At 70.3% G+C, this 44,184-nt stretch carries 41 protein-coding genes and 2 tRNA genes; 13 read left to right on the forward strand and 30 right to left on the reverse strand.

All coding sequences use genetic code 11. The features are described 5' to 3' along the window. Nucleotides 1-66 precede the first annotated feature (66 nt). Nucleotides 67-2,748, forward strand: a complete 2,682-nt coding sequence (locus ACWEMY_RS22010; RefSeq protein ID WP_452391516.1) for an arabinosyltransferase — start codon at nt 67-69, stop codon at nt 2,746-2,748. A 154-nt stretch (nt 2,749-2,902) separates the two neighbouring features. Here the strand turns inward: ACWEMY_RS22010 and ACWEMY_RS22015 are convergent. The 3 genes from ACWEMY_RS22015 to ACWEMY_RS22025 form a co-directional block, all read right to left on the reverse strand. Then, a tRNA-Ile gene (locus ACWEMY_RS22015) sits at nt 2,903-2,976 on the reverse strand. Between the two features lie 357 nt (nt 2,977-3,333). Next, the gene (locus ACWEMY_RS22020; protein ID WP_452391517.1) at nt 3,334-4,338 is read right to left on the reverse strand and encodes a zinc-binding dehydrogenase; all 1,005 of its coding nucleotides are present in this window, start codon (nt 4,336-4,338) and stop codon (nt 3,334-3,336) included. A gap of 89 nt (nt 4,339-4,427) precedes the next feature. Then, nucleotides 4,428-4,787 carry a hypothetical protein gene (locus ACWEMY_RS22025; RefSeq protein ID WP_452391518.1) on the reverse strand — a complete coding sequence of 120 codons (360 nt, stop codon included), beginning with the start codon at nt 4,785-4,787 and terminating at the stop codon, nt 4,428-4,430. Between the two features lie 36 nt (nt 4,788-4,823). On the opposite strand from ACWEMY_RS22025, the gene ACWEMY_RS22030 reads away from it, so the two are divergent. Further along, complete coding sequence (locus tag ACWEMY_RS22030) at nt 4,824-5,339, forward strand: hypothetical protein (RefSeq protein WP_452391519.1); 516 nt, start codon at nt 4,824-4,826, stop codon at nt 5,337-5,339. Here ACWEMY_RS22030 and ACWEMY_RS22035 read toward each other — a convergent pair. The 5 genes from ACWEMY_RS22035 to ACWEMY_RS22055 all read right to left on the reverse strand — a co-directional run bounded on the left by ACWEMY_RS22035 (nt 5,336) and on the right by ACWEMY_RS22055 (nt 12,089). Next, nucleotides 5,336-7,108 carry an SDR family oxidoreductase gene (locus ACWEMY_RS22035; RefSeq protein WP_452391520.1) on the reverse strand — a complete coding sequence of 591 codons (1,773 nt, stop codon included), beginning with the start codon at nt 7,106-7,108 and terminating at the stop codon, nt 5,336-5,338. The genes ACWEMY_RS22030 and ACWEMY_RS22035 overlap by 4 nt on opposite strands. A 32-nt stretch (nt 7,109-7,140) precedes the next feature. Next, a complete protein-coding gene (locus tag ACWEMY_RS22040) occupies nt 7,141-8,247 on the reverse strand; it encodes a PDR/VanB family oxidoreductase (protein ID WP_452391521.1) in 1,107 nt (368 codons plus the stop codon). Next, nucleotides 8,244-9,146: a metal-dependent hydrolase gene (locus ACWEMY_RS22045; protein ID WP_452391522.1), complete on the reverse strand. Its 903-nt coding sequence runs from the start codon at nt 9,144-9,146 to the stop codon at nt 8,244-8,246. Before ACWEMY_RS22045 ends, ACWEMY_RS22040 begins: the two co-directional genes overlap by 4 nt. Nucleotides 9,147-9,254: 108 nt before the next feature. Next, nucleotides 9,255-9,941: a rhomboid-like protein gene (locus ACWEMY_RS22050; protein ID WP_452391523.1), complete on the reverse strand. Its 687-nt coding sequence runs from the start codon at nt 9,939-9,941 to the stop codon at nt 9,255-9,257. 114 nt (nt 9,942-10,055) lie between these two features. After that, complete coding sequence (locus tag ACWEMY_RS22055) at nt 10,056-12,089, reverse strand: CocE/NonD family hydrolase (RefSeq protein ID WP_452391524.1); 2,034 nt, start codon at nt 12,087-12,089, stop codon at nt 10,056-10,058. Nucleotides 12,090-12,245: 156 nt separating this feature from the next. On the opposite strand from ACWEMY_RS22055, the gene ACWEMY_RS22060 reads away from it, so the two are divergent. Then, nucleotides 12,246-12,896, forward strand: a complete 651-nt coding sequence (locus ACWEMY_RS22060) for a TetR/AcrR family transcriptional regulator (protein ID WP_452391525.1) — start codon at nt 12,246-12,248, stop codon at nt 12,894-12,896. Between the two features lie 19 nt (nt 12,897-12,915). Here the strand turns inward: ACWEMY_RS22060 and ACWEMY_RS22065 are convergent, their stop codons facing one another. Next, on the reverse strand, nt 12,916-13,668 hold the full coding sequence (locus tag ACWEMY_RS22065; RefSeq protein WP_452391526.1) for an ankyrin repeat domain-containing protein: 753 nt from the start codon (nt 13,666-13,668) through the stop codon (nt 12,916-12,918). Nucleotides 13,669-13,850: 182 nt separating this feature from the next. On the opposite strand from ACWEMY_RS22065, the gene ACWEMY_RS22070 reads away from it, so the two are divergent. Together ACWEMY_RS22070 and ACWEMY_RS22075 are read left to right on the forward strand one after the other, a co-directional pair. After that, on the forward strand, nt 13,851-14,936 hold the full coding sequence (locus ACWEMY_RS22070; RefSeq protein WP_452391527.1) for an S-(hydroxymethyl)mycothiol dehydrogenase: 1,086 nt from the start codon (nt 13,851-13,853) through the stop codon (nt 14,934-14,936). After that, nucleotides 14,933-15,559 (forward strand): MBL fold metallo-hydrolase, encoded by a 627-nt coding sequence (locus ACWEMY_RS22075; RefSeq protein WP_452391528.1) that lies wholly within the window; start codon nt 14,933-14,935, stop codon nt 15,557-15,559. Before ACWEMY_RS22070 ends, ACWEMY_RS22075 begins: the two co-directional genes overlap by 4 nt. Before the next feature lie 178 nt (nt 15,560-15,737). On the opposite strand, the gene ACWEMY_RS22080 is transcribed toward ACWEMY_RS22075, so the two are convergent. Together ACWEMY_RS22080 and ACWEMY_RS22085 are read right to left on the reverse strand one after the other, a co-directional pair. Next, nucleotides 15,738-16,373 carry a class I SAM-dependent methyltransferase gene (locus ACWEMY_RS22080; protein WP_452391529.1) on the reverse strand — a complete coding sequence of 212 codons (636 nt, stop codon included), beginning with the start codon at nt 16,371-16,373 and terminating at the stop codon, nt 15,738-15,740. 86 nt (nt 16,374-16,459) lie between these two features. After that, entirely contained in the window at nt 16,460-16,798 is a 339-nt protein-coding gene (locus ACWEMY_RS22085) for a hypothetical protein (protein WP_452391530.1), read from the reverse strand. 95 nt (nt 16,799-16,893) lie between these two features. On the opposite strand from ACWEMY_RS22085, the gene ACWEMY_RS22090 reads away from it, so the two are divergent. Next, nucleotides 16,894-17,733: a sterol desaturase family protein gene (locus ACWEMY_RS22090; protein WP_452391555.1), complete on the forward strand. Its 840-nt coding sequence runs from the start codon at nt 16,894-16,896 to the stop codon at nt 17,731-17,733. Beyond that, nucleotides 17,730-18,227, forward strand: a complete 498-nt coding sequence (locus ACWEMY_RS22095; protein ID WP_452391531.1) for a DoxX family protein — start codon at nt 17,730-17,732, stop codon at nt 18,225-18,227. Before ACWEMY_RS22090 ends, ACWEMY_RS22095 begins: the two co-directional genes overlap by 4 nt. A gap of 51 nt (nt 18,228-18,278) precedes the next feature. Here ACWEMY_RS22095 and ACWEMY_RS22100 read toward each other — a convergent pair whose 3' ends face one another. The 11 genes from ACWEMY_RS22100 to ACWEMY_RS22150 all read right to left on the reverse strand — a co-directional run bounded on the left by ACWEMY_RS22100 (nt 18,279) and on the right by ACWEMY_RS22150 (nt 28,996). Next, nucleotides 18,279-19,595 (reverse strand): lipase family protein, encoded by a 1,317-nt coding sequence (locus tag ACWEMY_RS22100; protein ID WP_452391532.1) that lies wholly within the window; start codon nt 19,593-19,595, stop codon nt 18,279-18,281. Between the two features lie 162 nt (nt 19,596-19,757). Continuing rightward, the gene (locus ACWEMY_RS22105; protein ID WP_452391533.1) at nt 19,758-20,552 is read right to left on the reverse strand and encodes an MBL fold metallo-hydrolase; all 795 of its coding nucleotides are present in this window, start codon (nt 20,550-20,552) and stop codon (nt 19,758-19,760) included. 2 nt (nt 20,553-20,554) lie between these two features. After that, nucleotides 20,555-21,148 (reverse strand): hypothetical protein, encoded by a 594-nt coding sequence (locus tag ACWEMY_RS22110; protein WP_452391534.1) that lies wholly within the window; start codon nt 21,146-21,148, stop codon nt 20,555-20,557. A 21-nt stretch (nt 21,149-21,169) separates the two neighbouring features. Then, nucleotides 21,170-22,129 carry an MlaD family protein gene (locus ACWEMY_RS22115; RefSeq protein WP_452391535.1) on the reverse strand — a complete coding sequence of 320 codons (960 nt, stop codon included), beginning with the start codon at nt 22,127-22,129 and terminating at the stop codon, nt 21,170-21,172. Further along, nucleotides 22,126-23,193 (reverse strand): MlaD family protein, encoded by a 1,068-nt coding sequence (locus ACWEMY_RS22120; RefSeq protein ID WP_452391536.1) that lies wholly within the window; start codon nt 23,191-23,193, stop codon nt 22,126-22,128. Before ACWEMY_RS22120 ends, ACWEMY_RS22115 begins: the two co-directional genes overlap by 4 nt. Continuing rightward, nucleotides 23,190-24,260: an MlaD family protein gene (locus ACWEMY_RS22125; RefSeq protein WP_452391537.1), complete on the reverse strand. Its 1,071-nt coding sequence runs from the start codon at nt 24,258-24,260 to the stop codon at nt 23,190-23,192. Before ACWEMY_RS22125 ends, ACWEMY_RS22120 begins: the two co-directional genes overlap by 4 nt. Beyond that, entirely contained in the window at nt 24,260-25,279 is a 1,020-nt protein-coding gene (locus ACWEMY_RS22130; protein WP_452391538.1) for an MlaD family protein, read from the reverse strand. The genes ACWEMY_RS22125 and ACWEMY_RS22130 overlap by 1 nt, the downstream gene beginning before the upstream one ends. Further along, entirely contained in the window at nt 25,267-26,274 is a 1,008-nt protein-coding gene (locus tag ACWEMY_RS22135; protein ID WP_452391539.1) for an MCE family protein, read from the reverse strand. The genes ACWEMY_RS22130 and ACWEMY_RS22135 overlap by 13 nt, the downstream gene beginning before the upstream one ends. Beyond that, entirely contained in the window at nt 26,271-27,308 is a 1,038-nt protein-coding gene (locus tag ACWEMY_RS22140; protein WP_452391540.1) for an MlaD family protein, read from the reverse strand. The genes ACWEMY_RS22135 and ACWEMY_RS22140 overlap by 4 nt, the downstream gene beginning before the upstream one ends. Nucleotides 27,309-27,311: 3 nt before the next feature. After that, nucleotides 27,312-28,172, reverse strand: a complete 861-nt coding sequence (locus ACWEMY_RS22145; RefSeq protein WP_452391541.1) for an ABC transporter permease — start codon at nt 28,170-28,172, stop codon at nt 27,312-27,314. Continuing rightward, complete coding sequence (locus ACWEMY_RS22150) at nt 28,169-28,996, reverse strand: MlaE family ABC transporter permease (RefSeq protein WP_452391542.1); 828 nt, start codon at nt 28,994-28,996, stop codon at nt 28,169-28,171. The genes ACWEMY_RS22145 and ACWEMY_RS22150 overlap by 4 nt, the downstream gene beginning before the upstream one ends. A gap of 275 nt (nt 28,997-29,271) precedes the next feature. Between ACWEMY_RS22150 and ACWEMY_RS22155 the strand changes: the two genes are divergently transcribed. The 3 genes from ACWEMY_RS22155 (at nt 29,272) to ACWEMY_RS22165 (ending at nt 31,781) form a co-directional block, all read left to right on the forward strand. After that, complete coding sequence (locus tag ACWEMY_RS22155; protein ID WP_452391543.1) at nt 29,272-30,513, forward strand: PucR family transcriptional regulator; 1,242 nt, start codon at nt 29,272-29,274, stop codon at nt 30,511-30,513. 123 nt (nt 30,514-30,636) lie between these two features. After that, on the forward strand, nt 30,637-30,855 hold the full coding sequence (locus ACWEMY_RS22160) for a hypothetical protein (RefSeq protein ID WP_452391544.1): 219 nt from the start codon (nt 30,637-30,639) through the stop codon (nt 30,853-30,855). Nucleotides 30,856-30,857: 2 nt separating this feature from the next. Next, a complete protein-coding gene (locus ACWEMY_RS22165; RefSeq protein ID WP_452391545.1) occupies nt 30,858-31,781 on the forward strand; it encodes a hypothetical protein in 924 nt (307 codons plus the stop codon). A gap of 102 nt (nt 31,782-31,883) precedes the next feature. Here the strand turns inward: ACWEMY_RS22165 and ACWEMY_RS22170 are convergent, their stop codons facing one another. Both ACWEMY_RS22170 and ACWEMY_RS22175 read right to left on the reverse strand, forming a co-directional pair. Next, entirely contained in the window at nt 31,884-33,104 is a 1,221-nt protein-coding gene (locus ACWEMY_RS22170) for a serine hydrolase domain-containing protein (RefSeq protein ID WP_452391546.1), read from the reverse strand. Nucleotides 33,105-33,298: 194 nt separating this feature from the next. After that, nucleotides 33,299-33,838: a hypothetical protein gene (locus ACWEMY_RS22175; RefSeq protein WP_452391547.1), complete on the reverse strand. Its 540-nt coding sequence runs from the start codon at nt 33,836-33,838 to the stop codon at nt 33,299-33,301. A 155-nt stretch (nt 33,839-33,993) separates the two neighbouring features. On the opposite strand from ACWEMY_RS22175, the gene ACWEMY_RS22180 reads away from it, so the two are divergent. Beyond that, nucleotides 33,994-35,334, forward strand: a complete 1,341-nt coding sequence (locus ACWEMY_RS22180; RefSeq protein WP_452391548.1) for a DUF1254 domain-containing protein — start codon at nt 33,994-33,996, stop codon at nt 35,332-35,334. A gap of 97 nt (nt 35,335-35,431) precedes the next feature. Here the strand turns inward: ACWEMY_RS22180 and ACWEMY_RS22185 are convergent. Continuing rightward, a tRNA-Asn gene (locus ACWEMY_RS22185) sits at nt 35,432-35,504 on the reverse strand. Nucleotides 35,505-35,715: 211 nt separating this feature from the next. Here ACWEMY_RS22185 and ACWEMY_RS22190 point away from each other — a divergent pair. Continuing rightward, entirely contained in the window at nt 35,716-35,961 is a 246-nt protein-coding gene (locus tag ACWEMY_RS22190) for a hypothetical protein (RefSeq protein ID WP_278262736.1), read from the forward strand. Nucleotide 35,962: 1 nt separating this feature from the next. On the opposite strand, the gene dnaG is transcribed toward ACWEMY_RS22190, so the two are convergent. The 4 genes from dnaG to ACWEMY_RS22210 all read right to left on the reverse strand — a co-directional run bounded on the left by dnaG (nt 35,963) and on the right by ACWEMY_RS22210 (nt 40,635). Next, nucleotides 35,963-37,882, reverse strand: coding sequence for a DNA primase (gene dnaG / locus ACWEMY_RS22195; protein ID WP_452391549.1), 1,920 nt, complete (start codon nt 37,880-37,882; stop codon nt 35,963-35,965). Nucleotides 37,883-37,905: 23 nt separating this feature from the next. Further along, complete coding sequence (locus ACWEMY_RS22200; RefSeq protein ID WP_452391550.1) at nt 37,906-39,159, reverse strand: deoxyguanosinetriphosphate triphosphohydrolase; 1,254 nt, start codon at nt 39,157-39,159, stop codon at nt 37,906-37,908. Nucleotide 39,160: 1 nt separating this feature from the next. Continuing rightward, nucleotides 39,161-39,790, reverse strand: coding sequence for a YdcF family protein (locus tag ACWEMY_RS22205; RefSeq protein WP_452391551.1), 630 nt, complete (start codon nt 39,788-39,790; stop codon nt 39,161-39,163). 167 nt (nt 39,791-39,957) lie between these two features. Further along, nucleotides 39,958-40,635 (reverse strand): MBL fold metallo-hydrolase, encoded by a 678-nt coding sequence (locus tag ACWEMY_RS22210; protein ID WP_452391552.1) that lies wholly within the window; start codon nt 40,633-40,635, stop codon nt 39,958-39,960. 72 nt (nt 40,636-40,707) lie between these two features. Here ACWEMY_RS22210 and ACWEMY_RS22215 point away from each other — a divergent pair, with 72 nt between their 5' ends. Beyond that, a complete protein-coding gene (locus ACWEMY_RS22215) occupies nt 40,708-42,711 on the forward strand; it encodes a TPM domain-containing protein (protein WP_452391553.1) in 2,004 nt (667 codons plus the stop codon). Between the two features lie 12 nt (nt 42,712-42,723). Here ACWEMY_RS22215 and ACWEMY_RS22220 read toward each other — a convergent pair whose 3' ends face one another. Beyond that, nucleotides 42,724-43,989 (reverse strand): phthiocerol/phthiodiolone dimycocerosyl transferase family protein, encoded by a 1,266-nt coding sequence (locus tag ACWEMY_RS22220; RefSeq protein WP_452391554.1) that lies wholly within the window; start codon nt 43,987-43,989, stop codon nt 42,724-42,726. Between the last annotated feature and the right edge of the window lie 195 nt (nt 43,990-44,184).

The raw sequence follows: 44,184 nt of genomic DNA on the forward strand, positions 1-44,184 counted from the left end.
GCTCTCTTACCAGGGGCTTCGCCAGTTCGCATCCGGAGCGGCAGATCAATCACGCTGCGGTGCAACATGGTTCAGCGGCAGGATGAAAAAGGCTCACGATTCACCACCACCCCGACTGTCCTCAAAACCCTCGCCATCATCGGCGTTCTCGTCGCCGCCGCGGTGGCACTGTTCGCGCTGCATCGGCTGGATTGCCTGGACGGACGCGGCAACCGCCGCGTGCTGCCGCGCCGGTGGTGGCGCCCGCGATGGATCGATGGCGTCGTCATCGGCACCTTGATCCTCTGGTATTTCATCGGTGCCGGTACCGCCGACGACGGCTATATCCTCGGCATGGCCCGAACCGCCGGACACGCGGGCTATCTCGCCAATTATTTCGCCTATTTCGGTGTCCCCGAAACGCCGATCGGAATTCCCTACGACCTCGTGATCGGGTGGTTGTCGCAGATCTCCACCGCGAGCATCGTGGTGCGGCTGCCGGAACTGCTGTTCGGCATAGTGTGCTGGCTGCTGATCAGCCGCGAGGTCGTGCCGCGGCTGGGCATCGCCGCCCGGCGCGTGAAGGCGGCAATCTGGGCGGGCGGACTCATGTTGCTGGCCTTCTGGCTGCCCTACAACAACGGGCTGCGGCCCGAGCCCACGGTGGCGCTGGGCGTGCTGCTGGTGTGGGTGTCGATGGAACGCGCCCTGGCGACGCGCCGGCTCGCCCCGGCCGCGGTCGCTCTGATCCCGGCCGCGCTGGCGGTGGTCACCAACCCCGCCGGAGTGATCTGCTTCGCCGCGCTGCTGGCCGGCGCGCGCCCACTCGTGCAGATCATCGTCGAGCGGGCCAGGCGGGTGGGCTATCTCGCGGTGCTCGCCCCCGCCGCGGCGGTGGGCCTGTCGGTGCTGGCGATCGTGTTCGTCGGCCAGCCGATCGCCGAGGTCACCGCGATGAGCGACGCGCATCGCGTGGTCGGCCCGAACATGCCCTGGTACGACGAGACTCTCGTCTACCAATCGCTGTTCCAGGCGGGGCCGGACGGGTCGATGGCGCGGCGGTTCGCCATGCTGATGATGTTCCTGACGCTGGCGGTCTCGATCCTGGCGCTGCTGCGCTACGGCGGCCGGATTCCGGGTCTGGCGGCCGGGCCCACCCGCCGCATACTGGGCACCACGATCGCGACGATTCCGCTGATGGCACTGTCCCCCACCAAGTTCACCCATCACATGGGCGTGTTCGCCGGTCTGGCCGGTGCGGTCGCGGTGGTGGCGGCGGTGGCCGCCGGGCCGCGGATCGTGCGTTCCCCGCGCAATCGCGCCCTGTTCGCGGCTGCCGTCTTCGCGGTGCTGGCGCTGTCGTTCACCAGTTCCAACAGCTGGTGGTATGTCGCCAGCTACGGGATTCCCTGGTGGGACAAGCCGATCTCGGTCAACGGGATCGGCGCGGGGACCGCGCTGCTCGGTGTCGCCGTGCTGCTGCTGGGTGTGGCGGGATTCCTGCATGTCCGGGAACCGTTCCGCCGGGCCGAGCATCGGACGCGGCGGCGGGTGCCGGTCCTCACGCTCGCGGTGGCGCTGGTGGTGGCCTTCGAGGTGGCCTCGTTCGTCAAGGCGGGCATCGACCAGTACCCGGCCTATTCACTGGCGAAGTCGAACCTGTCGGCGCTGGCGGGCGAGCCGTGTGGACTGGCGAACGATGTGCTCGTGGAACCGGATCCGAACGCCGGAATGCTGACACCGCTGTCCGGTGACCCGGCGACGGCGCTCGGAGCGCAGACCAGCGGCTTCACACCCGACGGTGTCAACACCAACGATCTGACCCCCGATGCCTCCGATGCCGCCGCCGCGTCGGTCGGTCAGTCGCTCGGCAGCGCGGGCACGACCACCAAGTCGGGTTCGGCCGACGGTGGTGGGCCGGACGGTTCCGGTGCCCGCGGCATCAACGGCAGCTCGATCCCGCTCCCGTTCGGCCTGAACCCGGCGACGACGCCGGTGCTGGGCAGCTACGGCAGTCCCGGTGTCACCAAGACGCTCGTCTCCGGCTGGTACCGGTTGCCGACCCCGGACGCGGGCGGCAGTCGCGGGGAGATCCTCGCGATCGCGGCCGCGGGGCGGATCGCCTCGACCGACCTCGACGGTCTGCCGGTTCCCGGGCAGCGCGTGCAGGTCGAGTACGGCAGCGCCACCGCGGGCGAGGTCCAGCCGCTCGGCAGCGTCGTTCCCGACGATGTCAGCGTCCTGCAGCCGTCCTGGCGCAATCTGCGAGTCCCCTTGGGGCAGCTGCCCACCCAGGCCGACGCGGTGCGCCTGGTCGCCGCCGTGGACAGCTCCGAGGCCGAACAGTGGGTGGCGATCACCCCGCCACGTGTTCCCGCGCTGCGCACCCTCGACGACCTGGTCGGCCACATCCGCCCGGTCCTGCTGGACTGGCTCGTCGGCCTGCAGTTCCCCTGCCAGCAACCCATGCGGCACCGGCACGGCGTCGCCGAGATCCCCGAGTACCGCATCCTGCCCGAATTCTCCGCCGCGATCATGACCAGTAACTGGCAGAGCCACTCCTCCGGTGGCCCTCTCGGCTACACCGAACTGCTCACGCGCGCTGAGGTTCTGCCCTCCTACCTGCGCGACGACTGGAAGCGCAACTGGGGCGAGATCCACCGCCTGGTTCCCTACGCTCCCACCGCGGGCCCGGCTCGGCTCGACACCGTCACCCTCGATCGCTCGGCCATGTGGACCCCTGGTCCACTGAACTTCGGAATCCGATAGCGAGGCGGCCCGGAAGGTGTGCTGATTCATACCGATAAGCGCACCTTCCGGGACAACAATTCGATCCGTGGGTGGGCTGGAAGAAAAGAAATTCTGGAACCGGACGGTTTCGCTCGGAAAGCGGATTGCGGCGCCGGAGTGAAATAGGGGAATGTGGGGCGGGTGGGGCTCGAACCCACGACCAGCGGATTATGAGTCCGCGGCTCTAACCGACTGAGCTACCGCCCCTGGCCGCGGGTGTCCGCGGGCGTGTCGGATGGTACCCGGTGGGGCGTGGGGTTGACCAGTTGTGCGGGGTGGTCGGGGCGACCGGGCCGGGCTGTCCTGGGACGATGCGACGGCCCGGTCGCTGGTGGTGATGGGTGGAGGTGGTGGGTGTGGTAGGTGCGGGTCAAGCCCTGTCGGCCGTCTGACGCTGAGATCGTGCGCGTAGAGCACGGTCGCGACGCTCGATGGAACCCCCCGGGTTGCTGGCGACTTTGATCACGGTGACCACCAGCAACAGAACAGCAGCAATGACTGCGATGACAATTATTCCCTGCACACTATGAACTTAACGCGTATTCCCTTGCAGCGCTGAACAAGTTACAATGGCGCGGCGATCGTCAAGAGCGTGCGACCGAGTGCGGAACGGTTCTCGATGGAAGTATGCGCATCGCGAACGCGGTCGATCGGGAAGGTCTGGCCGACAATCACTTCGAGTCGTCCGGCCACGACCTCGGCTTGGGCGCGGCGCGCGAGGGCGGACCAGTCGATCGGGCCGCTAACCACATCGAACAGGCCGAGCACGGTAACTCCCCTGGCCACAGCGCTTTCGGCGCCGGTCTCGGCGAAACCTCCTGCCGCGGAACCGTATCCGAGGAACAGACCGGCGTCGGCGGTGGCTGTGAGCGCGGCGGCACCGAGCTCGCCGCCCGCACCGTCGAACACGATCCGCGCTCCCCCACCGGTGATCTCGCGGACCCGGTCGGCCCAGCCCTGCTCGGAGTAGTCGACCACCGCGCTCGCGCCGAGCCGGGTGGCGAGCGCGAGCTTGTCGGTCCCGCGCGCGGCGGCGACCACTTTCGCCCCGGCCGCCACGCAGAGCTGGGTGAGCAGGGTGCCGAGGCCGCCCGCCGCGGCGGTGACGAGCACCCACGTATCGGGCGCGACCGCCGCGCGATCGAAGACCGCGAGCGCGGTGCGGCCGTCGTTCGCCAGCGCGACGGCCTGCTCGGTGCTCAGCCCGTCGGCGATCTCGACCAGCGTCTCGGCCTTGGCCAGGGCGTGCTCGGCGTAGCCGCCGGTGGGGACGCCGCCGCCGATGCCGCTGGCCGCGGTCTGGGTGACCACCCGCTTGCCGATCCACCCGGGATCGACGCCGGCGCCGACCGCGCTCACCACACCGCCGACCGCCCCGCCGGGCACGTACGGCAGGTTCAGGGCGAAGAAGTCCAGCCCCCAGCCACTGCGCAGCCGGGTGTCGAGGAACATCACGTCGGCGATCTCGACGTCGACGCGCACCTCCCCCGAATCCGGTTGCGGCACCGGCACTTCCCGTACCTCGAGCACTTCGGGACCACCGAATTCCTTGACCTGCACGGCACGCATCGCGACTCCTTCGTGGTGTTCTCGGATGCGTCCAGCATGGAACCTGAAGCGAGGTTCAGGTCAAGGACGGTGCGGTGTGGATCACACCGTCAGGAACCGCCACCGCAACTGCTACCGCCGCCACCACAGCTACTGCTGCTTCCTCCGCCACAGCTGCTACTGCTGCCGCCGCCGCAGCTGCTACTGCTGCCGCCACCACAGCTGCTGCCGCCCCCGCAGCCGCTGTGCGAGCCGGAATCCGGATAGTCGGTGCCGCTGTCGGGTGTCCAGGGCTGGCCCGACGAGGAACCGGCGTACCCGTAGTAGGTGCCCGACGACGAGCCCGCCGTCCAGCGCGGATCGAACGGGCCCGTGGGCGGACGGGTCGCCGAGGAGACCACCTTCACGATGACGAACACCACCGCGCCGATCATCACGGCGAAGAACAAGAGCACGATCAGCAGCACCATGCCCGCAGGCTAACCGACGCCGCTTACAGTGGGCTTATGGCGCTCTCGATCCCCCGTCTCGGCCGTCGACGGGCCGATCCGGCCACCGTCGACCGCGTCGTGGCCGACCTGCGGCTGCCCGACGCGATCTTCAAGACCTGCCCCTGGCAGCCCCGCGACCTGGTGGAAACCGGTCTGCGGCAATGGTTGCGGTGCTGTGGTGCCGCCATGCGCGACGACCAGGTGATCGGCATGCCCTCGCACGCCGTCGACGAGGCGTGGCACGGGCTGATCCTGTGCACGCGGCTCTACGCGAGTTTCTGCGACGAGGCTTACGGGCGGTTCCTGCACCACTTTCCCGACGGGGTCGGCGAGGCCGCCCCGGAGCACGGCTCGATGATCGATCAGCTCGGCCGCACCGTGGTCGCCTGGTCGATGGTGGCGAAACCGGACGAGCAGTGCGTGCTGTGGGATCTGGACCGGCGGGTCGGTGTGGCCGAGCCGTGGGGTGTGGACGCCCGGCTCGTCGACGCCGTGCAGCGGCGCCTCGAGCCGGGCGTGAGCGGACCCTAGACCAGCTTCATCCGGCGCGCGGCGAAGCGGACGGCGCCGGGCGCGAGCCGGTTGATCCGGTACTGCAGCCACGATTCCGGCGTCACGGGCACGATCTCGCGACCGTCGCGCACCGCCTTGACGATCTGCGCGGCGACCCGGTCGGGGGTGTAGCCGCGCCGCTCGTAGAGCTTGTCGAACTTCTGCTGCGCGGCCGCCTCCTCCGCCGCCGAGACACCCGAGATGCGGGTGGTGGCAACGATATTGGTGTGCACGATGCCGGGGCACACCGTCGAGACGGAGATGCCGCGGTCGGCCAGCTCGGCGCGCAGGCAGTCGGAGAACATGAACACTGCCGACTTGCTGGTGGCGTAGGCGCTCATATCGCGCTGCGGGCTGTAGGCGGCCATGCTGGACAGGTTCACGATGTGCCCGCCGAGGCCACGGTCGGCCATCGCCGCACCGAAAGCCCGGCAACCGTTGACCACGCCGCCCAGGTTGATCCGCAGCACGCGGTCGAACTCCTCGGACGGGGTGTCCAGGAAGCCGCCTGCCTGGCCGACGCCGGCATTGTTGATCAGCACATCGGGCACGCCGTGCGCGGCGATCACGGTATCGGCGTGCGCGCGCACCGCGTCCTCGCTGGACACGTCCAGCGCGTAGGAGTGGGCGAGGCCGCCTTCGGCCGCGACGAGCTCGGCGGTCTGCTTGGCCGCCAGCTCGTTGACATCGGAGACCACCAGTTCGGCGCCCAGGCGCGCGAAGGCCAGCGCGGTCTCGCGGCCGATGCCGCTGCCCGCACCGGTGACGACCACCAGCTTGTGCTCGAATTCCCTTCGGCTGCGGCCGACTTCGGCCCTGGCCAGGCCGCGCGCGATCGGCGCGCCGTCGAGCGCGTCGATCAGCTCGGTGGTGGCGGTGGCCAGCAGTTCCGGGTGCGAGAACGGCATCCAGTGCCCGGCGGGCACGTCGCGGCGCCACAGCCGGTCGGTCCACTTGGCCGAGTCGTCGTACCCGGCCGGGCGCACCGCCACGTCGCGACCGGCGACGATCAGTTGCACCGGCACCCTGGTGCGGCGCTCGCGCGGGGCGAGCATGCGCCGGACGATATTGGCGCGGTAGATGAGCAGGCCGTCGACCATGTCGCGACGGAAGGTGGGGCCCAGCTTCACATTCGCGGCCGGGGTGTCGTTCATCAGCGACACCGCGCGCTGCCAGACCTTCTCGGTGCCGATGGTGTTGAAGGTGGCGCGCGGCAGGCCGGGGGTCATGAAGAAGAAGGTGTAGGCCGAGGACGCGAGCTGGGTCATCGGCTGCCAGATGTTGCGCGGGCTCGGCCGCGACAGGCGGTCGCGCACCCAGCTGGCCAGGTGGTCGAGGTTGGGGCCGGAGACCGAGGTGAACGAGGCGACCCGCTCGGCGGCCTGCGGCTCGCACACGGCTTCCCACACCTGCACCGAGCCCCAGTCGTGGGCCAGTACGTGCGCGGGACGGTCGGGGCTCACCGCGTCGAGCACCGCGTAGAAGTCGCGGGCGAGTTCGTCGAGGCGGAAGTCCTCGGTGCGCTGGGTGCGGGTGGAGGCGCCGTGGCCGCGGGTGTCGTAGGCGACCACGTGGAAGCGCTCGGCGAGCAGCGGGATCACCCGGTCCCACAGGTGGTGGGTGTCGGGCCAGCCGTGCACGAGCACCACGGTGTCGGCGGCGGGGTCACCGTACTCGAACACGGCGATGTCGAAATCGCCGCTGCGGACGGTGCGCTGGTTGGCGGCCTGGGGGCTGTCGATCGTCATGGGCTGTCGGACTCCTTGTCCAGGAAGCGAACTCACAGGTCGAGCACCAAACGCTCACCGTGGGAACGGGATACGCACGCGAGCATGGCACCGGCCGCGTGTTCGTCGTCGGAGAGTACGGACTCGCGGTGGTCGGGTTCGCCCGCGCACACCCGCACCACGCAGGTGCGGCAGAAACCCTGCCTGCACGAGTAGGGCTGGTCGGGGCGTTCGGCCAGGACGGCGTCGAGCACGGTCTTGTCGGCCGGGACCGTGATCACCTGTCCGGTGGAGGCGAATTCGACCTCGAAGGCGGTGCCGTTCACCACCGGCGGCGGCGAGAACCGCTCGAAGTGCAGTTCCACCCGGGGCAGGTCGCGGACGGCCGCCACGACGGCCGAGGTCATCGGGGTGGGCCCACAGGCGTAGACCGCGGTGCCCGCGCCGACGCCGGGCAGCAGATCCGCCGCCGTGGGCAGGCCGTGTTCGTCGTCGGTGCGCACGGTGACGCGCGGGCCGAAGCTCTCCAGTTCGTCCAGGAACGGGATGGTGTCGCGGCCGCGGCCGCTGTAGACCATCGTCCACGGCAGATCCAGGCGATGCGCGAGCCGGGCCATCGGCAGGATCGGCGTGATGCCGATGCCACCGGCGACGAAGTGCAGCCGCTGGGCGGGCGAGCCGTGGCCGGGCACCGCGAACGGGAAGGCGTTGCGCGGGCCGCGCACCACGAACCGGGTGCCGACCGGGAGTTCGTCGTGCACCTCGTTCGAGCCGCCGCCCCCGTTCGGGATGCGGCGCACAGCGATGCGGTAGGCGCGCTCGTCGGCCGGATCGCCGCACAGCGAGTACTGGCGCAGCCTGCCCGAGGGCAGTTCCAGGTCCAGGTGGGCGCCGGGGCGCCAGCGCGGCAGTACCCGGCCGTCGGGTGCGGCCAGGCGCAGGCTCACCACGTCCTGGTCGTGCGCCTCGACGCGGCGTTCGGTGACCACCACGGGGAAGCGGCGGTCGTCCACGCGGGTGCGCAGGTCGCGGCGGTTGGCCAGGGCGCTCCAGCGCAGCCGGGCCGTGGCGACGGCGTCGAGGAACCGGGTCCCCGGGTCGTGGCGATGCTTGCCGTAGAGATCGCCGGGCAGTACCCGGGGGATGTCGTGGGTCGTCACGAGGCCGCCGCGCGGGCCGCGGGCGAACTGGCCAGATAGGCCACCGCCTGGGCGGTCGAGCCGACGGTCTCCGGGCTGTAGCCGGGCTGGAAGGTCGACAGCGCACTGCGCAGCAGCGACGGGATACCCGGCAGCGCGCCCCGCCACATCGCGGCGAAGACCCCGGCGATCAGCCGCAGGTAGCCGTGGTCGGGCAGCTTCGGGTCCTGGTGCACCAGGAAACGCGCGCCACGCACGAGCAGGGCGATGAAGATCGGGAAGACCAGCGTCATCGACGCGCAGCGCCGCGCGTAACCGACGCCGAAGTACTCGGCCACGTCATGGGCGACATTGCGGTGCTCGACCTCTTCGGCGCCGTGCCAGCGGAACAGGTCGGCCATGTTCGGGTCGGCGCCGAACTTCTCCAGGTCGGCGTTGATCACCCAGTCGCCCAGCCAGGCGAAGAAGTGCTCGAGACAGGCGATGAAGGCGAGGCGTTCGACCAGCATCTGCCGGGCGGCGCGGTCGTCGCCGCCGCGCGGGCCCAGCGTCTTGCGGAACAGGTATTCCATCTGGCGCACATAGGGCGCGCTGTCGATGTCATTGGCCGTGAAGACGTCGTGCAGGACCTTCTCGTGGGTCTCCGCGTGCATCGATTCCTGACCGATGAAGCCGAGCATGTCCTCGCGCAGCTTCTCGTCCTTGACGTAGGGCAATGCCTCGCGATAGGTGGCGATGAACATGCGCTCACCCTCGGGCAGCAGCATGTTGAGCGCGCAGATCAGATGTCCGGCGATCGGTTCGTCGGGCATCCATTGCAGTGCCACGTCCGACCAGTCGAAGCGCACGTTGCGGGCGTGCAGTGCGACCTGGCCCGGGTCCGTCTCCGGGCGCGGTGCTGCCCGGCGAAGTAGCTTCATCGGTACTCCTCGTCCTCCCCGCGCAGCACCCTCGGGCACCGTGGCGCATCGGTGCGCCGGTCTTCGCGGTAGACCAATGATACATCTATGTAGTATTCGAGGTAACACCTATTTTGCTGCGGTTTTCCGGCCGCGCAGCATTTCGGCGGGGTCCCAGCGCCGGTCGCGACCACGCGTGAGCGGGTAGCAGGCGAGGCCGATCGCCGCCGCGCCCGCGTGCCCGATATCGGTGAAGGTCCGGTTGACGAAGATCGGCGGGATCACCACCGCCGCCAGCACGAGCAGGTACCCCAGCCGCCACGGCCACACCAGCCGGTAGGCGAGCACCGCGGCGACACCGGCCAGCGCGTAGCTGACCCCGACATCGAGGGTGAACATCGCCCGCTCCGGCGCGTGCCCGTGCCGGATCGCCCACAGCAGCACGCCCTGGCTGAGATAGGTCGCCCCGACGTGCGCGACCGCGGCCACCACCAGCCAGCGCAACGTGCCCAGCCAGCGTTCGGCATTGGCGTGGAAGAGCGTGAACAGCACCGCGTAGCCGAACCAGCCACCGCCGTCGGTCCAGAAGGCACTGCCGATCAGCACCCGGATCGGGTCCTCGGCCAGATGGTGCAGATTGGTCGAGCGGTGCCCGAGCCAGGCCCTGGCCTCCTCCGGCGGCAGCCGGGTGATGATCAGCGTGGTCACCGCCAGCGCGGCCAGCCACAGATACGTTCCCGGCGCGCTGCGCACCCATCGCCCGGCAGCCGCGACCACCGGGCCGATCCGCGCCACCACCCGGCCCGATGTCGCCACCACGCCAGTGTGCCAGGGGTGCGGGCGGCGCGACCCCCTCCGCCGCCGGGCGAGCCGCCCCGAAGGCACCGCACCCCGCCTCGACCAGGCGAGGCGGGGTGCGGTGGACGGATGTCACCAGCCGGGATCGGTGTCCAGCGGGATGTTGATCCAGCTCGGGCGGGCCGGGTCCAGCTCCAGGTGCTGGGTGCGCAGGCCGCTCTCGTTCAGCAACGGCCGCAACGGGATTCCGCTCGGGAAGTTGCCCGCGAAGACGTCGACACGGAGCCGGTGGCCCGGCTGGAGCACACCGTCGGTGGCGCGGATACCGATGTCGAGGGTGGTCGGTTCACCGGGGACGACCGGCTGGCGGGTGTCCAGGGTGAGGTACGGGTACGGATCGGTGTAGTCGCCGCTGGGCGAGCGCCGCGACTTGGATTCGTCGACCGCGCGCAGCGAAGCCATCAACTGGCCCTGCGACCAGACCGTGGAGGTGCCGTCGGGAGCGACGTCGTTGACCGTCACCGTCCAGTACCCGTCGGTGGCGTCGAGCACCGTGTTGAGGTGCGCGGCGATCTCGCCGGAGACGCGGGTCGGCTGGGTCACCGGGGCGGTGGTGAAGGTCAGCGCGGCACCCTCGCTGATCCGGGCGTCCTTGGCGCAGATGTCCGGCAGCGGGACGAGCCCCGCCGTGCCCTGGGCGGCGTCGCGGGAGCAGATCGTGGTCAGGCTCGGGTCCACCGAGACCCGCTGGGCCCCACCGGGCGCGGTGACCAGGCTGCCGTCGAACCGCGCGCCCGGAGCCGTTCCCGACGACGCGGGATCGAGGTACATGCGGCGGTAGTCCATGCCGGGACGCGGGAAGGCGACGTCGCGGGTCCACTGGTCGCTGCCCTGTTGCCACAGGGTGACCGGGTCGTAGCGGTCGATGCCGTTGTCGATGCCCTTGAGCCACTTGTCGAACCAGGCGCGCTGCAGCGACTCCAGCGGCGCGGGCGCCCCCGGCTGCCCCAGCCCCGAGCTGACGGTCACGTGGTAGACGTCGCCCATGATGAGCTTCTTCTGCTCGGCGGGCACGTTCACCGCGTTGTAGATGCGCGGGGTGGAGTAGGTGAAGATGTCGTGCCAGCCGCCGTAGAGGAAGGTCGGCACCTGCACCTGGTCGGGCTGACCCACCCAGGCGGTGCGCAGCGGGCTCTGGTCGTCGAGGATCGAGGCCATCTCCGGCGGGATCTGGTCGATGCTCGGCGTGGTCAGCGCCGCGATGAGGACGTTGAAGAAGGTGAACGGGTCCCGGATGCGGTCACCGAGCCAGGTCCAGTCGAACTTGCCGGTGAAGATCGACACCAGGTCGGGCAGCAGTTTGGCGCCGTCGACGGCGAGCAGCCAGGCCGGGATGAAGCCGATGCCCAGCGCGCCACCGGGGGCGGCGACATCGCGGATCAGGTCACTGCCGGGCACGATCGGGAAGATCGCCTTGAGCGCCTCGGGATGCCGCTGCGCGGTCTGGAGCTGGTTGATCCCCGAGTAGGAGATGCCGCTCATGCCGATCTTGCCGTTGGACCAGCCCTGCGCGGCGGCCCAGTCGACCACCTCGACGCCGTCGAGCTGCTCGCGTTCGCCGAATACCTGCCAGGTGCCCTGGGAGAACCCGGTGCCGCGCACGTCGACCACGATCTGGGTGTAGCCACCGCGGATCAGATTGCGGTCCACGCCGAAGGTGCGGGCGGCGCCGCCGGGCAGCGCGTTCATCATGTCGCTGAGACTGCTGAAGCCGAACGCCGAGAAGTCCAGGTTCTGCAGGATCGGCAGCAGCACCTCGGACAGGCCGGGCACCGCCAGCGCCGAGTCGGCGATATTGGACACCAGCTTGGTGTAGGGCGTCATGTTGACGATGGTCGGCGTCGGCTCGGCGATCGGCTGACCGTCCGCACCGGCCGGGTGATAGACGTTGGCTTTCAATACCGTTCCGTCGCTCATCGTGATGGGGACGTCCCATTCGATGAACACATTCGGGTACTGCTGCGGCCCGTTGTGGGTGGCGACGAACTGTGCGTCGAGCCCGTCACCGGCCGGCGTGGCCTGCCCTACCGGGGCGGATGCCACCGCACCCGCGAATACGACGACGGATGCGACCAGCGCAGCCAGCCGCCCACGATATTTGATCATGTTTCGGTCTCAGCCCTCCACCATCGGGAACCACGACGTTCCCGTACCGGAAAGTAACGTAGCCTGCGTCACGTACGATCGCAAGAACATGTTCTCGGCCACTTCCCCTCGGCGCCAGCCGCCACACCGTCCGCATCGCCTGCCAGAATCGACGATGTGACAGTGGCCGATCGCGATCTCGACGGTCGCCGGTACCGGGGCGCCGCCCCCGGGCAACGTCAGCAGCAGCGCCGCGCCCGCCTGGTCGAGGCGGCCACCGACGCCTTCGGCACCGAGGGCTACCGCAACACCACGGTGACCACGATCTGCGGCAATGCGGGGGTCGGCAAGCGCTACTTCTACGAATCCTTCACCGACAGCGAGGATCTGCTGCTCGAGGTGTATCGCGATGTCACCGCGCGGATGCTCGAGGCGATCCATCAGGGCCTGGCCGATCCCGGGGCCGACCTCGACACCCAGGTGCGGGTCGGGCTCACGGCATACTTCCAGCTCATCCACGACGACCCCCGGGTGCCGCGGATCGCGTTCTTCGAGATCCTGGGCGTGAGTCCGGCGGTGGACCGGGCCTATCACGAGGTCCTCGACGCGCTGGTCGACATCTGCCTGGCGCTGATCACCCCGCACGTCGACGTCGCCGAGCACCCCGCGGCGAGCGTGCGTACCGTCCTTTACGGGCTGGTCGGCGCGATCCTGATCATCGCGCAGAAATGGGTCCTCGACGGCTACCGCGCGCCACTGGGCGACGTGGTCGACAGCTCGTGCCTGGTGATCGGTGCCGTCCTCGACCGGATCGGCCCGCACGAATAGCGATGCGGCCGAGCCGGTGTCAGCGCAGCAGGGCGACGATCGCGTCCTGGCCGAGGCGCTCGGCGTTCTGCACGGCCGTGCGACCCTCCGCGTCCCGGATCAGCGGGTCGGCGCCCGCCTCGAGCAGGGCGCGCACCGTCTCCTGGTAGCGCTGGGAGCCGTCGCCGTAGACGATCGCCTCCTGCAAAGCGGTCCAGCGCGGGGTGTTCACGTGGTTCACGTCCACACCTGCCGCGAGCAACATGCGGACGGTATCGACGTGGCCGTGCTCGCTCGCCGGAATGAGCGCGGTGCCGCCGTAGCGGTTGACACTGCGCAGGTCGGCGCCGTGGGTCAGGGTGGCGGCGAGGATCTCGTCGTAGCCTTCGGCACCGGCGTAGAGGTAGGCCGAATCCTGGAGGTCGTCCTTCGCGTTCACGTCGGCGCCCGCCTCGATTAGCGCCAGCGCGGCGGCGGTGGACCGGTTCTTCGTCGCGGCGACGAGCGGGGTGCGGTCGTGGGCGCCGCGCGCTTCCGGGTCGGCGCCGCGGGCGAGCAGGTCGCGGACGGCGGCGGCGTCGTTGTCTACCGCCGCGGCGTAGAGGTCGGCGTCGAGGCGGTGATCGACCGGGCGGGTGGGCGCCGGGCCGGTCTCACCAGTTCCCGGGGTCGCCGCGGCGGACTCGATGGAGGTCGCGGCGGGCGGGGCCGCGGGGTCGGCCGAGCAGGCGGCCGCGCCGATCGCGAGTGCCGCCAGGGCCACCACGGCCACGCGGGTGCCACGAATGTTCATGTCGATCTCCTCGTCCAGGTCTCCTCCACCGTGCCCACGTCCTGGCCGTGCGTCCAGGATGCAACACCGATGGGTGCCATCGACGCCGCCTATGGCTCGCCGGATCGAACGCCGATCCCGGCATTCCCGGGCGGGCCGACCGGCTAGCGTTGGCTCCGACGACGAATACTGAGGAGGTCCGCATGCCCGACACCGTTCGCGGAGTCATCGCCCGCGCCGAGAACGCGCCGGTCGAAACGGTCGACATCGTGATTCCCGATCCCGGTCCGCACGATGTGGTGGTGCGGGTACAGGCGTGCGGGGTGTGCCACACCGACCTGCACTACCGCGAGGGCGGGATCAACGACGAGTTCCCGTTCCTGCTCGGGCACGAGGCGGCCGGGGTCGTGGAGACGGTCGGTGACGCCGTCACCCATGTCGCCGTGGGCGACTACGTGGTGCTGAACTGGCGCGCGGTCTGCGGCGAATGCCGGGCCTGTCGCCGCGGCAGGCCGTGGTACTGCTTCGACACCCACAACGCGAGCGTCCCGATGACGCTCACCGACGGCACCCCACTCACCCCCGCCCTCGGCGTCGGAGCCTTCGCCGACAAGACCCTCGTGCACGAGAAGCAGTGCACCAAGGTCGATCCCGAGACCGATCCGGCCGTGGCCGGGCTGCTCGGCTGCGGCGTGATGGCGGGCATCGGTGCCGCGATGAACACCGGCGCGGTCTCGCGCGGCGACAGCGTCGCGGTGATCGGCTGCGGCGGCGTGGGCGACGCGGCGATCGCCGGCGCGTACCTGGCGGGCGCTGGCACCATCATCGCGATCGACCGCGACGCGCGAAAGCTCGACTGGGCCAGGGACTTCGGCGCCACCCACACCATCGACGCCACCCAGGGCGACGTGGTCGAACAGATCAAGGACCTCACCGGCGGCTTCGGCGCCGACGTGGTGATCGACGCGGTGGGCAGGCCCGAGACCTGGAAGCAGGCCTTCTACGGCCGCGACCTCGCGGGCACCGTCGTGCTGGTCGGCGTCCCGACCCCGGAGATGACCCTGGACATGCCGCTGATCGACCTGTTCTCGCACGGCGGGTCGTTGAAGTCGTCCTGGTACGGCGACTGCCTGCCCGAGCGCGACTTCCCGATGCTGATCGACCTGCACCGCCAGGGCAGGCTGCCGCTGGACCGGTTCGTCACCGAGCGCATCGGGATCGACGATGTCGAAGAGGCTTTCGCCGCGATGGGCGCGGGCAAGGTGCTGCGCTCGGTGGTGGTCTGGTGAGTGCGCGTATCGACCGGGTGGTCACCTCCGGCACCTTCGCTCTCGACGGCGGCACCTGGGATGTCGACAACAATGTGTGGCTGATCGGTGACGACGAGGAGGTGCTCGTCGTCGACGCCGCCCACGACGCCGACGCCATCGCCGCGGCCGTGGGCAACCGGCGGGTCCGCGCGATTCTGTGCACGCACGGTCACAACGATCACGTGACCGTCGCCCCCGAACTGTCCGAGCGGCTCGACGCCCCCGTCCTGCTGCATCCCGGTGACGAGCCCTTGTGGCGGATGACCCACCCCAGCGCGGACTACCGCTCCCTCGACGGCGTCGACCGGATCACGGTGGCGGGCACCGACATCGACATCCTGCACACCCCCGGCCACTCCCCCGGCTCGGTCTCCCTGCACCTGCCCGAACTGGCCGCGCTGTTCACCGGCGACACCCTCTTCGCCGGCGGCCCCGGCGCCACCGGCCGCTCCTTCTCGGATTTCGGCACCATCATCGACTCCATCCGCGACCGCCTGTTCGCGCTGCCGGAGGAGACCGTCGTGCACACCGGCCACGGCGACACCACCACCATCGGCACCGAGAAACCCGCCCTCGCCGACTGGATCGCGCGCGGGCACTGAAACCGGCCCGTCGGCCACGGGATCGGTCCCGTGGCCGACGCCTATTTCGCGCAGCAGTCGTCGTCCGCGACGTCGCCGCGCAGCAGAAGTCACCGCGCCAGGCGGCACGGCCCTCTTTGACGGCGATCGCCGCGATCACGAGGGGCGATCCCGACCGGCGAGGGAGGTGGGGTGAGGGCTACGGGAGGGGTTTGTGGGCGAGGATTCGGAAGGTGAGGCCGGCTCGGCCGGTGCGGTGGGTTTCGTCGATGACGAAGCCGGCGGTGGTGAGGTAGTGGAGGGGGTTGCGCAGGAGGTGGTCGGCGCCGAAGTGGAGGGAGAGGGGTTGGAGGAGGCGCTGGAGGGTGCGGGCGGGGAGGGCGGTGGCGGGGCCGTGTTCGGCGAGGACGAAGCGGCCGCCGGGGACCAGGACGCGGAAGGCTTCGGCGGCGGCGCGCTGTGGGTCGGGGATGGTGCAGAAGGTGTAGGTGGAGACGACGGTGTCGGCGCTGTCGTCGGGGAGATCGAGGGCTTGGACGTCGCCTTCGCGCAGGTCGGCGTGGGTGAGGCCGAGGGCGGTGGCGCGGCGGCGGGCGATGTCGAGCATGCGCGGGGACAGGTCGATGCCGGTGACGCGGTCGACGTCGGTGCCGTAGTGCGGCAGATTCAGGCCGGTGCCGACGGCGATCTCGACGACGCGGCCGCGCGCGTGCCCGATCACCCAGGTGCGGGCGTCACCGAGCACCACGCGCTCGAACCAACCGATCTGGCGGTCGTAGTTCGGGGCGTAGCGGTCGAAGATGGCGGCGATCTCGGCGGTGCTCGGCTGCTTCATACTGCGCCTCTCTCGCGGGGCTCCTGGCCCCAGTGTCCCCCGGTGCCGCGCTCGCGACATCGGGGAACACCCTGATCCGGCGTGTCTCAGAGCCGGAAGACGCGCCCGCCCACGCCGTAGCCCGCGCTGACCCAGCCGGGACCGATGCAGCCGATACTGGCGGCCTGCCCGACCGGCAGATCCCGGCGGAGGGTGTACTGGCCGAGTGCGGGCGGCAGCGTGGTGAAGTCGTAGCCGAGGCAGTCGACCTCGATCCGGTAGGTACCCGGTTCGCCCTGGCATTGCCCGTTGAACGCCCACGGCCCGTTCATCGACCCCTGGCAGCCCGGGTCGGCGGCCGCCGTGCCGGAGGCCAGGCCGGTCAGTGCCACCGCGACCGCGGGGACCACCAGACACATCGCCAGTGCTCGAGCCGAGGTTCGCATACCGTCTCCGATCGTTGTTCTCGCTCACTACCTGTCATGGGATGTATGCGCGCGGCACGACAACTCGTTACAGACGCGTTGACTCGTAATCCACTCTGGTCTTCATCGCGATCGAGGCGGTGAGCCTGCGCCACGCGCACGCCGAGGACGCCCCGCGCGCCTACTCCCCGATCGATACCCGGACCAGCCTCAGCATGGGGATGGGTTCCGTCGTGGCGATGTCGGTGTTCAAGGTGCTCACCCTGGTGTTGTTCGTGATCCTGTACACCGAGCTGGCACCGTGGCATCTGCCGACCGGGGCGTGGTGGTACTGGCCGGTGCTGCTGCTGGTGGTCGATTTCGCCTGGTACTGCAATCACCGGTTCTCCCACCGGGTCCGTATCGGCTGGGCCGCGCACCAGGCCCATCACTCCAGCGAGTACTTCAATCTGGGCACGGCGCTGCGGCAGAAGTGGAATCCGTGGTCGGAGGCGATCTTCTGGGCGCCGTTGCCACTGCTCGGCTTCGCGCCGTGGACCATCTACGTGGCCTTCGCGCTGAACCTGATCTACCAGTTCTTCACCCACACCGAGACCATCGGGAAGCTCTGGCGCCCGGTCGAATTCGTGTTCAACACGCCTTCGCACCACCGGGTGCACCACGGCAGCGATCCGGAGTACCTGGACCGCAACTACGGCGGCATCCTGATCCTCTGGGACCGCCTGTTCGGCACCTTCCAGCGCGAATTGCACACGCCCACCTACGGTTTGACCACGCCCGTCGGCACCTACAACCTGCTGCGGCTGCAGTATCACGAATACGGCAACATCATTCGCGACGTCCGCGCCGCCACCCGCTGGCGGGACCGGTTCGGCTACGTGTTCGCGCCGCCGGGGTGGCAGCCCGCCGACAAGCGCGCGTCCGCGGTGGTCGAGACGAAGAAGCAGGCGGCGTGACCTCGGTCGACACCGCTGCCCTCATCCTGCGCGCCACCGTCGGCGCCGTCGTCCTCGCGCACGGGGTGAACCACGCGTGGGGCAGCGGTGGGATCGCCGGGACCGCGGGCTGGTTCGCCTCGATCGGGTTGCGGCCCGGCCGGGTGCACGCCGTGCTCGCGACCGTCACCGAGATCGGCGCGGGCGCTCTGCTTCTCGTGGGTCTGCTGTCGCCCTTCGCGGCGGCCGCGGTGGTGTCCACCATGGTGGTCGCGCTGGTCACCGCGCATCGGGGCAACGGGTTCTTCATCTTCCGGCCCGGTCAGGGCTGGGAGTACACCGCGGTACTCGCCGCCACCGCCGCCGCGCTCGCGGCCCTGGGACCGGGATGCTGGTCGCTGGACGGGCTGCTCGGGATCGCCGTCGACGGGGCGGGCGCGCTGGCCGTCGCCGTGGGGCTCGGGGTGCTGTCGGCCGCCTTGCTGCTCGGCGCCCGCTGGCGGCCCACGCGCTGAGCTGTGGTCGTCCCGCCGCGGCGAATCCCGGGCGGGACAACCCCTTCCGGCTCAGGCGGAGACGTCGCGTCCGCTCAGCATGCGCGCGCACACCCGCAGGAACCGCCACAGCCCCGGCAGCGTGCCGCGGCGGGCGAGGACGGTGGTGACGGTACTGGTGGTGGACGCCGGAAGCGGACGCCCGGCGAAGCGGTCGTCGAGCCAGTCGTACATCAGCGGGGCGGCGAAGATCGCCAGGGTCAGGTGTTCGCTGAGGCGATCGCGCAGGTAGGTGACGTGGGCGCCCGCGGCGTGGTAACGCTGCACCTGACCGTCGACGTCGTCGACGGAGATGAGCGGATCGGCGACGCTCTGGACCACGAGCATCGGCATCGACGGTGTGTGCAGACCCAGCTGCAGGCTCTGCAGCAGTTCGACGATCTGCGGGCGGGCCAGCACATCGGCCAGCGGGGTCGTCATCATCGAATCCCAGTCCATCCGGGGCGCGCTCAGCACCGCGCCCACCGTGGTCCGGTCGGTGAGCGCGTTCAGGCGGCGTTGCGCGGTGGCGGTGGTGGTTTCGTTCAGGGCGGCGTCGAGCGCCGGGGAGACCCGGCGCAATCCGGCCACCACCATCCCGGGCAGGCCGGAGAACACCGAGCCGTTCAGGCGCAGGAACGTGGAGGCCGGGTCGCCGACCGGGGACCCGGCGGCGGCGCCGACGATATTGAGTTCGGGCGCGTAGGAGTCGGCCATCTCCGCGGTCCACGAGGTGGCCATACCGCCGCCGGAGTAGCCGAACAGGCCGACCTGGGTGTCCGGATCGAGGCCGAGTTCGGGGAATCCGAGGGTGGCCCTGATGCCGTCGAGCGAGCGGTAGCCGGGTTCGCGGGGCGCGCCGAACACGCCGAGCATGCCCTCGTGGTCGGGCACCGCGACGATCCAGCCGCGATCGAGCGCGGCTCCGATGAGGAACAGCTCGAACTGGGGTACCGCGCCGAGCGCGCGGGACCCCTGGCGTAGCGCGTAGGACGGAAAACACTGCGAGGACACCGCGTCGATCGCACACTGGAAGCTGACCACCCGGTCGGGGGTGCCGGTGGCCCGCGGTGGCACCAGCACGGTGACCACGGTGGAGTCGGGGCGTCCGTCCAGGTCGCTGGTGCGGTAGAGCAGCTGCCAGGCGGTGAAGGAGGGCTGGCGGACGAGACCGAAGGCGCCGATGGTGACCGGTCGGCAGTGCAGGATCGTGCCGAGCGCCGTCGCCTCCCAGCCGCGCGGCGGGGTGTGGAACGGATCGTCCTCGGGACGCAATGTCCTGGTGGGATGCGGGAACTGCCGCGGTTCCACCGGCGCGCAGTCGTCGTAGACGTCGACATTGACGGTCATCTCGGGTCCTTCCTGCCCGGAGCCCCCATTGGCTCCGGTGTGCGGTCGCCGCCGTCCCCGGCGCCCGAGGGGCACCGAAACACACACGGCCTCACCATGATTGTTCTGGAACCACGTGGTCTCTGTCACTGTACGAAAGCGAGAATCCGCGGCTCTTGTTCCTCACATCTCCCGAATACCCGATCCGGCGGCCCGCTCGCGCAGGGTAGTCAGCATGACCGGATCGTGGGAACTGAACACGGTGAGCCGGGGATCGCGCCGGGCCAGATCGGCCAGGGCGCGGGTGTTGTGCCAGCGGGTGAGCGCCGCGCGCGGGCTGGGATCGCCGTAGGCCGACATCGCGACCCGGCGCACCGTGCTGTCGAGATCGCGGCGGGTGAGGAACGCGTCGCCCGCGTGCAGCAACCAGCCCGTCGGGGTGTTCACGGCGACGCCAACGTGGCCGCGGGTGTGCCCGTAGAGCGGTACGACGAGGATGTCGTCACCGAGACCGGGCAGGTCCCGTACGGCGTTCAGGCCGAGCCAGGTGTCGGAACCACCCGCCTCGTTGACGACCCAGCGCGGCCCGTGCGCCCACTGCACCGGGCGATACCTCGGTCGTTCCCGCCGGTGCGGCGCGAGCGCGGCCCGTAACTCGGGGCCGTGCACGTGGATACGCGCGTCCGGGAAGTCGGCGAGGCCACCGGCGTGATCGAAGTCGAGGTGGGTGAGCACGATGTCGCTGACATCGGCGGCCCGGTACCCGAGCCGCTCGACCTGCGCGCGGGCGGTGGTGTCGTGATCGATGCGCAGGCGCAGCAGGTGCCGGGCCGCGCCGAGCCTGCGGGCGGGTGCGGTGACATCGTCGGTGCCGAAACCGGTGTCGACCAGGATCAACCGGTGTTCGGTCTCGAGCAGCAGGCAGTGGTCGACCAGGCCGCCGATCATCGGGCCGCAGTCGAGGTGATGGACGCGCACGGCTACTTCAGCGGCAGCGCGCCACCGGCGCCGCCCACGTCGACGACCTGCCAGCCGTTGCCCGCGTCCACGGTGACCGCGTAGTGCACGGTGGTGCGGGTCTTGTCGGGGGTCTGTGCGCTGGTGGAATCCACGTCGACGTACACGTCGACCTGGTACACCCCCGCCGACTCGGAGGCCACCTTCGCGCTGCCCGCCGTGCCCTCCGAGGCCCACTGCATCGGGACGAGGATCTCGGTGAGTTTCGGTGCGGTGGCGTCGAACTTGGCCGCCAGCTCGGTCGAGGTGCCCGCCTTGAGCCTGCCGACCCAGGAGTCGACATCGCGGTAGTCGACCCGGGAGGCGCCCACGGCGTAGTCGGTGGCCACGCGCTCGGCCCGCGACACATCGGCGGCGTGCTGCCGGTCGGCGTTCAGATCGGCGCGCGCGTTCCACCACAGCACGGCGAAGCACAGGCCCGCGAGCACACCGAGGACGGTCAGCGCGCCGGTCAGCAGGGTCGACACCGGGAGGGTCACCTGCCGTCCCGGCGTGCGGTCCGGGCGCGGCGCGTCGTCGGTGGTCTCGCCGGGGGCGTCCAGGGTCTGTGTACTCATCTGATTACCTCGATTGCCTTGCTATTTGACGTTGATCCGCAGGTGCAGGGCCCCGGCGGGGGCACTGGCGGCAGCCGCGGAGCCGATCAGCGCGCTCAGGTCCAGCCGGCTCGCCGAGTCGGTGGCGGCGTCGGCGAGTGGTTGCAGCGCGGGGGCCAGTGGCGCGAGTTCCGGGCCCACCCGGTCGATCCAGTCGGTCAGCTGGTCGAGGAACGGGACCAGGCCGTGGCCCTCGACATACATCTCCGGGGTGTTCCCGGTGCTCGCCAGCCGCTGCACCGCCTCGGCGATCTCGTCGACGCGCTGACCGAACTCGACGAATTTCGGCGCGGCGGCCTCGAACGAGGGCCCGGCCCAGGTCATGTCGGGAGTGATCCGCTCGAGATCGGTGAGCAGCTCGCCGTAGGTGGCCGCGCGGCTCATCAGCATCGCCGCCACCAGGTCACCGGCGCGCGCCAGCCGCGGCACCAGCTGCCCGGTGTCGCGCAGGGCGACCTCGGCCGTGCCGACCAGCCGGTCGAGGACCTGCGGGTCGAGCTGATCCATCGCCGCGGTGACCAGCCGGGCCACCTCCGCGAGGGGTATCGGCGCGCGGATGCGCTCCCCCGCCAGTGTCTGCCCGTCACGCAGGTACGGGCCCTGCGGGGAACTCGGCGCGAACACCACATACGGCTCGCCGAGCCCGGACAGCGATTCGATGAACACCGTGCTGTCGACCGGGATCTCGTAGCGTCCGTCGATCTCGAAACGCACCTCGACCTGCTCGCGCGACCGCCGCACCCCGGTCACCGAGCCGACCTCGACACCGCGCAGCAGGATCGGCGAACCCGGTTGCAGCCCGGCCGAATCCGGGAGTTCCAGGGTGGCGGCGAACCGGTCGCGCAGCGGTTCGTAGCGCACCACACCGAAGGTCAGATAGCCCACGCCGACCAGGGATATCACCGCGATGCCGAGCAGCGACAACAGCGGACCGGGCTTCATCGCACCGCCCCGATCATCCGCAGCGCCTGGGTGATCGCGTCGACCTGGTTCTCGGTGCCCGCCGGACCGTCCTGGCTCGTGCCGACCCGCGCGCCGGTGACGTTCACCTTCGGCCCCCGTTCGACGAACGGGATGATCCGGTCGCGGATCAACGCCACCAGGGCATTGAGGTTCGACGGTGCCGACAGGTCCAGCGGCCTGCCGGTGAGCGCCAGCGGCACGAACGCCCTGGCCGCCGCGTCACCGGAGGCGGCCAGCGGCGCCAGCCAGGCCAGCGAGTGCGCCACGCCGCCGAGCGCGCCGAGCACCCCGACGACATCGACGATGGAGGCGACCGCGGCCGAGGCCTGGGCGACCCCGGGTTCGGTGAGCAGCTCGGCGAGCTGCTCTTTCCTGGCCTCGACGGTGTCGGCGGTGCGGCTCATGCCGTCGAGCAGGGCGTCGGCCGCGTGCAGGTTCGCCGCGAGATCCTGGATGTCGGACCCGATCACCTGGGCGATGCGCCGGGTCTCGGCCGGATCGTCCGGGAGCACCGTGTTGAGCTGGTCGACGATGTCCTGGAAGCGCGTGATCGCCCCGCCCTGGACCAGGGTGGACAGCCCGGCGAGGGTGTCCTCGATCTGGGCGGCGGGTTTGGTCTGCGCCCGCGGGATCACTCCGCCGGGGCCGAGTTCGGGGGCCTGCCCGCCCGGGGTGGCCGTGAGTTCGATGTGGATGTCACCGAGGACGGTGTTCTGGCGCAACTGGGCGACGGTGTCGGCGCGCAGCACGACCGAGTCGGTGATGTCGGTGGTGACCACCACATAGCCACCGGAGGCGGCGTCGACCACCTCGACGTTCGACACCGTCCCGACCCGGACGCCGTCGGCCATCACCTTCGCCCTGGCGGGCAGATTGAGCGCGTTCGCGAACTCGATCCGCACCGGATAGGTCGCGCCCGCGACATTCGAGCCGGGTACCGGCACGGACGCGGGATCGAACCCGCACCCGGTGAGCGCCAGCACGGCGGCGACGGTCACCACCGTCACCGAACGCCACCGGCGTGCCCGCAACGAGTCCTTCATCGCCCTCCTGCCAATCCGAATACCAGCCGCGACAAGGGGATCCGCGCGGGATCGCACTGTGGGTCGCCGACCGACGCGCACACCTGGGCCGCCAGCTCCGGAGGCAGCGCGACCTGCGGTGCGGCGTAGTCGATCCCGCGAGCCGGGTCGGCCGCCGCGGTGACGGCCGCGGTCAGCACGGGCACCCGGACCGCGATGTCGCGCAGGGTGTCCACATTGAGCCGGATCAGCCGCACGAGCGGGACCGTGGCGTCGAGCACCCGGAAGATCGGGTCACCGAACATCGTGGTGATCTCGTTGAGCATCGGGAGCACCCGCTGGAACCCGTCGATGATCTCGACGGTGCGGCTGAACAATTCGTTGTTCACCTGGTCGAGCACGGTGGCCAGCCGGGTCAGCATCAACCGGATGTCACCCCAGCGGTCGGCCACGCTGCCCGAGATCGCCGCGAGCGAGTCGATGACACCGCCCAGGTGCGCGATCGCGGCGTCGGGGCTGTCGAGCAGGGCGGCCAGATCGGTGATCCCGGCATTGATCTCGGGTCCGGTGCCCGCCGTGGCGCTGTCGAGCGCGGCCAGCCCGCGGCGCAGCGCGTCACGCGTGCCCGGCTCGGAACCGAGGGTCTGGCGGGCCAGCCCGGCGACGGCGTCGAGGGTCTGGGTCATGCTCTTGGGGGTGAGTGTCCTGGTGAGGCAGCCGTTGGCGTCGCGGGCCCCGCCGGGGGCGCCGCCGGGCAGCACGGCCAGTTCCCGGTCGGCGACGATGGTGTCCGAGACCGTGACGGCCGCGGCGTCGGCGGGTACCGGGTGGCGTTCGTCGACGGTGAAATCGACCCGCACCGTCGCACCGCGCGGATCGATCGCGGTGATCTCCCCGACGGTCATGCCGCGCAGCGTGACGTGATTGCCGACGTAGAGCCCGATGGTGTCGGGCAGCAGCGCGCAGTAGGCCCGGGTGGCCACCGGCGGGCGCAGGACCAGCAGATAGGCGGCGACCGCCAGCAGCGACACCATGAGGGTGGCGACGACGGAGACGAACCCGCGTGAGGAGACCAGTCCGCGCAGCATCAGCACACCCTTCCCGGCACCGGCACACACACCGTGGCCGCCGACTGGTCGACGACCACAGTGCCCGGCACCGGCACCAGCGCGCCCAGTTCCTGGGCCAGCCCGTGCACGCCGTCGATGACGGGCTGCAAGCGGTCACCGAGGGCGATGAGTTCGGGCACGGCGTCGGCGAGCTTGCGCGCCAGCGGTTGCAGGGTCGATTCCCAGGACGGCTGGACACCGGCCAGCCGGCTGACCACCCGGTCGAGCTGTTCCACCGCGGTCCTGACCTCGCTCTGTTTGTCGGCCAGCACCGTCTCCAGCAGGGCGATCTTCTCGACCATCCTGCCGAGTTCGCCGCGGGCCTGGTCGACGGCGCCGAGTTGTTCGTCCGCGATGGCGATCGCCTTGGCGACCTCCTCGCGCTGACGATCCAGTGCGGCGATGAACTGCCCGATCCCGGCGACGGTCTCGCGGACGCCGTCCGGGCTCGCGGTGATCGAGGCACCGAGCGCCTCGAGGTTGGCCCGCACCTGGTCGCCGTCGATCGCCCGGACCGGCTCGACGGCGTCCTGGAATGCCTGGGCCAGGTTGTAGGGCAGGCGCACCCGGTCGGCGGGGATCGGGGTGTCGCCCAGCGGGCTGGTGCCCGCGGGCATCAGGGCGACGTAGTGTCCGCCGACGATGGTGAGCATGCGGATGTCCAGGCCGGTCTCGGCGCCGACGAAGACCTCGCCGTCGACGGTGAAGGTCATCTCGACGTCGTCGTCGGTGAGCTCGAGCCCGGTCACCGAGCCGACCGGCACCCCGGCCAGGCGCACGTCGTCGCCGACCCGCACGGCCTGGGCCTCGGGCAGCAGCGCGGTGTAGGTCCGTTTGCCGAAGGGCACCGCGTACAGCACGCCCACCGTGAGCAGGACCAGCACCAGCGCGACGATTCCGGCCACACCGACCCACCATTCGGCGCGCCGCACCGCTGTCTCGTCGCGGCTGGTGACCAGCGCGCGCACGCGGGCGATGGCCCGTGTCAGCCGCGACATACCGACACCCGCTGCCCGGAGAACAGGATGGCCGCGGGCTCGGGCACCTCGGCCGCGCCCTTGGCACAGGTCTTCTCCACGGTCGCGCCGGTGGCGGGCAGCGCGGCACGCAGGCCCGCGAGCAGCGAGGGCAGCTTGCCGAGGACCTCGGCGACCGCGGCCGGATCGGGCACCGCCTGGCGCAGCGCGGCGGCCAGGTCGGGGTTCTCGTCCTCGGTCAGGCCGAAGGTCGCCAGCAGGGAGTCGACCGGGCCGAGCACCGGCGGGGCCGTCAACGCGAAGTCGACCAGGCCGTCGATCTTGATCTGCAGCGAGGTGAACACGTCGGCCAGCTTCGCCAGCAGGGTCACCAGGTGCTGGGACCGGCCGCCGAGCGCGTCGGAGATCCCGGCGAGATTGCTGATCAGCGTGGTGATCACCGCCTGCCGGTCGGTGACATAGCCGCTGAGGGCGCCGATGGCCGCCAGCGCGGGACCGATGCCCGCGCCGTCGCCCTCGATCACCGCGAGCAGGCTGGTGGTGAATTGATTCAGTGCCTCGGGTGACAGGGTCGCCAGCACCGGCTTCAAACCGTTGAACAGGGCCGTCACATCGAAGGACGGGATCGTGCGGTCGGTGCCGATGGTGGCGCCCGCCGGGGTCGTCCCGGCCGGAGCCTGCGGTTGTTGCAGGTCGACATAGCGCTGCCCGGTGAGGTTCTGGTACCGGATCGCCAGGCGCGAGTTCGCGTGCACGGCAGTGCCTTCGCGCACCGTGAAGCCGACCACGGCCTCGGTGCCGCGCAGCGAGATGTCGTTCACCTTGCCGATCTGCACCCCGTAGAGGCGGATGTCGTCACCGGTCTTCAAGCCGTTCACGTCGGTGAACACGGCCCGGTAGGCGACCGTGTCGCCCGCGACGGGACGCTGGATGGCGGTGACCACCAGTCCCAGCACCGCGAGCATCGTCGCGGCGAAAAGCACCAGCCGCCAGGCGGCTCCACCGACCGAGGTCATCGCGGCACCTCCTGCCCGGTCAGCAGCGGGATCATCGGGACCGGCGCGATGCGCAGATCCACGTCGACGTCGAGCACCGGACCCGCCGGGGAATCGCTGAAGGCCGAGCGCAGATTCGCCAGCAGCGCCGTGAGCTCGGCACTGCTGCGCTGCGGATCGGGGACGGCGTTCGCCACCGCCGACAGCAGCGGCACCGCCATCGCGACATAGGCCGGGAACTGCTCGCCCGCGTGGTCGAGCATCGTCTGCAACGCCGGGAACAGCTGCTCGACCACCATGGTCACGGTGGCGTCGAAGCGCGGGCGGTTCTCGCGCAGCGCGTCGATCCGGTAGACGCGGTCGATCACGTCGACCGTGGCGCTCGCGAACGGCGCGACACCGCCCAGCGCCGTGCCGAGCCGCTCGAGCTGGAACGAGGGCGGCAGGGTCTGGTGATCGGCGATGGTGCGCCCGGTGACGACCATGGCCTGTAGCAGCGGAGTGAAGGCTTTGGTATCGGTGGCCAGCTGGTCGAGCACGACCGCGACCCGGGCGGCCAGCGCCTGGTCACCGACCGTGGACAACCCGCGCAACAGGGCACCCATCGTCGCGTCGACGGCTTCGTCGGCTCGCGCGCCGGTCAGGTCGACCACCGAGCCGCTGCGCAGCGGCGCTCCCCCACGGCCGGGCCGCAGCTGGATCTCGCTGATGCCGAACAGGTTCGAGGTCGCGTAGTCGACGGTCATGCTGTCGTCGATCCCGGCGAGCTGGTCCCGGTCGACATCCAGGGTGACGGTCTGTCGTCCCGTTCCCGCCGGGGTGATCCCGGTGACCTTCCCGACCACCACGCCGTCGGCGCGCACCCGGGTCCCGACGACGATCCCGTCCCCGAGTCGCTCGGTGCGCAACACGACCTCGATGCCCGCGAGTTCCTCGCCGTGCGTGGCGACCCGCCAGCCGAGCAGCCCGGCCGCGACGGCGACGAGTGCCACGGCCCCCACCACCAGCGCCGCGCGCTGCCCGATGGCCACCCCCGGCAATCCGTAATTCGGCATCCCCTACCCCGTGAAATCGATGGCGGCGTTGAATCCCCACAACGCGATGGACAGCAACATGTCGATGGCGATGATCGCGACGAAACTGGCGCGCACCGCCCGGCCGGACGCGATACCGACACCCTGCGGGCCCCCGGCGGCGAAAAAGCCGTAGTAGCACTGGATCAGGATCACCACCGTCGCGAAGATCGCGACCTTCACCACCGCGGCGACGATGTCGAACCCGGTGACGAACTGGAAGAAGTAGTGGTCGTAGACGCCCGCGGACTGGCCGTGCACCATCGTGATCACCGCCCGGCAGGACAGATACGACAGGATCAGCCCGATCAGGAAGGTCGGCACGATCGCGATGGCGCCGGCGATCACCCGGGTGGTCACCACGAACGGGACCGAGCGCAGGCCCAGCGCCTCGATGGCGTCGATCTCCTCGGAGATGCGCATGGAGCCGATCTCGGCGGTCATCCGGCAGCCCGCCTGCGCGGCGAAACCGATCGCGGCGGCGATGGGGGCGAGCTCACGGGTGGTGGCGTAGGCCGAGATCAGCCCGGTCACCGGTCCCATCCCGAGCATGTTCAGGGTGGCGAAGGACTCCACCGCCACCGAACCGCCCATGGCCAGGCCGAGCACGATCATCATCGGCACCGTGCCGCCGCCGACGATCACCGAGCCACTGCCCCAGGTCATCCCGGAGATCGAGCGCAGTGTCTCGGCGCGGTAGCGGCGCAGGGTCAGCGGGATCGCCGAGAGCGCCTGCCACACGAAACCCAGGGCGAAGCCGAGGTTTTCGAGCGGGCGGGTGAGGCCGCCGTTGCGGCGCCAGCGCTCGAGGCGGCCCAGTCCCCAGGGCGCGTAGGAGGAACTCATGCCAGCCTCGTCGGCAGGAACATCGCGCTCACCTGGGTGATCGCGAGATTGACCACGACGATGCAGACCACCGAGAGCACCACCGAGGCGTTCACCGCGTCGGCCACCCCGCGCGGTCCGCCCTTGGCCTCGAGCCCCCGCTGGCAGGCGATCATCACCACCAGGAACCCGAAGATCACCGCCTTGACCAGCGAGACCCACACATCGGCCACGGTGGTGAACGAACCGAAGGTCGCCCAGTAGCTGCCCGGCGTCACGTTCTGCCCGCCGATCGCCACCAGGTATCCGGCCAGCACGCCCACGAAGATGATGAGGATATTGAGCAGCGGCGCCACCAGCACCATGGCGATCATCCGCGGGATGACCAGCCGGTGCACCGGGCTGATGCCCATGGTGTGCAGCGCGTCGATCTCCTCGCGGATGGTGCGCGCGCCGAGGTCGGCGGCGATGGCCGAGGCGCCCGCGCCGCCGAGCAGGAAGCCGGTCGCCATGGGCGCGCCCTGCTTGATCACCCCGAGGCCGCCGGTGGCGCCGAGCAGCGAGTCGGCGCCGAGGGTGTGGATGAGATTGCCCACCTGCACCGAGACGATCACCCCGAACGGCACCGCCATGAGGATCGCGGGCAGGGCGGTGACCGTCACCAGACGCCAGGCCTGGGTGAGGATCTCCCGCCACTGCAGCTTGCCTGCGGCGAGATCGGTGCAGGCGCCGAACACCGAGGAGACCGCGAGCACCACCGCGCGGCCCAGGGTACGCACCGCCGAACCGAGCGTGCCGGTGACGTTCCGGCCGATCAGCCGGGGCAGGCCCGGAGCCGGTGACACCGTGGTCGCCGGTGATCCACCGGGAAGGTCTTCCGCCAATGCTCCGGTGCCCTTCCCTCGCGAACCGGCCCTGATGTGACCCGGGCCATAACTGTGACGAGGTACGAATCTAGGGAACGCCACATTGTGCTGTCACTGCACGATGTCGAGAACATGCCCGCGCCGATTAGTCTCCGGGAACTAAACGCGCCCGATTATGCTGTTCCACAAAAGCCGGGCAATTGACCAGTTCACGGGAATTTTGCGGGACACTGTTCAACGGTCACAATCAGCCGATGTCGACCGATCGCCCGCTCAGCCTCGAGTCACCGCTCATCAGCCGGTCCATTCCCCGGCTCGCCGAACTCGTGACCGAGGTACTCGACGCGGGCCTGGCCCAGGTCCCCGGGGCCGAGCTGCTGCCGCCCGGCCACTTCGCCGACGATGTCGCCCCCGTGCTGGTGGCGATGGTGGCCGAGGTCCTCCAGGCGATCGACGAACAGCGCGACCTGAATTCCGACCAGATCGCTGCCCTGGTGGCACCGGTGGTCGAACGGCAAGCCGAGGAGCGGATACCGCTGCGACTGGCGGTCAAGGCGTTCTTCGGTGGGGTCCACCGGATGTGGCGCGAGATCGCCGCGCACGCCGAGCCCGCCGACCTGCCCGATCTCATCCGGGTCTCCGACCTGCTGCTCGACCTGCTCGAACAGCAGATCAGCATCATGGCCGAGACCCACGCCGACGTCGTGCAGTCGATCTTCGGCGCCGAGCGCGAGACCCGCCGCGAGCTGACCTCGGCGCTACTGCACGGCGGACCGGCCGAGGAACTCGCCCTGCGCGCCGATGTCACCCTGGCCGACAGCTACGACCTGCTCTCGGTACAGGTCCCACCCAGCGAGCGCCGCGCCGCCTTCGCCGACGACGTCGTCACCCGCCGCCGGGTCCGGCTGGCCAGGGAGATGCTCGACGACCTGTCCGGGATGAGTCCGCTGCACACCTTCGACGGCACCACCGGCTACGTCCTGCTACCACCCCCACCGAACGACACCGACGCGATGCGCTACGGGCACGTGGCGACCGAGCTGTCCCAGCGGCTCGGTACACCCGTGGTGGTACTCGAATTCCACACCGTCCCCAGAACCACACTGCCGCAGGCGGTTCAGGAGATCCGCGAGCTGACCGCGCTGGCGCTGAGCCTGGGCAAACCGACCGGCACCTACACCCTCGACGATCTGATGCTCGAATTCCAGCTCACCCGGCCGGGCCCAGCCCGCGACCGGCTCGCCACCCGCATCGTGCCGCTGCTCGAGCACCCGCATCTGCTCGAGGCGCTGCGCGCGCACATCCGCTTCGGCTGGGACCGCAAACGCGCGGCGGCCGCCGTGCACCTGCATCCGAACAGTTTCAGTTATCGCCTACGCCGGGTCGCCGATCTCACCGGATTCGACCCGTCGGACCCGTATGACTCGCGAATGCTGGCCGCCGCGTTGACGGTGTACGAACTCTTTCCGCCCACGGGCATTTCCGACAACGAATAGCCCCGCGGAGATTTCGTTCCCCGCGACAAACGCGGACGTCCGCCTTTCTCCCTCGCGTGCAGTGACAAGCGCGATTTCCGGATTCGATACTGGTCCTTCGCCGCCCCGAAGGAGAATTCCCTCTTGTCCGACGCCACCACGGCCCTGCTCGCCGAACTCGGCGGTGAGCCCGCCGACGTTCTCGCCCGGCTCACCCCGGAGGAAGCGGTCGCGGTACTCACACTGTTCCTGAGCACCCGGCAGCGCCGTCGCACCGACCTCGACCGCGCGATCGACGACATCCTCGGTTTCCTGCCCCGGCTCGTGCGCATACCCGCCCGCAAGATCATGTTCGGAAAGTAGCCATGACCGATCTGCTCACCCACGGCCAGCTCACCCAGCTCGCACAGACCCTGCAGGCCGGGCCCGGCGAGCTCGCCGGTCTCGCCCGGCTCGGCGCCGAAGATCTGCGCGTCCTGCGGGAACGGTTGTCGGGCTTGCTCTTCGACGCCGACGAACCCGTGTTCGCGCGGCTGTCCAAGCTGTCGCCGCTGGTTCCCACCGCGCTGCTGGTCAAGATCGCCGTCTCCGCGATTCCACCCGAGGTGGCCGGGCGCGCGGGTGGCTCGCTGGGGATCGCCCATCCCGACCGGGTCGCCGAGGTGCTCTCCGCGCTGCCCGCGACCTATCTGGCCGATGCCGCACCGCATCTGGACCCGCGCACCGTGGCCGCGCTCGCGCCCCGGCTCTCGGGCGGGATGCTGATCCCGACCGCCGTCGAACTGCTGCGCCGCCAGGACTACATCACCGCGGGCCGCTTCATCGAGTTCGCCACCGACGCGCTGGTCGACGACCTGGAACAGGGCATCTCCGACGACATCGGCCTGCTGCGCACGGTGGCGACCACCGCCGATTCCGCGCGGCTCGACGCGGTGGTGCGCATGCTCCCGACCGCCCGGCAGGAGACCATCGTTCGCGCGGCCGCGACCGGCACCGACGAGACGTTGCTCGCCGCGCTGTCGGTGCTGGCCAGGGTCGGCGAGGACCTGCGCGCGCGCCTGGCCACCGCACTGGTCGACGGCCTCGACGAGCACCGGCTCGCCCGTCTGGTGTCGGTGGCCGTGGACCACCACGCGCTCGCCGAGTTGTACACCGTGTTCGCCGCCACCGGCGACGACCTCCGCGGCCGGGTCGCCGATGCCATCGACTCCGCCGCCGCGCGAGTCACCCCGGATGCGAGCGCTCACCTGCGCGGCGCGCTGGACGAACTGCGCGCGCTGCGCTCCTGACACGTCTTCCGGGCCGGTCCGCGCGCGGCGGACCGTCCCGGAGGACGGATGATGCCGCCGGTGAACCCTCTCGCCGGCGGCATCGTCGTGTCTGCGGGTCGATCAGCCCGCCAACGGCAGCGGGACCACCTCGCCGGATTCCTTGCCCGCGCCGCGCACGACCGCCGACAGCAGACCCAGCAGCACGAACTGATCACGCGGCAGCAGGCGCGCTTCCGGCGCCCAGTTGTGCACGAAGCCGACCGCCAGCCCCGAGGCCGGATCGGCCCAGCCACCCGAGCCGACGAAGCCGACGTGCCCGAACGCGTTGGGCGCGCCGACCACCGGCCACGAGTGATATCCCAGCCGCCAGCCCATCGGCAGCAGCAGATTGCGATCGGGCAGCACCGACTGCAACCGGGCCATCGTGCGCACCCGCGCCCGCGGGAACAGCGCCGACTCGGTGGCGATCGCGTTGTAGACAGCGGCCAGCGAGCGGGCGGTGAAAACGCCGTTGGCGCCGGGCATCTCGCCGCGCAGGATGGTCGGCTCCGGGCCGGAGGACATCCGGTCGATGCCCTCGGTGTAGATCGAGCGCAGGAATCCCGCGCCCGGCACCGGCGTGCGCGCGGCGAACTTGATCATCAGGCCCGCCTGCGGAATGCCGAACGGGATCTCCGAGCCGTGCGTCCTGGCCACGGTGACCGGCGCGCCCGGCCCCGGGTCACCCAGGTGCAGCCCGCTCTCCCCGAGCGGTTCGGCCAGCTCGGTGCGGTACAGCTCGCCCATGCTCTTGCCGGTGACCGCGCGGGCGATACCGGCGATGAGGGTGCCGTAGGAGATCGCGTGATAGGCCGGAATCCCCCGGAACCGGTCCGGCGCCGCCGCGGCGAGCCGATCCTCGATCAGCTCGTGATCGGCGAGCTCGTCGACACTGCGCGCGAACACCCCGATCCGCGAGAGCCCCGCCCGATGACTCATCGCCTCGGCGACGGTGATCCCCGCCTTGCCCTTCACCCCGAACTCCGGCCAGTACTCCGCCACCGGCGCCGCGTAGTCCACCAGTCCGCGCTCGGCCAGCAGATGCAGCACCGTCGAGGTCACGCCCTTGGACGTGGAATACGACAGCGCCGCCGTGTTCTCCTGCCAGGGCACCGTCTCCGCCGCGTCGGCCCACCCGGTCCAGACGTCGACCACCCGGACACCCCGGTGATACACCGCCAGCGCCCCACCACCGCGCCGATTCCCGAACAACCGCCCGAACCGCTCGACGGCCTCCCGGAACCCCGGCGCCGAACTACCACGAATCCCCGGCGCTTCCGCCCCCGACGACGCTGCACACATGACCGAACCTCACTTGTCACCATTGACAGACCCACGCCGGATCACTCCGAAACAGGCCGGAATGTTCACGTTACCGAACATCAACAGTCATTTCGAGACCCCGAACCCCCCACCCCCGTTCCGCGCCACAATTCCTCCCCAACGAAGAATTCCCCCGCCCTCATTGGTCTCGAGAGACTAAGCCCGGTCAGCGCTCAGTAGACAGCGCTCCAGTACTCGTTCACCGTCCAGGTCACCGCGCGGGTTCCCGGGCGATTCGGATCGTCGGTGACCGTGATCGTGGCGCGGGCCAGGTCGATCTTCATGCCGTCTACGCCCACGAACTGCTGGCTGTTGGCGGTGAAGGTGAAGAAGGTGCCCTCGAACGGGTCCGGCCGCAGGCCCGGCGACGATGCCCGCAGCAGCCGGGTGCCTGCGCGGTCCTCGCACACGACGAATCGCTGGTCCCCGCCGACCGGAGTGCCCTGGAAGACGGTGACCGGCCGTCCGGTGGTCTGACCGACCAGCAGGACCAGCCGTTCGGTGTCCGCGCAGCGGGCGAAGGAGTCGCGGTAGCCGGACGCGTCGGTGCCGCTGGGCAGCTGGCCGTCGGTCTGCACCGGCACGGCCTTCGTGGTGGATGCCACCGACGGGCTCGGCGCAACCGCCGACGCGTTCTCACCGGAGCAGGCCGCCATCGAGCAGATCACCGCGGCCCCGGCCACCACCGAGAACACCTTATGTTCCGAAATCACTTGGGAATGCTAGCAATTCGGACATACTCGCCCCTGCGGCGCCGAGAGGCGATGCGGATCGTGCCTTCGGGTTGAGCACCGACGGTGTCGGACGCCCGAGAGATCACCCGGTTCGGGTGAGGCGTCACCCGAACCGCGCTTCCTACAGTCGGAGCATGTGCGATCCCTCGAGTTTCGACCTGGACGATCCGGCCGCCGCCTACGTCTACGCCTACCCGTTGGTGTTCAACCTCGACCAGGTGCGGCGATACGTGAACACCGGCGTCGGCGCGAACCCGGCCGCGCCGTTCAACTCCTTCAGCCATGCCCGCACCCTGGCCGGACCCCGCGACACCTTCGTCTCGATCAACAACGACACCGTCTACTCGATGGCGCAGCTCGACCTGAGCGTCGGACCGGTGACGCTATCTGTCCCCGATACCGCAGGCCGGTACTACGTGCTGCAGTTCGTCGATGCCTGGACCGACAACTTCGCCTATATCGGCTCACGCGCCACCGGAACCTCCGCCGGTCAGTACCTGCTCGTACCGCCCGGCTGGGCGGGGGACTCACGCGGACTGCCGGTGATCCACTTCCCCACCCGTGTCGCCTCGATCGTCGGACGCTGGGCCGTCGACGGCGACGACGACCTCCCCGCGGTACACGCGCTGCAGAACGCCACCACCCTGTCCCCGATCGCGGCTGAAGCGTCCGCGCCCCGCGGAATTCCCGCGGTGAGCGAGGGATTCCCGCCCGCCGTCGAGTTCTTCGAGAAGTTCCGGACGTGGTCGCGGGAGTTCCCGCCGGCTGCCCGCGACCGCGAGCTGCAGCACCGCTTCGCCGATCCGGGCCTGACCGCCGGGGCGGCACCGTCCACCGTGACCGCGGACCTCCTCGCGACACTGCAGAGTGCCTACGACGCGGGATGCGCGCAAGTCGAGGAATTCGCCCGCACCGCACCCGGTCTCGGACGGATGAACGGCTGGCTGCTGAGCGTTCACGGCTTCGACTACAACGTCGATTTCTTCGAGATCGGCACCATCGACGACGCTTGCTGGAAGATCGCCGACCCCGCCGCGCGGATCGTCGGCCGCGCCGCAGCGGCCCGCGCAGGACTGTGGGGCAACCACGGCTACGAGGCCACCTACGCCCTGGTCTACACCGACAACGACGGCAACCCGCTGGACGGGGCCCGGCGCTACCAGCTCCGACTGCACCCGGTTCCTCCGGTGGGTGCGTTCTGGTCGCTGACCATGTACTCGGTGCCCGAGTTCTTCCTCGTCGACAACCCGATCGACCGCTACTCCATCGGCGACCGCACCGCCGGGCTGGTGACCGGGGCCGATGGCTCGGTGACCATCACGATCAGCCATGACGAACCGAACGATCCCGCGCAGCGTGCGAACTGGCTCCCCGCCCCACCCGGACCATTCCGGCCCACCTTGCGCATGTACGCGCCCGGCCCGGCGATTCTGGAAGGAAGCTACGACATCGCCCCGATCGTCGCGCTCGCTTGACCCTGCCCAGCGTCCCGCCGGAGCACTCGGATTCGGACATTCAGACCGAAAACCGAAAAGGTCAGGCACACTTATCGTGCCTGACCTTTTTGCTATGCTCCCCCATCTGGACTCGAACCAGAAACCTGCCGATTAACAGTCGGCTGCTCTGCCAATTGAGCTATAGGGGATTGCTCCGAGTGGTTGGTACTCGGCGGTCTGCGTTGGCGGGCTGACCGAGATGAAACTTTAGCGCATGGGGTTGCTGGTTCCCAAATCGGGGCTCTACCTGCGGACATGCGGCGTATAACGATGTGCGGACAATGGGTGGGCGGATCGACAGGGGTGGGGCTGCTGGGGCAGGATGGAGCCGCCAACGAACGTGGGAGGAGCTCCAAGAAGATGCTGCGGTTGATCATCGGCGTAGCGGCCGGGTATGTGCTGGGCACCAAGGCCGGGCGCGCGCGCTACGAGCAGATCAGTGCGGCGACGCGAGCGGTGACCGGTTCGCCGGTGACCAAGAAGCTGGTGTCGGTGAGCCGGCAGAAGCTGTCGGACAAGTTGAGCACGCAGCCCAAGCTGGAGCCGATGGAGCCCATCGACGAGCGCACCACAGTGCTGATCCCACACAACCAGCTGCGCCGCTGAGTCAGGCGCCCGCCGCGAAGCCCTCGCTGCCCATCGCCTGGGCGGCGAGGCTCTTGCGGTACTGCTCGAGCGCCACCAGGTCGCCGAACAGCGTCATGTAGGTGTCGGGTTCCTCGCTGGCCGAGAGGCGTTGCAGCTTGGACTTCAGCTCCGCGATCTGGCGGCCGACCCAGGCCTCCTGGGTGCGCGCGAGGATGCCGGTGATGAAGCGCGGGGTGTCGTTCTGGGAGCGCACCGGGAGTTGTTCGCCCGCCAGTTCGGAGACCAGGGCGCGGATCATCAGGTCGTCGGTGTGGTCGGCGACGGCGGCGACCCATTCGGCACCGCTGAGACCGGCGGCGGTGCCACCGGCTTTGGCGATCATGATGCGCACCGCGATGTAGGCGGGGTGGGTGAACGCGGCGGTGTCGATGGAGTCGAACACCACGCCCGCGATGCCGGGGTATTGCAGTGCGGCACTGAGGGTTTGCCGCTGGGCCAGGAGCACCGGATCGTTGGGGGCCGGGCGGACCGAGTTCTCTTCGACGCGGGGCGCGGCGGCCGGCGCGGGGCCGGGCTTTCCGTTCGCCCCGGCGCCGCCCATCCGGTTCTTCTTGGCTTCCTCGCCGACCCGGCGCACGACGAGCTGGATGTCGTCCCAGCCGACCCAGCCCGCCAGCTTGGTGGCGTAGCCCTTGCGGGTGGCGTTGTCCTTGATCTGGGCCACCACGGGCACGGTCCGGCGCAACGCCTCGACACGGCCTTCGACATCGTCGAGATTGTGTTCGGCCAGCAGACCGCGGATCACGAACTCGTAGAGGGGTGTTCGGCGGGCGACCAGGTCGCGCACGGCAGCGTCGCCGGAGTGCTGACGCAGCTCGCACGGGTCCTGGCCGTCGGGGGCGACGGCGATGTAGGTCTGGCCTGCCAGGCGCTGGTCGCCGCTGAAGGCCTTGAGGGCCGCGGCCTGGCCCGCGGCGTCACCGTCGAAGGTGTAGATGATCTCGCCGCGCCAGAAGTTGTCGTCCATGAGCAGCCTGCGCAGCACCTGCAGGTGCTCCTCGCCGAAGGCGGTGCCGCAGGAGGCGACGGCGGTCTTGACCCCGGCCAGGTGCATGGCCATCACGTCGGTGTAGCCCTCGACGACGACGGCCTGGTGGCCCTTGGAGATCTCGCGCTTGGCGTGGTCGAGACCGAAGAGCACCTGGGACTTCTTGTACAGCAACGTCTCCGGCGTGTTCACGTATTTGCCGGGCATGGTGTCGTCGTCGAAGAGTTTGCGCGCGCCGAAGCCGATCACCTCGCCGCCGAGATTGCGGATGGGCCAGAGCAGGCGACGGTGGAAGCGGTCGATCGGGCCGCGTTTGCCCTGCTTGGACAGCCCGGCCGCTTCCAGCTCCTTGAACTCGAAACCCAAGCGCTGCAGATGTTTCGTGAGCACGTCCCAGCCGCCGGGCGCGTAGCCGCAGCCGAACTGCTGGGCGGCGGCGCCGTCGAAATTGCGGTCGGTGAGGTATTTGCGCGCGGTCTCGGCCTCGGGCTCGCGCAACTGGGCCATGTAGAACTCGTGCGCGGCGGCATTGGCGGCCACCAGCCGGGAGCGGGTGCCGCGGTCGCGCTGGACCGAGGTACCGCCGCCCTCGTAGTTGATCTGGTAGCCGACCCGGTCGGCCATCTGCTCGACGGCCTCGACGAAGCCGATGTGCTCGATCTGCTGGAGGAACTTGTAGACGTCGCCGCCCTCGCCGCAGCCGAAGCAGTGGAACAGGCCGTGGTTGGGCCGCACATGGAACGAGGGGGACTTCTCGTCGTGGAAGGGGCACAGGCCCTTGATCGAGTCGGCGCCCGCGCGCTTGAGCGCGACGTACTCGCCGACCACATCCTCGATCCGGACCCGGTCGCGGATCGCCGCGATATCGCGATCTGGGATTCGTCCGGCCACGAGGGAAGTCTAGTGGGTGCGGCTCAGCGGCAGTCCAGCGAGGCGGCGACGCGCTCGAAGCGGCTCTCGGTGCAGGAGGCGATCTGGTCGATCACCACGCGCACGCGGGCCGTGTCGTCGGTGGCGGCGTTCCACCAGGGCAGCATCTGGTCGTCCAGGTGGGCGGGGGCGGTGGTGAGCAGGCGGTCGGCCACGGCCTGCACACGCTCGCGCTGGGTCTGCTGGCGAGCCAGGTGGCCGCGGTCGGAGCGGACGTAGCGCAGCGCGACGGTCTTGAGCACGGCCACCTCGGCGGCGACGATCGGCGGCACGATCAGGTCGGCCTGATAGCGGATCAGCGGGCCGGGACCGTAGCGCTGATGGGTGGCGGCGATGGCGGCGGTGGCGAAGCGGCCGACGAGTTCGCTGGTGAGCCGTTTGAGCGCGACCGAGGCGGCGAAGGTGCCGTCGTAGTGCGCGGCCTCGGTGACCACGTCGAGTTCGGACAGACGTTGCGCGGCGGCGGCGAGGGCGTCGACGGACTGGTCGGGATGCTGGCCGTGCCCCTGTTCGGCGAGGGCGGCCTGCTCGGCCGGGTCGGCCAGGGCGCGCAGATCGATGCGGCCGACGATCACGCCGTCCTCGACATCGTGCACCGAGTAGGCGACGTCGTCGGACCAGTCCATGATCTGGCATTCCAGGCTCTGGGTGCGCTCGGGCGCGTCCTTGCGGATCCAGGCCAGGCGCTCGAGATCGTCGTCGTAGGCGCCGAACTTGGTGCCGGAACCGGCGCGGCCCCACGGGTATTTGATGGTGGCGTCGAGGGCGGCGCGGGTGAGGTTGAGACCGGAGCTCTCCCCCGCCGCGTCGAGGACCTTCGGTTCCAGGCGGGTCAGGATGCGCAGGTTCTGCGCGTTGCCCTCGAAACCGCCGTACTCGTCGGCGAATTCGTCGAGCGCGCGTTCGCCGTTGTGGCCGTAGGGCGGGTGGCCGATGTCGTGGGCCAGGCCGGCCAGGTCGACCAGGTCGGGGTCGGCGCCGAGACCGTCGGCGATGCTGCGGCCGATCTGGGCGACCTCGAGCGAATGGGTCAGCCGGGTGCGCGGGGTGTCGCCCTCGCGCGGGCCCATGACCTGGGTCTTGTCGGCCAGCCTGCGCAGCGCGGCCGAGTGCAGCACACGCGCCCGGTCTCGCGAGAACTCGCTGCGGTGCCCGTTGCCGGGAGCGTCGGGCCAGGCGATCTTGCCGGGCTCGCGGACCATGCGTTCCCGGTCGTGCGGGGTGTAGCCGTCGGTCATCTCACTGTCCCGCCTCGTAAGGGAAGTCTGCCGAGAAATGGGTGAGCTGGTACCACAGCAGCGCCCCCGTCTCGCGGGCGATGCCGTGGAACTGCGACTCCCTGGTGTAGACGGCCGGGCCGGTGCGGGTGGGTGCGGTCCACGCGCGCAGACCGGCGTCTCTGGCCATGGTCCTGGTGCGGAGTGAATGCCACGGATCGCTGACGAGTACGGCCGATGACAAGCCGCGTTCGTGCATGGCGTCGGCGACGGCTTCGATGCTGCGCAGGGTGTCGGAGCCGGTTTCCACGGCGAGGATGTGATCGTTCGGCACGCCGTTGTCCGCGAGGTAGGCCTTGCCCGAGGCCGCCTCGGTGTAGAGGTCGCCCTCCTGTTTGCCGCCGACGGTGATCACCAGCGGCGCGACTCCCGCCGCGTAGAGGCGCCCGGCCTGGTAGAGCCTGGCCTCGAACACCGACGAGGGTGTGCCGGAGTACTGCGCGGCGCCGAGCACCACGATGGCGTCGGCGGGGGTGTAGTCGTCGATCCGGGCGACCTGCCACACCCGGATCGCCGTCCCGGCGACCAGCACGATCCCGATCACCACGGCTCCCGCGATCAACCGGCCGATCCACAGCGACACCGTCGACACCAGCCCACGCGGACGCCTGGCATCCGGGGCGGTAGCCGTTCGCGAGAAACCCGATTTCACCTTCGTCAGTCTGCCAGGTGACACCGACCGCCCGTGCCGTCAGCGGTCACCACCGGATTCCGGTCCGGTGAACTCCGTAGCGCCCGGGCGGGACGTGCTGGGCTGGGTCACCAGCCGCGTTCGCGCCATTCGGGGAGGTGGGGGCGGTCGGTGCCGAGGGTGGTGTCGTCGCCGTGGCCGGGGTAGACGGCGGTGTCGTCGGGGTAGCGGTCGAAGAGTTTGGTGGTGACGTCGGTGAGGAGGGTGTCGAAGTCGGTGGGGTTGTGGGTTTTCCCGACGCCGCCGGGGAACAGGGAGTCGCCGGTGAACAGGTGGGTGCGGTGGGCGGCGTCGACGAGGGCCAGGGCGATCGAGCCGGGGGTGTGGCCGCGCAGGTGGATGACCTCGAGGGCGAGGTCGCCGAGGCGGACGGAGTCGCCGTCGGCGAGCAGGCGGTCCGGCGGGACGGGCAGGGCGTCGGCGTCGAGGGGGTGGGCGGCGGTGGGGGCGCCGACCGCGGTGGCGACCTCGGTGAGGGCCTGCCAGTGGTCGGGGTGCTGGTGGGTGGTGACGATCAGGTCGACCTGGCCCGGCATTTCCTGGGTGGTGAGCCCGATGATGCGGGCGGCGTCGTTGGCGGCGTCGATCAGGATCGCGGCGCCGGTGGCGGTGCTCTGCACGAGGTAGGTGTTGTTGTCCATCGGGCCGACGGACATCTTCACGATCCGGGCCCCTGGCACATCGCGCTGCTGGGCGGCCCCGCCCGCGGTGACATGTCCGGTGTAGAGGCGATCGACTGTGACCATGCGCCGATCGTAGAAGCCACGCGGCGTGCCGTCGTGCCCACCCGCACAGCGCGCGCCCGTTAGATTCGACACATGCGCCAGTCCAGGACGAATCCCGCCCCACGATCGGTTCCGTCGCGCGCGGCCGGATTGCTCTGCGCGGTGCTCGCCGCGGTGGGTCTGCTGTGCGCGCCGGGTGCGGGTGCGGAGCCGCCGTCGCGGATGGGCCCGCGGCTGGTCGACAGTGCCGGGGTGCTCAGCGGGGCGGACGAGACCCGGGTGCTGGACGCGGTGGATCAGCTCTACCGGGATCACCAGCTCGAGCTGTGGGTGATCTACGTGCGCGATTTCGCCGGGATGGCGCCACGGGACTGGGCCGCGCGCACCTCGGAACTGTCCGGATTCGGTGATCGCGATCTGCTGCTCGCGGTGGCGGTCGAGGATCGCGGGTACTGGCTCGACGGCACGCTGCCCGAGGAGATCAGCGACGGCGAACTGGACTCGCTGCTGGCGGGCACCGTGGAACCCGATCTGCGCGACGGGAAATGGGCGCAGGCCGCCGTGGACACCGCCGACGGGCTGGGCTCGGCCATGAGTGGCACCGGTGTGCCATGGAAGACGCTGCTGATCCTGGTGCTGGTCGTCCTCGTGCTGGCCGGTGGCCTGATCCTGTTCTCCCGCAGGCGCCGTCGCCACCGCGACCGGGCCGAGCTCGACTCCGCCCGCAAGGTGGACCCGGCCGATTCCGCGGCGGTGGCGCAGCTGTCGCTGCCGACGCTGCACGCGTTGTCGCGGGAGCGGCTGGTCGAGATCGATGACGCCGTGCGCACCAGCACCGAGGAATTGGCCCTGGCCACCGGCGAATTCGGCGAGACCGCGGTGACACCGTTCCGCACCGCGCTCGACGCGGCCCGTGCGGCCACGGCCAAGGCGTTCACCATCCGCCAGCAGCTCGACGACGCCATCCCCGAGACGCCGGACCAGCAGCGCAGCATGCTCGTGGAGCTGATCGCCGTCGCGGGCACGGCCGATCGCGAACTCGATGCCCAGGTGGCCGATTTCGATGCCATGCGCGATCTGCTCATCGACGCGCCCGCCCGGCTCGACGCACTGACCCGCGACATCGTCGACCTGACCGCGCGCACCCCCGCCTCCGAGGCCGAGCTGTCCCGGCTGACCGCCGCCTACCCGGCTTCGGTGCTCGCCCCGATCCGCGACAATGTGCGGATGGCGACGGAGCGGATCGCCTTCGCCGAACAGAACATCGACACCGCGCGCACCGCGCTGACCCAGCCGGTCGGCAAGCAGGGTGGGGCGGTGGCGGCGATCCGTGGGGCCGAGGGCGCGATCGGCCAGGCGCGCACGCTGCTCGACGCGGTCGACCAGGCGGCGGCGAATATCCAGCAGGCCCGTGACGGACTGCCCGCGGCTCTGGACGAACTGCGCCGCGACCTCGCGGTGGCGGCGGGTCTGACCGAGTTCGGTGGGCCCGAACTGACCGCGGCGGTGAGCAAGGCCACGCGCACGGTCGATTCGGCGTCGGCGGCCGCGGACAGTGATCCGCTGGGCGCGTTCCACAGCGCGGTGCAGGCCGATGCCGAGCTGGACCGGGCCGTCGCGGCCGCCTCGGATCGCAAACTCGCCGTGGAGGATCTGCGGCGCAGGCTCGACCGGGCACTCACCGACGCGGCCGGACGCATCGACGCTGCCTCGTCGTTCATCACGACCCGCCGCGGCGGTGTGGACGCCGAGGCGCGGACCCGGCTCTCGGAGGCACAGCGTCATCTGGACGAGGCGCGTGGGCTGGCGGCGAGTGCGCCGGATCACGCGCTGGCGAGCGCGCAGACCGCGGCCGATCTCGGTGGGCGGGCCCTCCAGCAGGCGCAGGCGAGCGTCCGCGCGTGGGAGACCCGTCAGCCCGTGTCGGGTGGTGCGCAGACCGGTGCCGTGCTGGGTGGGATCCTGCTCGACGGATTCCTGCGCGGGGCGATGAACAGTGGGTCGCGTGGGCGGGGGTACGGCGGTGGCGGCTACCGGCCGGGCTCGTACGGCGGCTCGTCGGGGTCACGCCGGGTGAGCCGCGGCGGACGGTTCTAGTACTCGGGCGGGTCAGGCCGAGGCTGCCTCGTGATCGGCGGCGTCCCAGGTCAATTCGTCGGCGACCGCCGAGAGGAGTTCGACCGCGCGGGGGCCGCCGCCGAGGCGGGCGAGGGTGAGTCGGCCCAGGTAGGTGTAGACGAGGAAGGTGACCGCGGCGGAGGCGCCGGTGGAGGGGCGCGGGTGCGCGGAGAGGTAGACGATCTCGTAGTCGTCGAGGACGAGGCCGTCGGGGGCGCGGAAGGTGGGGACCGTGCCGGTGTTGGTGAGGGCGATGTGGCCCGCGGTGGAGTGGACGCGGGTGGGGCCGAAGAAGTCGGGGAAGTGCAGGACAGACTGCTCGATCACGCCAGTGGCCAGGTCGTCGTGCAGGGCGGTGCCGATGCGGCGGGCCAGGGTGACGATGTCGCCGAACTCGGTGGTGGTGAACGCGGCGAGGCCGGAGACATTGGTGCCCGCGGCCGCGGCGACCGGCGGATCGAGGCGTCTGCGCAGATCGACCGGGTAGACACAGCCCACCTGGTCGATGCCGTACACCGCCGCGAAGGCACGCAGCACCGCCGCGGTGACCAGCCCGTTGACACTCACCGCCCGCGAGCGCGCCAGCTCGAGCACCCGCGCCGTCTCGGCCGGATCGAGCTGGATGCGGGCGGGCCGGGCCAGTGCGGGCGAGGCCGGCTGCGAGGACTGCACCACCCCGACCGCGTCGGCCACGACGAGCGGCCGGGTGACACCTTCCAGCCCCGAGCGCGGCCCCCGCACCACCCCGCGCCGGGCCAGCAGCGATTCCACCGATTCCGGATACTCGCGCGGCCCGGCCGCGATCGACCCGGTCTCCACGTGATCGGTGTAGTACCCCCACAGCCGCGCGAACAGCTCGACGCAGTGCCCGGCATCGGCGACACTGTGGTGCACGAACAGGGTGACCCTGGCCCGATCCTCCTCGGCCAGCACCACATCCAGATACCCGAGCTGCGCGCGCGGGCTCAACGATTCGGCCGGAATCCGCACCTCGTCCGGATCACCGAAACTCACCCACGCGCCGACCGGCTCGATGTGCCCGGGGCGCAGCAGTATTCCGTTCTCCTCGGCGTCCTCGACGATGCGGCACACCAGAATCGGGAACGCGCGCTGCAGGGCCGCGAACGCCGCGCCCAACGCCACCGGATCGAGTTCGCCACGCACCGTCACCGACCGCCCGGTGAACGTCGCGTGCCGCACGAATCGCTGCTCCGACGGGTCGAGCACCCGCACCACATCTTCCGGTTCCCACAGCACAACGGAAAGAGTGAGGCAACACCCCGGCGAACGCAAACCGGTCGCCCGGTCTGTGACCAAGCACGCTCATCCGCTGTGGCACCCCGAGATCCAGCGCCTCAGTGCACTCCCAGCCCAGCACATCCCGACCCCGAGGAGGGATCGCCGACGCAGTCGGCGGTTCGCGGCCGTCCCGTCGATCAGGTGCCGTTGCGT

This window comes from Nocardia sp. NPDC004415, from assembly GCF_053602435.1.

Bases quoted from the DNA above. Each gene is read 5' to 3' on its own strand.
- ACWEMY_RS22010 (WP_452391516.1), top strand. From the start codon at position 67: ATGGTTCAGCGGCAGGATGAAAAAGGCTCACGATTCACCACCACCCCG.
- ACWEMY_RS22020 (WP_452391517.1), bottom strand. From the start codon at position 4,338: ATGCGTGCCGTGCAGGTCAAGGAATTCGGTGGTCCCGAAGTGCTCGAG.
- ACWEMY_RS22025 (WP_452391518.1), bottom strand. From the start codon at position 4,787: ATGGTGCTGCTGATCGTGCTCTTGTTCTTCGCCGTGATGATCGGCGCG.
- ACWEMY_RS22030 (WP_452391519.1), top strand. From the start codon at position 4,824: ATGGCGCTCTCGATCCCCCGTCTCGGCCGTCGACGGGCCGATCCGGCC.
- ACWEMY_RS22035 (WP_452391520.1), bottom strand. From the start codon at position 7,108: ATGACGATCGACAGCCCCCAGGCCGCCAACCAGCGCACCGTCCGCAGC.
- ACWEMY_RS22045 (WP_452391522.1), bottom strand. From the start codon at position 9,146: ATGAAGCTACTTCGCCGGGCAGCACCGCGCCCGGAGACGGACCCGGGC.
- ACWEMY_RS22055 (WP_452391524.1), bottom strand. From the start codon at position 12,089: ATGATCAAATATCGTGGGCGGCTGGCTGCGCTGGTCGCATCCGTCGTC.
- ACWEMY_RS22065 (WP_452391526.1), bottom strand. From the start codon at position 13,668: ATGAACATTCGTGGCACCCGCGTGGCCGTGGTGGCCCTGGCGGCACTC.
- ACWEMY_RS22070 (WP_452391527.1), top strand. From the start codon at position 13,851: ATGCCCGACACCGTTCGCGGAGTCATCGCCCGCGCCGAGAACGCGCCG.
- ACWEMY_RS22080 (WP_452391529.1), bottom strand. From the start codon at position 16,373: ATGAAGCAGCCGAGCACCGCCGAGATCGCCGCCATCTTCGACCGCTAC.
- ACWEMY_RS22085 (WP_452391530.1), bottom strand. From the start codon at position 16,798: ATGCGAACCTCGGCTCGAGCACTGGCGATGTGTCTGGTGGTCCCCGCG.
- ACWEMY_RS22100 (WP_452391532.1), bottom strand. From the start codon at position 19,595: ATGACCGTCAATGTCGACGTCTACGACGACTGCGCGCCGGTGGAACCG.
- ACWEMY_RS22110 (WP_452391534.1), bottom strand. From the start codon at position 21,148: ATGAGTACACAGACCCTGGACGCCCCCGGCGAGACCACCGACGACGCG.
- ACWEMY_RS22115 (WP_452391535.1), bottom strand. From the start codon at position 22,129: ATGAAGCCCGGTCCGCTGTTGTCGCTGCTCGGCATCGCGGTGATATCC.
- ACWEMY_RS22120 (WP_452391536.1), bottom strand. From the start codon at position 23,193: ATGAAGGACTCGTTGCGGGCACGCCGGTGGCGTTCGGTGACGGTGGTG.
- ACWEMY_RS22125 (WP_452391537.1), bottom strand. From the start codon at position 24,260: ATGCTGCGCGGACTGGTCTCCTCACGCGGGTTCGTCTCCGTCGTCGCC.
- ACWEMY_RS22130 (WP_452391538.1), bottom strand. From the start codon at position 25,279: ATGTCGCGGCTGACACGGGCCATCGCCCGCGTGCGCGCGCTGGTCACC.
- ACWEMY_RS22135 (WP_452391539.1), bottom strand. From the start codon at position 26,274: ATGACCTCGGTCGGTGGAGCCGCCTGGCGGCTGGTGCTTTTCGCCGCG.
- ACWEMY_RS22140 (WP_452391540.1), bottom strand. From the start codon at position 27,308: ATGCCGAATTACGGATTGCCGGGGGTGGCCATCGGGCAGCGCGCGGCG.
- ACWEMY_RS22145 (WP_452391541.1), bottom strand. From the start codon at position 28,172: ATGAGTTCCTCCTACGCGCCCTGGGGACTGGGCCGCCTCGAGCGCTGG.
- ACWEMY_RS22155 (WP_452391543.1), top strand. From the start codon at position 29,272: ATGTCGACCGATCGCCCGCTCAGCCTCGAGTCACCGCTCATCAGCCGG.
- ACWEMY_RS22165 (WP_452391545.1), top strand. From the start codon at position 30,858: ATGACCGATCTGCTCACCCACGGCCAGCTCACCCAGCTCGCACAGACC.
- ACWEMY_RS22170 (WP_452391546.1), bottom strand. From the start codon at position 33,104: ATGTGTGCAGCGTCGTCGGGGGCGGAAGCGCCGGGGATTCGTGGTAGT.
- ACWEMY_RS22180 (WP_452391548.1), top strand. From the start codon at position 33,994: ATGTGCGATCCCTCGAGTTTCGACCTGGACGATCCGGCCGCCGCCTAC.
- ACWEMY_RS22190 (WP_278262736.1), top strand. From the start codon at position 35,716: ATGCTGCGGTTGATCATCGGCGTAGCGGCCGGGTATGTGCTGGGCACC.
- ACWEMY_RS22200 (WP_452391550.1), bottom strand. From the start codon at position 39,159: ATGACCGACGGCTACACCCCGCACGACCGGGAACGCATGGTCCGCGAG.
- ACWEMY_RS22210 (WP_452391552.1), bottom strand. From the start codon at position 40,635: ATGGTCACAGTCGATCGCCTCTACACCGGACATGTCACCGCGGGCGGG.
- ACWEMY_RS22215 (WP_452391553.1), top strand. From the start codon at position 40,708: ATGCGCCAGTCCAGGACGAATCCCGCCCCACGATCGGTTCCGTCGCGC.